This window comes from Acidovorax sp. Leaf191 (genome assembly GCF_001424425.1).
Classification (GTDB): domain Bacteria; phylum Pseudomonadota; class Gammaproteobacteria; order Burkholderiales; family Burkholderiaceae_C; genus Acidovorax.
Window position 1 is genome coordinate 57,672 of sequence record NZ_LMPT01000004.1, and the last position, 52,729, is coordinate 110,400.

The window sequence follows — 52,729 nt, forward strand, 5'->3', positions numbered from 1 at the left end:
GGCGCGGCGGCTGCGGGGTGCAGGGGCGCTGGACTCTTCGGCTGCGTCACCGGGTGCCTCGACCATCGCGGGCGCTGAGGCCTGGTGGTCATCGTCGGCACCCCACTGCTGACCTGGAGCGCCGGACTCGTCCTCGTCATCATTCAACACGGCATCGCGACGCGACGGGGCGTCGACCGCAGCGGGCGCAGGCGCTGGTGCGGCCGCCGGCTGACTGAAGTAGCTGCGGGTCGGGCGCTCCGGCTGATCGTCATCCTGCACATTGCGCGTATCCCGCATGTCCCGCGTGTCCCGCGTGTCCCGCGTGTCCCGCGTGTCCCGCGTGTCACGAGCATCTCTAGCCTCACGTGAATTGCGGGAGTCACGCGAATCACGCGAATCACGGCCATCGTGAGCATCCACGCCGATGTCGGGCTGCTGGTCGCCATGGTCCTCTGCCTGCCCATCGCGGCGCATCTCTGCGTGCTGCGGTGCCGACGAGCGCCCAGCGCCTTCGCCGCGGCGCCCGCGCGAGCGGCCACCGCGGCCATTGCCGCCGCCGCCTTCGCCCTGGCCTGCCGAGGTGTCCGGCACCGAAGCCACGGCGTGGAAATCGTGGCGGACGTGACCCGCTGCGCCCCCTTGCCGCTCGGCCGGTGCGTCGGCGCGGCCCGAGGGATCGGCACTGCCTGCGCCCACTCCGCCGCCCAGCGAGCGGAACACATACGCGCCGGACTTCTCGTCACGGCCGAACTCCAGCAGGCCGCGTGCTTGCGCTTCCTCCAGCAGGTTGCCAAAGGTGCGAAAGCCGTAATAGCTCTCGCTGAAATCGGGCTTGCGGCGCTTGATGGCTTCCTTGAGCACCGACGCCCAGATCTTGCCGCTGTCGCCGCGCTCGGAGGTCAGCGCCTCGAAGGTCTCCACCGCCAGCTCCACGCCCTGGGTGCGGCGCACGTCCTGGGTTTCCTTGCGGTGGCGCTCTTCCTCGGGCGTGCGGCGCGGCGCGGGGGCCGAGCCGGGGTTCTGGCGCCGGGCCATCGCGCGCTGGTTCTCGCGCACCAGGTCGTCGTAGAAGATGAATTCATCGCAGTTGGCGATGAGCAGGTCCGACGTGGACTGCTTCACGCCCACGCCGATCACCTGTTTGTTGTTCTCGCGCAGCTTGGACACGAGCGGCGAGAAGTCCGAGTCGCCACTGATGATCACGAAGGTGTTCACGTGCGACTTGGTGTAGCACAGGTCCAGCGCGTCCACCACCAGGCGGATGTCGGCCGAGTTCTTGCCCGACTGGCGCACATGGGGGATTTCGATCAGCTCGAAATTCGCCTCGTGCATCGTGGCCTTGAAGCCCTTGTAGCGCTCCCAGTCGCAATAGGCCTTCTTGACCACGATGGAGCCCTTGAGCAGCAGGCGCTCCAGGATGGGCTTGATGTCGAACTTTTCATACTGCGCATCGCGCACGCCCAGGGCGACGTTTTCGAAGTCGCAGAACAGGGCCATGCTGATGCTGTTGTCGGAGGGGGATGCCATAAATGCTCGCGGTATTCCGTTCAATGTTGGGACGGATCATCACACGGAACGTCATACACCCCTCCGGAGGCCATGTCGCGGTACCGATGAATAGCGTGAGGGCGGACCTTCAGTGAGAAAAGTTTGCCAGCGAAACGTCGTGACTGGCGCATCCCAGGCCAGTGCCCCCGCGCAAGGGCCGCCAAGCCGCTTGCGGCGCTTCACTTCCGTGCGCTGGGGGCGTCCCCCTCCCGCCAGCGCAGCGCAGCGAGAGAGGGGGAAGCGGCGCAGCCGCTCAGGGGGAGCTCACTTCAACTCGGCTTGGCCAGGCCCAGTTTTTCCACCAGCGCCTTCTCGCGCGTGAAGGTGTCCTGCGCAAACTTCTTGTACGCCGACGTGCTCATGTACATCGGCACCATGTCGTAGCGGGCCAGCGCGGTCTTGTAGCTGTCCTGCTCCATCGCCTGCTTGAAGGCATCGTGCAGGCGCTTGACCACCGCATCGGGCGTGCCCTTGGGCGCGCCGATGCCGAACGGCGAGTTCTGCACCAGGTTCAGCCCCAGCTCCTTGAGCGTGGGCGCATCGGGGAACTTGGCCAGGCGCTCGGCGCCCCAGGTGTTGAGCACGCGCAGCTTGCCGGCCTCGACCTGCGGCGCAAAGCCGGTGGAGTCGGCCGCCGCCATGATCTGCCCGCCCAGGATGGACTGCATCAGGTCCGCACTGCCCTTGTAGGGCACGTGCAGCAGCTCGATGCCCAGTTGCTGCGCGATCAGCTCCATCGTCAGGTGCGGGCTGGTCATGGTGCCGGTGGAGCCGTAGCTCAGCTTGCCGGGATTGGCCTTGGCCCAGGCCACGAAGTGCGTCCAGGTCTTGAGCGGCGAGTCGGCGGGCACCACCAGGCCGAACGCATAGCCGGTGACATTGAGCACGTAGCTGATGTCCTTGACCGGGTCCCAGTTGATCTTGGTGGTGTAGGGCAGGCGAAAGACGCCCAGCGGAATCTGCGCCACGGTGTAGCCGTCGGCCGCAGCGCCCTGCAGCGCCTGCGCGGGCAGCGTGCCGCCGGCGCCGGGCTTGTTCTCCACGATGACCGGCTGGCCCAGGATCTTGCCGGCGCTGTCGGCCAGCGAGCGCATGGTGATGTCGGTGGGGCCGCCCGCCGGGAAGGCGATCACGAGCTTGATGGGCTTGCTCGGAAAGCTCTGGGCCTGCGCCATGAATGCGGGGGCGGCGAGGCTGGCGGCTCCCCATTGGATGATCTGGCGACGTTGCATGGCGGGGCTCCTGAAAAAGCAAAACAAAGACTTCGCCATTGAACTGCAGCCGGCACGACGGCGGTGATGCGGAAACCCCCTAGCCGGTGTCGCCAATGTGGCACCAACCGCTTCAGGCGCTGCGCTGGCTGGGCGGTCGCGTGCCGAACATCGCCGACCGCCAATCTGCTGCCAACTTTCTGCCGACCTTGGGGCTCAAGCCTTGTAGGTCGACAGCAGGATGCTTGTTTCCGTGTTCGCAATGCCGGGCGTCAGGCGGATGCGCCCCAGCGCCGCGTCAAACGCCTCCAGGCTCTCGGCGCGCACCTCTGCCACGATGTCCCAGCGGCCGTTGGTGGTGTGCAGCGTGCCCACCATGGGCTCGCCGCGCAGGGCGCGGATCACCTCGGGCGCGGCGTTGCCCTCCACCGCGATGCTCATCCAGGCGCGGATGCGCTGGGGCTCGGAGTCGGGCCGCAGGCGCACGGTGTAGCCCACGATGACGCCGCTCTCCTCCATCTTGTGCAGCCGGTTCTGCACGGTGCCGCGCGAGACGCGCAGCTTGAGCGCCAGTGTGGCCACGGGCGTGCGCGCGTCGGCCCGCAGGATGCTGAGGATTTCGCGGTCGGTGTCGTCCAGCCTGTTCATAGTGGGTCTCTGGGTGATCAGAACGCCAGATTTTGCTGCATTTCGATCAGTTTGAAGTCTTTTGTTTGACTGGCACTGTTCGGAAAATTCATGCACCGCCACCTTCCCGCTACCTTGCAGCCACTGACCGCCATGCCCTCCCTCGCATCCGCCCAAGCCCCGTCCGCCGTCGTGATGGTGCGCCCACACCGCTTTCACCCCAACCCCGACACCGCGCACGACAACGCCTTTCAGTCTGCACCCACCAACGCCCCCCCGGACGACATCGCGCGCCAGGCATACGCCGAGGTGACCCAGGCCGCCGCGCAACTCGAAGCCGCCGGCGTGCATGTGCACCTGTTCGACGACCTGGGCGAGCGCCACGCGCCCGACGCGGTCTTCCCCAACAACTGGTTCTCCACCCACGCCGGCGGCCACGTGGCCGTGTACCCGATGTACGCACAGAGCCGGCGGCGCGAGCGCCGCAGCGACGTGCTGGACCTGCTCAAGGCACAGTACCGGGTGCAGGACGTGATCGACTACTCGGGGCTGGAGGCCGACAACATGTTCCTCGAAGGCACCGGCGCGATGGTGCTCGACCACATCGGCCGCATCGCCTACACCGCGCAGTCGAACCGCGCCGACCCGGTGGCGCTGGAGCGGTTCTGCACCCACTTCAACTACGAGCCCATGGCCTTTGCCACGGCCGATGGAGAGGGCCGGCCGTGCTATCACACCAACGTGATGCTGTGCGTGGGCACCGACTTCGCGCTGGGCGGGTTCCACCTGATCACCGACCCCTTGCGACGTGAGGCTGTGCGAAGCCGCCTGCGCGAAACCGGCCGCGACGTCATCGAACTGAGCGCCCACCAGATCGGCGAATTCGCGGGCAATGCGCTGGAGCTGACCAGCGCCCGGGGTCGTGTGCTGGCCCTGTCGGCGCGCGCCGCCGCCAGCCTGACCGCGGCGCAGAAGGCCGTCATCGAGCGCAGCGCCACGCTGCTGCCGCTGGCCGTGCCGACCATCGAACTGGCGGGCGGGTCGGTGCGCTGCATGCTGGCGGGCGTGCACCTGGCGCGGCGCACCGCGGTGGACGCCCTGGCCAACTGACCGCCCGCAGCGCGGTGGCCGAGCACACGGCGGTGCTGCCGCGCTGTGTGGACACTGGGGTTTTGATTAAAAAATGGCTCTACCGCTTGATAGAAAAGCGCTAGCAGCTATATTTTTAATAGCAATCGCTTTTTCCAAGCGCCACGTAGCGCGCCGCCTGCAGCCGACCCCGTCAGACGTTTCCAGGCCAGCCACCACCCAGCTCACGGGCGCGGCACGTTGGTGGTCTCCACATCCGCATCGCACCCCACGCCCGCCGCAATCCAGCGCCGAGCCAGCCAGGCCAGCGGTACCGTCAACCAGCGCTGCCGCAAGCCCGTCACCTCGCCCGGGTCGGCCACCATGCCGCACAGGTACCGTGCGTGCGCACCGTCCCACCGCAGCGCCACGCAGGCGCCATGGCGACGGCGCGACACCACCACGCCCAGCGGGCAGGGCTCGGCCAGGCAGCACAAACCGCAGCCGTTGCAGGGTGCGCCCACGGCCGGCTTGGGCGGCGCCTCGGCGTGCAGCCAGACCACGGCGTGTTGCGCGGGGGGTGGTGTCATGGCGCCATTGTGCCGACCGCCAAGTGCTGCCGGCCTGGATGCGGGCTGCTGACTTCACAGCACCCCTTGCCAAAGCCCGCAGGCCCGGCAGGTCGCCGATCTCATCGAGAAACAGCGTGCCACCCTGCGCCGCCTCGAACCAGCCCGCGCGTGCCTGCGTAGCCCCAGTGAAGGCACCCGCCTAGTGGCCGAAGAGTTCGGCGTCGATAGCGATTCGCTGAACGCACCGCAGTTGACCGCCACGAAGGGCCCGGGCCGGCCGCTTTCGGCATGGACGTGGCGCGCTATCAGCTCCTTGCCGGTGCCGGTCTCGCCCACCACCAGCACCGACGCATCGCTGCGCGCAATGCGGTCCACATGGTCGAGCAGCTGCGCGGACCGGGGGTCCTGGACCAGCAGCGCCTTCGCGCGAATGGTCGGCGCCCCGCCCGCTGGCGACTCGGGCAGGGTCAGTACGCGATGGGTGGACAGGAGGCCTGAAGAGGCGGGCCAACGACTGGACATGCCGCCAGACTAAGACGCGGCGCTCCGGCTGCGAACGCAGGATTTCGCATGTGAATATGCGGCAAACACTTTGTGCGCGGCTGTAGCTCGCGCGCTCGCACACCGGTTCAGCGATGCTTGGGGTGCTTGCTGCGCACTGGCCTGCACACACCTGCGCTGCAGACGCAAAAAAGGCCCATGCAGATAAAGCCGCAGGGCCAAATCCGGCCCAAGGGCCGGAGGGAGGGAGACGAGCTACACAAAAACTCGGAGGCCCACGCCCCGCGACCAGCCCTGCTTGTGGGGCAGGTCGCGAGGGTGGGTCACGCGCTTAACAGCCGAAGGGGCGGTTGGGGCGCATGGGGATGACGCCGTTCACGCGCAGCGTGGCATTGGAGCCATCGGAGGCGGTCAGGACCTTATTGCTGAAACGGACTTGGTTGCTGTCGCGCACCACAGCGGTGTCGGTAGGCTCGCCGCTGCCGTATTCCTTGCCGTCGAACGTGACGAAGACCTGGTGCAGGCCGGTGGCGTCCGGGCGATAGCGGATGTCGCCGAAGGCCAGTGCTGCCGAGCCCACCTTGCCAAGGCCATCGAACTTGAACGAGCACAGTTCGGGCACGGAGCCGACCGGGTTGCGCTTGTCCACATCGGTCAGGTTGATCGTGCCATTTCCGTAAACGCCGTTGAGCGCATCCACGCTCGCACCCGTCACGGTCAGCACACCGGGCTCATTGCTGGGCGTCGGATCGTCGTCGTTGCCGCCGCCGCAAGCGACCAGCAGTACAGAAGTGGCCGCGAGGGCAACACAGGTCTTGAGCAAGGATTTCATGGTGATGGATGTCCGTAGGATTTGGTGGAAGTGCTGGGGGCCTTCGCGCATTAGCGGCAGGCCCTGCATCGCATCCTAAAAAATCGGTTCCCCACCCAACGTGCGCAATATTCTGCGCCGCGCGTAGGACACAGCCCGACAGTGACGTACGCCACGGCGGGCTGTGCACGCAGAACATCCGCACAAACGTTTTGCGGCTCTGCCTGGGACGGCACCGTGAGCCGCCCCTGCCTACCGCGCCAGCACCGCAGCCAGAGCACGCCCGGTGTGCGTGCCCTGCTGCACCACCTGTTCCGGCGTGGCTGCCGCCACGATGCGGCCGCCCTCCTTGCCGCCTTCGGGGCCCAGGTCGATGATCCAGTCGGCTTCGGCGATGACGTCGAGGTCGTGCTCGATCACCACCACGCTGTGGCCGCCGTCCACCAGCCGGTGCAGCACGCGGATGAGCTTGTCCACGTCGGCCATGTGCAGGCCCACCGTGGGTTCGTCCAGCACGTACAGCGTGTGCGGCGCCTTCTGGCCGCGGCGGCCCACTTCGTCGCGCACCTTGGTGAGCTCGGTCACGAGCTTGATGCGCTGCGCCTCGCCGCCGGACAGCGTGGGCGAGGGCTGGCCCAGCGTGAGGTAGCCCAGGCCCACATCCTTCAAGAGCTGCAGCGGGTGCGCGATGCTGGGCATGCTGGCGAAGAAGTCCACCGCCTCGTCCACCTCCATCTGCAGCACGTCGCCGATGCTCTTGCCGCGCCAGGTGACGGCCAGCGTCTCGGGGCTGAAGCGCGCGCCGTGGCAGGTCTCGCACGGCACCTTCACATCGGGCAGGAAACTCATCTCGATGGTGCGCACGCCCGCGCCTTCGCAGCTTGCGCAGCGGCCTTCGCCGGTGTTGAAGCTGAAGCGCCCAGCCGCATAGCCACGCGCCTTGGCCTCCAGGGTTTCGGCAAACAGCTTGCGGATGGTGTCCCAGAAGCCGATGTAGGTGGCCGGGCAGCTGCGCGGCGTCTTGCCGATGGGCGTCTGGTCCACTTCGAGCACGCGGTCGATGCTCTCGAAGCCCGCCAGGCCCGTGCAGCCCACCAGGGGCGGCGCCTTGCCCGAGTCCATGGCGTCACGCCCGGCCTTGGTGGAGCGCTGCTGCACCCAGGCCTGCACGTTGGCCAGCAGCACGTCGCGCGCCAGTGTGGACTTGCCCGAGCCGCTCACGCCGGTGACGGCCACCAGGCGGTGCAGCGGCACGGTGGCGGTCACGTTCTGCAGGTTGTGCAGCTGCGCGCCCTGCACGGTGAGCCAGCGGATGGCGGCGCGGGCCTTGGCATCGTCCAGCGCCTGCGCGGTGAGTGCGGCCGCCTGCGCGGCACGCTTCTTGACCGCCGCGCTCTGCCGCCCTTTGGGGGCTTCCACGGGATCGCCCAGCGCGGCGTCGGCCGCGCTCAGCGCGCTGGGCAGCATGCTGCGGCGCAGCTGCAGCGGGTGACGCATGGCGTGCAGCAGGTAGCGGCCCGTCTGCGAGTCTTCGGCCCCGGTGATGTCGGCCACGCTGCCCTGCGCCACCAGGCGCCCGCCGCGTTTGCCCGCGCTCGGGCCGATGTCGATGATGTGGTCCGCGCGGCGGATGGTGTCCTCGTCGTGCTCCACCACCACCAGCGTGTTGCCCTTGTCGCCCAGCTTGTGCAGGGCGTTGAGCAGGATCTGGTTGTCGCGTGCATGCAGGCCGATGGTGGGCTCGTCCAGCACATAGCACACACCCTGCAGGTTGCTGCCCAGCTGCGCCGCCAGGCGGATGCGCTGCGCCTCGCCACCGCTCAAGGTCGGCGCGCCCCGGTCGAGCGTGAGGTACGACAGGCCCACCTCTTCCAGAAACTCCAGCCGGCTCTGGATCTCGGGCACCAGGTCGCGCGCGATGTCGGCCTCGCGCACCGACATGCCGCCGTCGGCGCGCAGGCTCTCCACCCAGCGGCGCACGTCCGTCACGGACATCGCTGCGATGTCGGTGATGCCCACCCCCGCGAACTTCACGGCGCGGGCTGTCGCGTTCAGCCGGGTGCCGTGGCAGGTGGCGCAGGCGGTGTCCTGCAGGTCTTCCACCTCGGGCTCGGCAAAGGTCTGCTCGCGGCCCTTTTCCTTGTCGTCCTGCACCGAGTCATCGAACACCTTGCGCTGCTCCTTGGTGAGCTTGACGCCCGTGCCCACGCAGTCGGGGCACCAGCCGTGCTTGCTGTTGTAGCTGAACAGGCGCGGGTCCAGCTCGGCATAGCTGGTGGCGCACACCGGGCAGGCCCGCTTGGTCGAATACGCCTGCAGGTGGCCGATGCCTGCCGTGGGTCGCCCGCCTTCCATGGCTGCGGCCAGGTCCGCGATGCTGCTGAGCACGTGCACCACGCCCTTGCCGTGCGTGAGCGCCTGCGCCAGCGACTCGCGCAGCAGGGCTTCGTTGTCGGGAGAGACGTCGATGCTGGCCACCGGCAGCTCGATGGTGTGCTCCTTGAACCGGTCGATGCGCGGGAAGTTGGTGGTGGGCAAAAAGTTGCCGTCCACGCGCAGGTGCGTGAAGCCGCGGGGCCGCGCCCAGTCGGCCAGCTCGGTGTACACGCCCTTGCGGTTCATCACCAGCGGCGCGAGCAGCCCGATGTGCTGGCCGCGGAACTGCGTGAGCAGCTGGGCGGCGATGCTCTCGGGGGTTTGAGGCTGCACGGCAGCGCCGTCGTTCACGCAGTGCTGGGTGCCCAGCTTGACGTACAGCAGGCGCAGGAAGTGCCACACCTCGGTGGTCGTGCCCACGGTGGACTTGCGCCCGCCGCGCGACAGGCGCTGCTCGATGGCCACGGTGGGCGGTATGCCGTACACCGCATCCACCTCGGGCCGGCCCGCGGGCTGCACGATGGAGCGGGCATAAGCGTTGAGCGATTCGAGGTAGCGCCGCTGGCCTTCGTTGAACAGGATGTCGAACGCCAGGGTGGACTTGCCCGAGCCGCTCACGCCGGTGACCACGTTGAACTTGCCGCGCGGAATGTCCACGCTCAGGTTCTTGAGGTTGTGCTCCTTGGCGTTGACGATTTGTATGGCATTTTTGGCCTCCACCGCTTTACCATCCAGCGCCACCAGCTCTCTTTTTCGTAGCGCTGCGGCTTTCTCGTGCACCGAGTGTCCGCCCACGCCCAGCGTGAGTTCGTAGTCGCGCAGCGCCTGGCCGGTGTGCGACGTGGGGTGCTGGCGCACGTCTTCGGGCGTGCCCTCGGCCACGACCAGGCCACCGGCATAGCCGCCTTCGGGCCCCAGGTCGATGAGCCAGTCGCTCGCGCGGATCACGTCCAGGTTGTGCTCGATGACGATGAGCGAGTGCCCCGCGTCGATGAGCTTGCGCAGCGCGCGCATGAGCTTGGCGATGTCGTCGAAGTGCAGGCCCGTGGTGGGCTCGTCGAACAGGAACAGCGTGCCCTTGCGCGCCACGGCCTGTCGCGACTTGCTTTGCACCCGCGCCGCCTCGGCCAGGAAGCCCGCGAGTTTGAGGCGCTGCGCCTCGCCGCCGCTGAGCGTGGGCACGGGCTGGCCCAGTGCCACGTATTCCAGCCCCACGTCCACGATGGGCTGCAGCGCACGGATCACGTCGCGGTCGGCGGCGAACAGCGCCGCGGCTTCGGCCACGGTCAGGGCCAGCACGTCGGCCACGTTGAGCGTGCGGCCACCGCGCTCGATGGTGATCTCCAGGATCTCGGGGCGGTAGCGCTTGCCGTCGCAGTCCGGGCAGCGCAGGTACACGTCCGACAAGAACTGCATCTCCACATGCTCGAAGCCCGATCCGCCGCAGGTCGGGCAGCGCCCGTCACCGCTGTTGAAGCTGAACTTGGCGGCGGTGTAGCTGCGCTGCTTGGACAGCGGCGCGACGGCGAACAGCTCGCGGATGCTGTCCCATGCGCCCACATAGCTCACCGGGTTGGAGCGCGCGGTCTTGCCGATGGGCGACTGGTCCACGAACACCACGTCCGACAGGTGGTCGGCGCCCAGCATGCGGTCGTGCGCGCCCGGCGAGTCGGTGGCCTTGCCGAAGTGGCGCAGCAGCGCGGGGGCCAGCACGTCCTGGATCAAGCTCGACTTGCCCGATCCGCTCACGCCCGTCACGGTGACCAGGCGCTGCAGCGGGAACTCGACCGACACGTTCTGCAGGTTGTGCTCGCGCGCGCCTTCCAGGATGAGGCGCGGGGTGGATTCGGTCACCATGCGCTTGAAGCCGAAGCCCACATGCTTGCGGCCGCCCAGGTAGGCGCCGGTGAGCGTGTCGGCATGGCGCAGGTCAGCGGTGGTGCCGTCGAACACGATCTGCCCGCCCAGCCGGCCCGGGCCGGGGCCCATGTCGATCATGCGGTCGGCCGCGAGCATCACCGCCGGGTCGTGCTCCACCACCACCAGGGTGTTGCCCGCGTCGCGCAGGCGCAGCATGGCCTCGGTGATGCGGTGCATGTCGCGCGGGTGCAGGCCGATGCTGGGCTCGTCCAGCACGAAGAGCGTGTTGACCAGGCTGGTGCCCAGCGCGGTGGTGAGGTTGATGCGCTGCACCTCGCCGCCGCTGAGCGTGCGGCTTTGGCGGTCGAGCGTGAGGTAGCCGATGCCCACGTCGCACAGGTAGCGAAGGCGCGTGGTGATCTCTTCGTGCAGCAGCTTCAGCGCCTGCGCATCGCCACCGGCCGCGGCGTCGCCCACGGGCAGCTCCATGCGGTCGAAGAAGCGGCGCAGCCGGTCGATGGGCAGCAGCATCAGGTCGTGCAGGCACAGTCCGGGCAGTGCTTCGAGCTGCGCGCGCGACCACTGCACGCCCTCGGGCATGAAGCGGCGGGCCGGGTCGACTGCGGCGTCCGCATCGTCCTTGCCGCCCACGCGCCACAGCAGGCTTTCGGTCTTGAGGCGCGCACCCGCGCAGGTGGGGCACGGCGTGTAGCTGCGGTACTTGGACAGCAGCACGCGGATGTGCATCTTGTAGGCCTTGCTCTCCAGGTACTCGAAGAAGCGCTTGATGCCGTACCACTGCTTGCTCCACTGCCCGTCCTTGTAGCCGGGCGCGCCGCCGACGACCCATTTCTTCTGGTCGTCGGTGAGCTTGTTCCAGGGCGTGTCGCGCGGGATGCCGGCGGTTTCGGCATGGCGCATGAGGTCGTCCTGCGCCTCTTTCCACGCGGGGGTCTGGATGGTCTTGATGGCCCCCGCACGCAGCGTGAGCTTGTCGTTGGGGATGACCAGGCCGTAGTCCACACCGATCACGCGGCCGAAGCCCCGGCAGCTCTCGCACGCGCCCACGGCGGAGTTGAACGAGAACATCGAGGGGATCGGGTCGCTGTAGCGCAGGTCGCTGTCGGGGCAGTGCAGGCCGGTGGAAAAGCGCCAGAGTTCGGGTGCAGGCTCCGTGTGCGCTGAGCCTGTGGAAGCGCTGCCCTGGCCTTCGACAGGCTCAGGCTGAACGGTCTGGGTGGGGGGGAGCACATAGACGTTCAGCCGACCCGTGCCACGCTTGAGCGCGACCTCGATGGCCTCGACCACGCGCGCCTTCTCGGCATTGCCCAGGCGGAAGCGGTCGGCCACCACGTCCAGCACCTTGCGCGGGCCGGTGGGCGTGCCCACTTCGCGCTCGGCCTGCACCTTGGTGAAGCCGCTGGCCGACAGCCACTGCTCCACCTGCTCGGGCGACGTACCGCCCGGCAGCTCGACCGGGAAGGTCAGCACGATGCGCGGATCGCCCGCCTCGGCGCTGCGGCGTTGCAGCTCGGCGTAGATGGTCTCGGGCGAGTCGTGGCGCACGGGCTGCGCGGTCTCCTTGTCGAACAGCTGGCCGGCGCGCGCGAACAAGAGCTTCAGGTGGTCGTTGAGCTCCGTCATCGTGCCCACGGTGGAGCGGCTGGAGCGCACGGGGTTGGTCTGGTCGATGGCGATGGCGGGCGGCACGCCCTCGACCTTGTCCACCGCCGGCTTGTCCATGCGGTCGAGGAACTGGCGCGCGTAGGCGCTGAAGGTCTCCACGTAGCGGCGCTGGCCCTCGGCGTACAGCGTGTCGAACACCAGGCTGGATTTGCCCGAGCCGCTGGGGCCGGTGACCACCGTGAGCTCGCCGGTGCGGATGTCCAGATCCAGGTTCTTGAGGTTGTGCTGGCGTGCGCCGCGGATACGGATCAGTCCCTGGGTCATGGAGGCAGTCTTTCTGGGGTAAGGCGGAACATTCTAGGGACGCGGAGCCGGGTCTGCCGGGCGGCCCGGATTACCCCCGGAACGCGATGCGCGCAGGTTTGACAAGGCGCAAAAGCCCTTGGCAAAGGGGTGTTTTTCTCGGACAAACCCTTTAAACGCTTCAAATACATGCGCTTAGACTGAACTCTTACGCAAAGACACAAACAGGAGACAACCATGAACCGATGGCAGATACGGTGGGGCGGGACCGCCGCCCTGGCGCTGGGCCTGGCCACGGCCGGCCATGCGCAGATCCTGATCGGGCAGACGGCGGGCTTTTCAGGCCAGGTGGCCGCGGGCGTGAAGGAGACCACCGACGGCGCCAAGCTCTATATCGACATGGTCAACGCCAAGGGCGGCGTCAACGGCCAGAAGATCGAGCTGACCTCGCTGGACGACAAGTTCGACCCCAAGATCGCGGCCGAGAACGCCCGCAAGCTCATCGAGGACAACAACGTGCTGGCGCTGTTCCTCACGCGGGGCACGCCGCACACCGAGGCCATGATCCCGCTGCTGGAAAAGCACGGCGTGGCCCTGGTGGCGCCCTCCACCGGCGCCATGGTGCTGCACCAGCCGGTGCGCAAGTACATCTTCAACGTGCGTGCCACCTACCAGCGCGAGGCAGAAAAGGCCATGACCCACCTGGCCTCCATGGGCATCTCGCGCATTGGCGTGGTGTATGCGGACGACAGCTTCGGCGCCGACGGCGTGGCGGGGGCCCAGAAAGGCCTGGCGGGCGCCAAGCTCACGCCCGTGGTGCTGGAGAAGTTCGACCGCGCCAAGCCGGACTTCACGGCCATCGCCGCCAAGGTGGCCAAGGCCGATACCCAGGCGGTGCTGATCATCGCCTCGGGCTCGACCGTGGTGGAGGCGAACACCGCCTTTCGCACCGCGGGCTCGGCCGCGCAGATCGTGACGCTGTCCAACAATGCCTCGGGCGGCTTCATCAAGAGCCTGGGCGCCAACGCGCGCGGCGTGATCGTGACGCAGGTCTACCCCAACGAGCGGGCCGTGACCTACCCCATGGTCAAGGAGGCGCAGGAGCTGGCCAAGGCCAAGGGCGCGGGCGACATCACCCCGGCCATGCTGGAAGGCTATGCGGCCGCCAAGGTGCTGGTGGAAGGCATCAGGCGCGCCGGCCCCAAGCCCACGCGCGAAAAGCTCCATGCGGGCCTGGAGAGCATCAAGAAGCTGGACCTGGGCGGGCTGGAGGTGAGCTACAGCCCCGAGGACCACACGGGCCTGGACTTTGCCGATTTGTCCATCATCGGCACGGACGGCAAGTTCCGGCGGTGACGGCTGGCAGAGCTGCAGCGGCAGTGGGCGCGGGCGGGCGCGCAGCATGGAATGCCGCCACTACGCGTTTCTACAGATGCCTTGTCATGGTCCGTCCCTAAACTCCCCACCCTTACAAGAAAGAGAGACACCATGACCGTTCCCGGCCCCCTGGCGAAACGCGCGGCCCTGCTGCTGGCCCTGGCACTGGGCATCGCCCACGCCGCCCACGCCCAGATCCTCATCGGCCAGACCGTGGGCGTGACCGGCTCGGCCGCCGCCACCGTGGCCGAGTCCACGCAAGGGGCCGCCCTGTACATCGACCACGTGAACGCGCGCGGCGGCGTGGGCGGGCAGAAGGTGGAGGTGGTGCTGCTCGACGACAAGTTCGACCCCAAGCTCACGCTGGAGAACGCCAAGACGCTGATCGAGCAGAAGAACGTGGTCGGCCTGTTCATGACCCGCGGCACGCCGCACACGCAGGGCATCATCCCGCTGCTGGAGCAGCACGGCGTGCCCCTCGTCGGCCCGTCCACCGGCGCCATCGCGCTGCACCAGCCGGTCAGCAAGTACATCTTCAACGTGCGCGCGCCCTACCAGCGCGAGGTCGAAAAAGCCATCACGCACCTGAACACGCTGGGCATCAAGCGCATCGGCGTGGTGCATGTGGACGACACCTTCGGCGCCGACGGCCTGGCCGGGGCGCAGATCGGCTTCAAGGCCAACAACCTCGAAGCCGCGTTCGTCGAGAAGTTCGACCGCGCCAAGCCCGACTACAGCGCCATCGCACCGCGCGTGGCGGGCAAGCAGCCGCAGGCCGTCATTTTCATCGGCACCGGCGCTGCGGTGGTCGACGGCATCAAGGCGCTGCGCGGCGCGGGCGTCACGGGCCAGATCGTCACGCTGTCCAACAACGCCTCGGGCGGCTTCGTGAAGGCGCTGGGCGAACAGGCGCGCGGCGTGGTCGTCACGCAGGTGTTCCCGTCCGAGCGGTCGCTGAACTACGCGGTCATCAAGGAGGCCATGGACCTCGCCCGCGCCAAGAACATCGCCGACCTCACGCCCGCCATGGTGGAGGGCTTCGTGACCGCCAAGGTGCTGGTCGAAGGCCTCAAGCGCGCCGGGCCCAAGCCCGACCGCGCCAAGCTGCAGGCGGGCCTGGAGAGCATCAAGAAGTGGGACCTGGGCGGCCTGGAGCTGAGCTACAGCCCCACGGACCACAGCGGGCTGGATTTTTCGGACCTGTCCATCATCGGCAGCGACGGGCGGTTCAAGCGCTGAGCTGGCCTCGCCCGGCCACAAGAAAAAAGCCCGGTGCCTGCATGGCACCGGGCTTTGCTTTCTGGATAGAAATCATGGGGATCTAGCGCGCCGCGCTGTCAGCCAAGCCCCATCCCACGATGCGCAGCATCAACGCATCGACGCTCACTGCGCGCTGGCGGCCGACGCAGGCGCTGACGCAGCCGATGCGGCAGCCGGCGTACTGGCCACGGGTTCGGGCGCGTGCACGGCGTCGGCGCCGTGCTTTTCACCGCCCATGTCGGCCTTGTCGCCCGCCTTGATGATCACGTACATCGACAGGGCAGCGAACAAAACGAAGCCAACAGCAATCTTCCACATAAATATCTCCTTGGTTCCCGCGGGGCGGGTTGGGGTTTGAGTTTGGGTTTGTTCAATCAAGGAGCCTGGGCGCTGCGTTGTAGGTTGTGCTGTGTGGCACAAGCCCCTTGATGGAACACAGGGCCCGTCCCTTGCGGGGCGGGCCCTGTGCACTCGTCAATGGCCGGTCAATGGCCGTTGTGGGCCATCATCAATCGTTGGCGTAGATGTCCACGTCCTTGGTTTCCTTGATGAACAGGCCGCCGATCACCACGGTGGCGCCCGCGATGATGATGGGGTACCACAGGCCGTTGTACATGTTGCCGGTCTGGGCCACGATGGCGAACGCCGTGGTGGGCAGCAGGCCGCCGAACCAGCCGTTACCGATGTGGTACGGCAGGGACATGGACGTGTAGCGGATGCGGGTCGGGAACATTTCCACCAGCATGGCGGCAATGGGGCCGTACACCATGGTCACCAGCAGCACCAGGTAGGTCAGGATCACGACGACCATGACCTTGTCGATGCGGGCAGGGTCTGCCTTGGTGGGGTAGCCGGCAGCCTTCAGGGCGTCGGCCACGGCCTTCTTGAACTCGCCGTCCTTCTTCTTGGCTTCGTCAGCGGGCAGGCCCTTGCTGGTGTACGACGTGATGACCGTCTCGCCGATCTTGATCGTGGCGGGCGTGCCGGCAGCGGCCGTGGCGTTCTCGTAGCTCACCGATGCACCGGCCAGCACCTGCTTGGCGATGTCGCACGAGCTGGTGAACTTGGTGGTGCCGGTGGGGTTGAACTGGAACGAGCACTCGTCGGGGTTGGCCGTCACGACCACCTGGTTCTTGGCCTGGGCTTCGGCCAGGGCGGGGTTGGCCGCCTTGGTCAGCGCGCCGAACACGGGGAAGTAGGTCAACGCGGCCAGCAGGCAGCCTGCCAGGATGATGGGCTTGCGGCCGATCTTGTCGGACAGCGCACCGAACACGATGAAGAACGGCGTGCCGATGAGCAGCGAGATCGCGACGAAGATGTTGGCGGTGGCGCCATCGACCTTGAGGGCCTGCGTCAAGAAGAACAGCGCGTAGAACTGGCCCGAGTACCAGACCACGGCCTGGCCGGCGGTCAGGCCCACCAGGGCCAGGATCACGATCTTGAGGTTCTTCCACTCGCCGAAGGATTCCTTGAGCGGCGCCTTGGAGGTCTTGCCCTCGGCCTTCATCTTCTGGAAGGCGGGCGACTCGTTCATCGACAGGCGGATCCAGACCGAGATGGCCAGCAGCAGGATCGACACGATGAACGGAATGCGCCAACCCCAGTCGGCAAAGGCTTCTTCGCCCATCACGGTGCGGGTGCCCAGGATCACCATCAGCGACAGGAACAGGCCCAGCGTGGCGGTGGTCTGGATCCAGGCGGTGTAGGCGCCGCGCTTGCCGTGCGGGGCGTGCTCGGCCACATAGGTGGCGGCACCGCCGTACTCACCGCCCAGGGCCAGGCCCTGCAGCAGGCGCAGCACGATCAGGATGACCGGCGCGGCCACGCCGATGGAGGCGTACGTGGGCAGGATGCCGACGATGAAGGTCGACAGGCCCATGATCAGGATGGTGACCAGGAAGGTGTACTTGCGCCCGATCATGTCGCCCAGGCGGCCGAAGAAGATGGCACCGAAGGGACGGACGATGAAGCCCGCGGCAAACGCCAGCAGCGCGAAGATGAACGCCGAGCCGGCATCCAGGCCGCTGAAGAACTGCTTGGCGATGATGGCCGCGAGCGAGCCGTACAGATAAAAGTCGTACCACTCGAAAACAGTGCCGAGCGACGACGCGAAGATGACCTTCCTCTCTTCGGGCGACATCGGCCGCGGTGCGGGATGAACGGTTGCCATGTGTGTGTCTCCTGTTGGTTTTGCAGACCGCGCTTCCGCGGCTGCGCCCATTGTTCGAGATGGCACTGACCACGCTCTGACGCCAAACCAACAAGAGCTTTCACCAAACTGACCGCTCTCTGACAACTTAAGGTGAAACCCGCAGGGCCCCTTTCAGCATCCGGAAATCGCTCACGCCTTGCCGGGTAAACCCGATGGGAGCTGGCTGACAGCCTCCCAGCCCGGGCCGTCGAACCACGCGTCGCCATCGAGGTATGCGCGCAGCATCGGCAGGCCGTCGAGGCCCCAGAAAAGCTTGCCGTCCACCTCGAACGCCGGCACGCCGAAAACGCCCGCCGCCTGCGCGGCTTCGGTGTTGGCGCGCAGCAGGGCCTTGGGGCCGTCGCTGGCTGCATCCTCGCCGGAACGCAGCTGGTCCGCGAGCTGCGCGGCCAGGTCGGCCAGGCGCGCGGCATCGAGCGCGTCGTGCCCGCCCTGCCACACATGGCGCAGCACCGTGCCCGCCACGAAGCGGTTGATGTGCCCGTCGTCGCTGCACGCCAGCGCCGTGCGCAGCAGGGGCAGCGGGTTGAACGGGTGCCGCGCGGGCATCTGCAGCAGCGTGCCCTGCGCATGGCCCAGCCAGGTCACGTGGCGGTAGGTCCAGTCGCGCTTGGGGGCGATGCCTGCGGGGCCAGGGTTGGCATGCTGCTGCAGCAATGCACCCAGCAGCACGGGCTTGTAGGCCACGCTATAGCCCAGGCCCTCCAGCACCTCGGGCAGGCGCTCGAACGCGAGCCAGGCATAGGGGGAGACGAAGTCGAGGTAGAACGTGATGCGCTTCATGGCGGGGTCTCCGGGAACGCGTTGTGCGTTCTTATGTTCTTGTCGCGTTCAGATCGATGCCGGCGCGGCCGAGCAGCTTGGCCCAGATGCTGCGCCGCAGGCTGGAGTCCGCGCCCGACCATAGCCGTATCTCATCCAGCGTGCGAAAGCAGCCTTCGCAATGGCTGTGGTCGGGTGACATGCGGCACACCGAGATGCACGGTGATGCCACCGGCTCGGCATTGTCAGCATCAAAATGGCCGCTACCGCTCAACTGGCGAGCGCGAGCAGCTAGCAAATCAATAGCATTCATGCCGCAGGCTGCGTGCCGGCCTCCACGGGCGCCAGCACCACGTCCACCACGGGTGCGCCCGTCAGGCGCTGCAGGTCGCTCGGGTGCAGCGGGAACACGCTGTGCGGATGCCCGGCCGCCGCCCACACCACGTCGAAGCGCAGCAGGTCCTGGTCGATCAGCGTGACGGGCGGCGTGGCATGCGCCACGGGCGAGACGCCGCCGATGGAAAAGCCGGTGCGCGACTTCACGAAGTCGGCATCGGCCCGGCCGATCTTGCCGCCCACGTGGGCCTCGACCTTTTTCTCGTCCACGCGCCGGTCGCCCGAGGTGACCACCAGCACGGCCACGTCGTCGCTCTTGCGCCGAAAGATGATGCTCTTGGCCACCTGCCCCACCAGGATGCCCAGCGCATCGGCCGCCTGCTGCGCGGTGCGCGCGGCGTCGTCCAGCATCTGCGGCATGTGGGGGTGGTTCAAGGTCTGCAGCGCTGCAGCCACGCGCTGCACGCCCTCGGGAAGGTTCTTCAGTTCAGCTCCACACACGGTCGTCATCTCCTGCGCCGATGGCGCTATCCCGCGCGCTTGGTGAGCAATGCATTCGCTGCGCGGGAATGGGGTTTACGGTTCAGGAACCCACTGATGTAGGCCCCGGCATCGATGAGCTTATCAAGATCGATGCCCGTCTCGATACCCATGCCGTGCAGCATGTAGACCACGTCCTCCGTCGCCACATTGCCGGTGGCGCCCTTGGCATACGGGCAGCCGCCCAGGCCCGCCACGGACGACTGGTAGTTCCACACCCCCAGCTCCAGCGCGGCCAGCGTGTTGGACAGCGCCTGGCCGTAGGTATCGTGGAAGTGGCCCGACACGTCGTCGATGCCGAAATGCTTCAGCGTCGCTTCCAGCGCACGCTGCACCTTGCGCGGCGTGCCCACGCCGATGGTGTCGGCCACGTCCACGCGCTGCACGCCGATGCCCTGGAGCAGGCCGGCGAGGTACTCCACGCGCTCGGGCGCGATCTCGCCCTCGTACGGGCAGCCCACGGTGCAGCTCATCGCGCCGCGCACGCCGATGCCGGCCGCCAGCGCCGCCTCGACCACGGGCGCGAAGCGCTCGATGCTCTCGGCGATGGAGCAGTTGATGTTCTTCTGGCTGAACGCCTCGCTGGCCGAGCCGAAGACCACGATCTCGTCGGGCCGGTCCGCCACCGCGGCTTCATAGCCCTTGAGGTTGGGGGTGAGCACCGAGTAGCGCACGCCGGCCACACGGTTCACGCCCTGCATCACCTCGTGGTTGTCGGCCATCTGCGGCACCCACTTGGGGCTCACGTAGCTCGTCACCTCGATCTCTTTGAGGCCCGCGTCCTGCAGGCGGTGCACCAGCGCGATCTTGACCTCGGCGGGCACGGGCGATTTCTCGTTCTGCAGCCCGTCGCGCGGGCCGACATCGATGAGTTTGACGCGGGAAGGAATGCTCATGGTGGGGCTACCTGAAAAAAAGGACGTGGAGCGGTGCGGGCCTGGGCCGGCACCCGCAGCGCGCTGTGCGCGAGGCCCGACAGCAGGGTCGGGGTGGGGGCCGGGCGGACGCCCCCCATTGTCCGGGCTTCGGCGGCGCGGCACCACCTCATATCCTGCCAGACCACTCTCCGCTCGTGCCATTGCGGCACCCCGGCGCTGCCACTACGCACCAGCCCCCTCGTCCATCTCCTGGCGCAGCAGCGCCACCATCTGCACCGCCGCCAGCGACAGGCGCCGCCCCCGCAGCGTCACGAGGCCGATGGGCCGGCGCAGCGACGGCTGCTTGAGCGGCCGGGTCACCACCTCGGGCCGGCGCACCACCTGCGCGGCCAGCTCGGGCAGCGCGCTCACGCCCAGCTGCGCGGCCACCATGGCCGCGATGGTGGCCAGGTGCTCCACCTCGTAGCGCGGCGCAAAGCGGATGCGGTGCGTGAGCAGCGCCTCGTCGGCGTACTGGCGCACGCTGGTGCCGGCGGGCATGGAGATGTGCGGCAGGTCGGCCACATCGGCCCAGGCCAGCGCACCGCGGCCGCGCGCCAGGGGGTGGGCGCGGGCCAGCAGCAGCACGAAGCGGTCGGACGACAGCGGGGTGTAGTCGAGGTCGGCATACGCGGGGTTGGCGGCGGTGAGCGCGAAGTCCACGCGCCCTGCGCGCACCATGTCGAACGCCGGGCCCGCCAGGCTGTCGAACAGCTCCAGGTGCACGCCCGGGTGCCCCGCCGCAAACCGCGTGAACGCGCGGGGCACCACCCCCGCCGCCAGCGACGGCAGCGCCGCCAGCGCGAGCCGCCCCACCTGCACCTGCGCCACGGCCTGCACGCGGCGCACCGTCTCATCCATCTGGTGGCGCAGAAAGCGGGCCTGCTCGGCAAACACCTCGCCCGCCTGCGTGAGCTGCACCGTGCGCGTGGTGCGATCGAACAGGCGCGCGCCCAACATCTCTTCGAGCCGCGCGAGCGTGCCCGACACCGCCGACTGCGACAGGTGCATCTGCAGCGCGGTGCGCCGAAAGCTCAGCGTGTCGGCCAGCGCCAGGAACACATCGACCTCGCGGGCCGACCAATTGATCTTCATGGCCGATCAGTCTATCGAAAAATACGTCTGGACCGCGCAATGCGGCCTGCCTAGACTGCACCGCAAGACAACACAAGGAGACGACAGCATGGACATCAGTTCGCCGCGCAATGCACGCACGGTGGTCGTGGGCGGGGGCACCATGGGTGCGGACGTGGCCGTGGTCCTGGCCCGCGGCGGCGCCCGGGTCACGGTGGTGGACCCGCACACCGCGCGGCGCGACCTGCTCTTGCCGCACATTGCCGCCGAGCTCGACGCCGCCGGCCTGGCCGCGGGCGCAGGCCCTGTGGAGGTGTGCGCCAGCCTGCAGGACGTGGCCTGGGACGGCGTGGTGCTGGTGGTCGAATGCATCACCGAGCAACTCGCCGCCAAGCAGCAGCTGTTTGCCGAGCTGGAAGCCATCGCCCCGGCCAGTGCGGTGCTGGCCAGCAACAGCTCGGGCTTTCCGATCAGCGCCATCGCCCAGGGCCTGCCCACCGCGCAGCGCATGCTGGGCCTGCACTTCTTCATGCCGGCGCACCTGGTGCCGCTGGTGGAGGTGGTGCTGGGCGAGCGCAGCGACCCCACGCTGGGCCAGTGGCTGCACGGCTTCATGCGCCGCTGCGGCAGCGTGCCGGTGCTGGTGAAGAAGGACAAGCCGGGCTTTCTGGCCAACCGCATGCAGCATGCGCTGTCGCGCGAGGCTTTTGCACTCATCGACGAAGGCATCGCATCGCCCGAAGACGTGGACGCCGCCGTGCGCTTTGGCTTCGGCTTTCGCTTTCTGGCCGCAGGCCCGGTGCTGCAGCGCGACCACGCGGGCATCGAGGTGCACTGCGCGGCCGCGGCCACCATGTACCCCACGCTGTCCAACACCGACGTGCCCGCCCAGGCGCTGCGCGACCGCGTGGCCCACGGCGATCTGGGCATGAAGACCGGCAAAGGCTTCTTCGACTGGCCCGAGGACCGCAAGCGTGCAGAGCGCACCCGCTACGACACGCTGCTGCGCCAGGGCCTGGCCCTGCTGGCCAGCGAGCTGCCTGCCATCGAGCCCGCCAGCACACCCACCACGCCGGGAGCCACGCCATGAGCGCCACCAGCCAATGGACCGACCCGCTGATCGTCACCGTGGCGCCCAACGGCGCGTACAAGCTGCCCAGCGACCACCCCGCCGTGCCGACCACGCCGGCCACGCTGGCCGCCACCGCCAAGGCCTGCCTGGAGGCGGGCGCGGCCATGATCCACATGCACATCCGAGACGCCCAGGGCCGCCACAGCCTGGACGTGGAGGGCTACCGCGAAGCCCGGCGCGTGGTGCAGCACGCCGTGGGCGATGCGATGGTGGTGCAGATCACCAGCGAAGCGGCAGGCGTGTACCGTGCCCCGGCGCAGATCGCGATGGTCGAGGCGCTGCAGCCCGAGGCCGTGTCCATCGGCCTGCGCGAGATCGACCAGCCCGAGATCGGCGAGGCCGGCCTGCAGCGCTTCTTCACGGGCCTGGTGCGGCGCCGCTGCATGGTGCAGGTCATCCTCTACGACGTGGCCGACCTGCGCCGCTGGCAGGCGCTGCGCGCCAGCGGCGTGGTGCCGGATGCACCGTGGTTCCTGCTGTTCGTGCTGGGCCGCTACAGCGCGGGCCAGACCTCGAGCCCGCGCGACCTGCTGCCCTTCCTGGCCGCCCACAACGGGCCCGAACCCTGGGCCGTGTGCGCGTTCGGCGCGGCCGAGAACACCTGCATCACCGCCGCCGCGGTCTTCGGCGGGCATGCCCGCGTGGGGTTCGAGAACAACCTGCTGCGCAAGGACGGCAGCACCGCACCCGACAACGCGGCCCTGGTGCGCCAGGCGGTCGAGGCCGCTGCCGCGCTGGGGCGGCCGCTGGCCACGGCGCAGGACATCCGCCAGCGCTTCGGCGCGGGCTGAGCCTCGGCCCGGCTCTGCCCATTCTCATCACGCCATCAAACCCATCAGCCCGCGCCAGACGGGCCTTCATCCATCCGCAGGAGACACCATGCAACAACACCCCACCGCCCACGCCCAAGCCCCCGTACCGCAGGTCCGCCGGGCCACGCGGCGCACGGCCATCCGCCTGGCGCTTGCGATGCCCGCCACCTGGGCCCTGGCCCTGGGCACGGCAGGCCACGCCGTGGCCCAGACGGCCCCGGCCGCCTTCCCCACCAAGACCATCCGCTTCGTGGTGCCCTACCCGCCCGGCGGTCCCACCGACCTGATGGCGCGCATGCTGCAGCCCGAGCTGCAAAGCCGGCTGGGCGTGACCGTGGTGGTGGACAACAAGGGCGGCGCGGGCGGCAACTCCGGCAGCGCCGAGGTGGCCAAGCAGGCGCCCGCCGACGGCCACACCCTGCTGCTGGCCGCCAGCGGCCCAATGGCGGTGAACCCGTCGCTGTACGCCAGCATGCCCTTCAACCCGCTGACCGACCTGGTGCCCGTGGTGCAGCTGTCAGCCTTTCCGCTGGTACTGGAAGTGCACCCCTCGCTGGGCGTGAAGACGCTGGCGGAGCTGATCGCCATGGCCAAGGCGGGCAAGCCGGTGCTGAGCTTTGCATCGGCCGGCAACGGCACGCCGCAGCACCTGGCGGGCGAGCTGTTCAACACCACCGCCCACGTGAAGATGGGCCACATCCCGTACCGCGGCGCGGGCCCCGCGCTCAACGACCTGCTGGGCGGGCAGGTGAACGTGATGTTCGACATCGTGGGCAGCTCGCTGCCGCACCTCCAGTCGGGCAAGCTCGTCCCGCTGGCGGTCACCTCGGCCGAGCGCGCCAAGGTGCTGCCCAGCGTGCCCACCATGGCCGAGGCGGGCCTGCCCGGCTACCAGATCACCGGCTGGCACGGCATCGCCGTGCGCGCGGGCACGCCGCAGGCCACCGTGGACAAGCTCAACGCCACGGTGAATGCGATCTTCAAGGAGCCCGCCTTCCGCGCCAAGTGGGAGGCCATCGGCACGCCGGTGGTGGCGGGCACGGCCGCAGACTTCGGCGCGCTGATCAAGTCCGACGCGCAGCGCCTGGGCAAGCTGGTGCGCGATGCGGGCGTGACGATGGATTGACTGAATGACTGGCTGACTGGCTGACGCCGGGCGATCCCTCAGCGGCAGCGCGCGGCCGCAGGCGCAGCAGCAACAGCCCGCCGACAAGACCGAAAATGCGGCGAAAGGATGTGGAGCTCATGCCCGCGATGGCAGAGGTTGGTGCTGCCAGCGGCCCGCCTAGTCAGTAGCCCCGCCCGGGGTCCACGGTGCCTGCCACCGCCTCGCCGCGCTCCATGGCTGCCATCTTGCGCGTGATTTGCGCAATGCTCTCTTCCCGCAGGGTGCGGGCCGAGGTGTGGGGCGTGGCGGTGATCTTCGGGTGCAGCCAGAACGGGTGGCCCACCGGCAAAGGCTCGGTACGGAACACGTCCAGCGTGGCGCCTGCGATGTGCCCGCTGTCAATCAGCGCCAGCAGGTCTTCTTCCACCAGGTGCGCGCCCCGCGCCACGTTGACCACATAGCCGCCGGGCTGCAGGCGCGACAGCGTGTCGCGGTTGATGATGTCCTGCGTGTCGGGCGTGAGCGGCAGCAGGTTGACCAGCACGCGGCTGGCGGCCAGAAAGTCGTGAAAGCCCTCGGCGCCGCTGAAGCCGCGCACGCCGTCCACCGCCTTGGGAGACCGGCTCCAGCCGTTCACCGGAAAGTCGAAATGCGCCAGCGCCCGCGCCACACGCTCGCCCAGCACACCGAGGCCCATCACGCCCACCGGAAACTCCGATCGCACCCGCGGCCGGCGAAAGCCCCAGCGGCCGGCGCGCATGTCGCCCTCGTACGCGTCCAGCTCGCGAAAATGGCGCACTACGGCGTGGCACACGTATTCGGCCATCTGCACGGCCATGCCGCCATCGTCGATGCGCACGATCTGGCAGCCCGGCGGCATGCGCAGCTTGAGCAGCGCGTCCACCCCTGCGCCGATGTTGAACAGCGCGCGCAAGGCGGGCTGCTCGTCCAGAAACTGCTGGGGCGGTGCCCAGACCACGGCGTAGTCGGCCTGCGGTGCCCCCGGCTGCCACACGCTGATGTGGGCATGGGGCAAGGCAGCGGCAAGCCCCTGCAGCCAGGGCTCGATCTTGGTGTCGGTACAGCAAAGGGTGATGTTCATGCGGTCAAGGGTAACTGCATTGGCGCTGGCTGGGTGTCACCTATGGCCTGCACGGCCTGCGGCAGGGCGCACCCGCTGTGCGACCCGACCCTCCGTTCGCCCTGAGCTTCTCGAAGGGCCATCGCATCCGCACCCACACGCCCTGGCTTCGACAGGCTCAGCCCGAACGGTTGGGGGAGGCCGCAGACGCGCAGGAGGCGGGCTGCGGCGGGCAGGGGACGGGCTCCAGCGAGCGCGGAACGACATCCCCTCTTGCTGGCTTGCGTTCAACCATTCGAGCATTCGAGCATTCAATCCCGCTCAATACCGTTCGGGCTGAGCTTGTCGAAGCCTTGCGCGGCGCTTCGACAAGCTCAGCGTGAACGGGTTTTTATCGGGGGAAGACCCAGAGGTGACGCGCCAGCGGCTTACGCCGCCACCGCCAGCTTGAGCAGCTCCGCGCCTTCCGTCACCTGGTCCCCGGGCGCATACAGCAGCTCCTGCACCACGCCATCGGCCGGCGCCGCAATCGTGTGTTCCATCTTCATGGCTTCCATCACGGCCAGCGGCTGGCCCTTGGTGACGGCATCGCCCGCCTTCACGGCGAACGACACCACCTTGCCGGGCATGGGGGCCGTGAGCCGCCCGCCCTCGGCCGCCGACTCGCCCGCATGCGCGAGCAGGTCGATGGCGGTGATCTGCGTGGCGCCGCGGGGCGTGAACACATGGTCCACCTCGCCCTGGGCGTACACCGCAGCGCGGGTGCGCTGGCCGGCGAACTGCAGTTCGATGCCGCCGGATTGTTCCGCAAACACCAGCGGCCCGGCCACGGCCGCGTCGCCCTCGCCTACCACCAGGTGCAGCGTGCCGTCACGCTCGTAGGTGAGCCAGGCCTTGGCGTGCTCGCCGCCGAACTCGAACTCGAAGCGGCGGCGCGTGAGCGCGTGCGAGTGGAATCCGTCGCGGCGGCTGAAGGGGTCTGCGCCTTCGCTGGCGCGCTCGTTCAGCAGCGTCTGCGCCACGGCGGCGGCAGCAGCCAGCGGAAGGCCCACCGGCTCCTGGTGGAACAGCACCGCTTGCTCGCGCGGGATCAGCGCGGTGTCGAGCTGGGCGTTGGCAAACGCACCGGTGCGCGCCACACGACGCAGGAACTGCACGTTGGTTGCCAGGCCCACGATGTGCGTCTGCGCCAGGGCCTCGTCCAGCCGCGCCAGGGCCTGCTCGCGCGTGTCGCCGTGCACGATGAGCTTGGCCACCATGGAGTCGTAGAACGAGCTGATCGCATCGCCCTGGCGCACGCCGGAGTCCACGCGCACCGCGCCCCTCTCGAACGTCACGCAGTCGGGCAACGCATACACGTTGAGCGCGCCGGTGGCGGGCAGGAAGTTGTTGTCGGGGTTCTCCGCGCAGATGCGGGCTTCGATGGCATGGCCGGTGATGGAGAGGTCTTGCTGCTTCACCGGCAGCGGCTCGCCCGAAGCCACGCGCAGTTGCCACTCCACCAGGTCCAGGCCGGTGATGGCCTCGGTCACAGGGTGTTCCACCTGCAGGCGGGTGTTCATTTCCATGAAGTAGAACTTCATCTGGTCGGGCCGCTCGTAGCCACCCGGCTGCTCCACGATGAACTCCACCGTGCCGGCGCCCACGTAGTTCACCGCCTTGGCGGCGGCCACCGCGGCTTCGCCCATCTGCTGGCGCAGCGCGGGCGTCATGCCGGGGGCGGGGGCTTCTTCCAGCACCTTCTGGTGGCGGCGCTGCACGGAGCAGTCGCGCTCGAAAAGATACACCACGTCGCCGTGCGTGTCGCCGAACACCTGGATCTCGATGTGGCGCGGGCGCTGCACATACTTTTCGACCAGCACCGCGTCGTCGCCAAAGCTGTTGATCGCCTCGCGCTGGCAGGATGCGAGCGCGGCGGCGAAGTCCTCGCTCTTGTCCACCGCGCGCATGCCTTTGCCGCCACCGCCGGCGCTGGCCTTGATGAGCACGGGGTAGCCGATGCGGTCGGCCTCGCGCTGCAGCAGCGCCGGGTCCTGGTCGCTGCCGTGGTAGCCGGGCACCAGCGGCACGCCGGCCTTTTCCATGAGCTGCTTGGACTCGGCCTTGAGGCCCATGTCCTTGATGGCCGAGGGTGGCGGGCCGATGAAGACCAGGCCTGCTGCCGCGCAGGCGTGGGCGAAGTCTTCGTTCTCGGACAGGAAGCCGTAGCCGGGGTGGATGGCCTGTGCACCCGTGGCCTGCGCGGCTTCGATGATGCGCTCCCAACGCAGGTAGCTGTCCTTGGGCGCGCTGCCACCGATGTGCACGGCCTCGTCGCACACGGCCACGTGCTTGGCATTGGCGTCGGCATCGGAGTACACGGCGACGGTCTTCACGCCGAGACGTTTAGCGGTCGCCGCTACACGGCAGGCGATCTCTCCGCGATTGGCGATCAAGATTTTTTTGAACATTTAGGCCACCTTGGCAGAACCAGAAAAGAAAGAAGACAAGCGCCGCACCACGGCGCGCAGAAACTTGAACAGCACCACCAGCAGCAGCACCGACACGGCCACCATCACCACCAGTGCGATGCCGAAGGCCACCGGGTGCTGCGTGGCCAGCCACACCACGGCCACCACCAGGCCGTCTTCGAAGAAGGACAGCAGCCAGTTGGAGAACGGCTCGGGCGAGGTATTGGCCGCCGCGCGCGTGGTCATCTTGGTGGCCATCGACGTGGCGGCCAGCGACCCGCCCAGCAAGCCCGCCACCACGCCCATGGTGGCGTTATCGGCGCCGAACACGCCCGCGGCCAGCAGGGCCCCGCCGGGCACGCGGATGACGGTGTGCACGGCGTCCCAGGCGCTGTCGATCCACGGGACCTTGTCCGCAAAGAACTCGACCAGCATCAGGCCGCCCGCCACCAGCAGCACCAGCGGGTTCTGCAGCACGTGCAGACCGGGGGGCAAGGGCATCCAGCCCAGGGCCCCCATCCCGCCGACGATGAAGACCACCGCGTACAGACGGAATCCGCTGGCCCAGCCCAGCGCGGCGGCCAGCGCCAGCAGGCTGGGCATGCCGAGCCGCGCGGTGGCCGTGGCCGCCGCATCGCCCACCGCGCGCGCCGTGCCGCCATCCACGTGGAGCCCCAGCGCGTGGAGCCACTGAACGATGTTGAGCCAGAGCTGGTCCATGTTCGTGTGTCCTCAGACGTCAGGCCAGAAGCCATGCCGGTTTGCGTTTGTTCAGGAACGACTGCACGCCTTCCTTGCCCTCGTCGCTGGCGCGGATGTCGGCGATGCCCTGCACGGTGGCGGCGATCAGCCCCGCATTGATCTCGCGCTCGGCCACGTCCAGCACCAGCTTCTTGCAGGCGCGCACGGCGTGGGGGCTGGCGCTGGTCAGGGCCTTGAGCAATTCGTCGACCTTGGCGTCGAGCTGGTCTGCAGACACCACCTCGTGCACGAAGCCGGTGCGCAACGCCTCGGCCGCGCCGAAGCGCTCGGCCGTGAGGAAGTAGCGGTGCGCTGCGCGGGGCCCCATGGCGCGGATCACGTAGGGGCTGATGGTGGCGGGGATGAGGCCGAGCTTCACCTCGCTCAGGCAAAAGCCCGCCGTGTCCACCGCCACCGCCATGTCGCACGCGGCCACCAGGCCCATGCCACCGGCGTACACATCGCCCTGCACACGCGCGATGGTGGGTTTGGGACATTCGTAGATCACGCGCAGCATCTCGGCCAGCTTGCCCGCGTCGGCCACGTTCTCGTCGCGGGTGTAGTCGGCCATGCGGCGCATCCAATTGAGGTTGGCGCCCGCGCAGAACGCGGGGCCCTCTGCGGCCAGCACCACGGCGCGCACGTCGGCGCGCGCGCCCACTTCGGTGAAGGCCGCCGTCAGCTCGGCGATGACCTCGTCGCTGAAGGCGTTGCGGATCTCGGGCTGCGTGAGCGTGATGCGCGCCACGGCGCCGATGTAGGTGATGGACAGGTTCTGGCTCATGGCGTGGGCGGGTTTTGCAGGAAGTAGACAAGGTCCAGCTCGGGGCTGGGCTGGCCCAGGGCGGTCAATGCGGCGGTGATCTGGCCCCGGTGGTGCGTGCCGTGGTTGAACACATGCGCCAGCGTGGCGGCAAACGGCAACGATGCCTGCGTGCCCCGCATGGTGGTGTAGTCGAGCGTGCCGTCCCAGCGGTCTGCCGGCAACGAGGCGATCAACGGTGCCCAGCGGGCAGCGCCCGCGCGCAAGCGAGCATCGAGCCGCGCGCGGTCGCTCTCCAGCTCGGCGTCCAGCGCCACCTTGGGCGATGTGCCTTCTGCAAACCGCACGAACCACAGATGGTGCTCGCCCACCAGCAGGTGGTTGAGCGTGCCGTGGATGCTTTTAAAGAACAGGCCCGCATCGTGCCGGTAGGCCTCTTCAGGCAGTGCCTGCACGGCGTCGAGCAGGCGCGCCGTGGCCCACACGTTGTAGCGTGCAAGCTGTGTGAAGTGGGCGACGGCGTCCATGGCGGCTCCCGGCACGGTCACATGCGGAACAGGCCGAACCTGGTGTCTTCGATGGGTGCATTGCGCGTGGCGGCCAGGCCCAGCGCCAGCACGCGGCGGGTGTCGGCCGGGTCGATCACGCCGTCGTCCCACAGGCGCGCGGTGGCGTAGTAGGGGTGGCCCTGGTCTTCGTACTGGCGGCGGATGGGCGCCTTGAAGGCTTCTTCTTCCTCGGCGCTCCACTGGCCGCCCTTGCCCTCGATGCCGTCGCGCTTGACGGTGGCCAGCACGCCCGCCGCCTGCTCGCCGCCCATAACGCTGATGCGCGCGTTGGGCCACATCCACAAAAAGCGGGGGCTGTACGCGCGGCCGCACATGCCGTAGTTGCCGGCGCCAAAGCTGCCGCCGATGATGATGGTGAACTTGGGAACGCTCGCCGTGGCCACGGCCGTGACCATCTTGGCGCCGTTGCGCGCAATGCCCTCGTTCTCGTACTTGCGCCCGACCATGAAGCCGGTGATGTTCTGCAGGAACACCAGCGGGATCTTGCGCTGGCAGCACAGCTCGATGAAGTGCGCGCCCTTGAGGGCCGACTCGGAAAACAGGATGCCGTTGTTGGCGATGATGCCCACGGCCATGCCTTCGATGCGCGCAAAGCCCGTGACCAGCGTGGTGCCGTAGCGGGCCTTGAACTCGTCGAACTCGCTGCCATCGACGATGCGGGCAATGATCTCGCGCACGTCGAAGGGCTTGCGGGTGTCCACCGGGATCACGCCGTAGAGTTCTTCTGCTACAAATTTGGGAGCTTCTGGCGCTTGATCTGCGGGCGCCGGAGCCTTGTTCTTATTCAAATTGCGCACTGCATTGCGTGCCAGCTGCAGCGCATGCAGGTCGTTTTGCGCCAGGTGGTCGGCCACGCCCGACAGGCGCGTGTGCACGTCGCCACCGCCCAGGTCCTCGGCCGTGACGACCTCGCCCGTGGCGGCCTTGACCAGCGGCGGGCCGCCCAGGAAGATGGTGCCCTGGTTCTTGACGATGATGGACTCGTCGCTCATCGCCGGCACGTAGGCGCCGCCCGCCGTGCAGCTGCCCATGACCACGGCGATCTGCGAGATGCCCATGGCGCTCATGTTGGCCTGGTTGAAGAAGATGCGGCCGAAGTGGTCGCGGTCCGGAAAGACCTCGTCCTGGTTGGGCAGGTTGGCGCCGCCGGAGTCCACCAGGTAGATGCAGGTGAGGTGGTTCTGCTGCGCCACTTCCTGCGCGCGCAGGTGCTTCTTGACGGTGAGCGGGTAGTAGGTGCCGCCCTTCACCGTGGCGTCGTTGCACACGATCATGCAGTCCACACCGCTCACGCGGCCGATGCCGGCAATCAGCCCCGAGCTGGGCGCATCGTTGTTGTACATGTTGAGCGCGGCCAGCGGCGCCAACTCCAGGAACGGTGTGCCCGGGTCGAGCAGCATCTGCACGCGTTCGCGCGGCAGCAGCTTGCCGCGCGCGGTGTGCTTGGCGCGGGCCGCTTCGCCGCCGCCCTGGGCGACCTTGTCGAGCTGGGCGCGCAGGTCGTCGACCAGCGTGCGCATGGCCGCGGCGTTGGCCAGGAAGTCCGCCGAGCGGGCGTTGAGTTGGGTGTCGAGAATGGTCATGCTGTGTTGCTTCTTGTGTGTTTCACGCGGTCTTGGCTTCGACCAGACCGAGCTGATCCTTCATCTCATCGCGGATCTTGAACTTCTGGATCTTGCCCGTCACCGTCATCGGGAAGCTGGTGACGAAGCGGATGTAGCGCGGCACCTTGTAGTGCGCGATCTGGCCTTTGCAGAAGGCACGAATGTCGTCTTCGGTCGGCTTGGTGCCCGGCTTGGCGATGATCCAGGCGCACAGCTCTTCGCCGTACTTGGCATCGGGCACGCCCACCACCTGCACGTCCTGCACCTGTGGGTGGCGGTACAGGAACTCCTCGATCTCGCGCGGGTAGATGTTTTCGCCGCCGCGGATCACCATGTCCTTGATGCGGCCGACGATGTTCACGTAGCCTTCGTCGTCCATGGTGGCCAGGTCGCCGGTGTGCATCCAGCCTTCGGCGTCGATGGCCTCGCGGGTCTTGGCCTCATCCCCCCAGTAGCCGTGCATCACCGAGTAGCCCCGCGTGCAGAACTCGCCGCGCTGGCCGATGGGCACCACGGCGCCGCTGTCGGGGTCCACGATCTTGACTTCCAGGTGCGGCTGCACCTGGCCCACGGTGGAGACGCGTTTGGCCAGCGGCGTATCGGTGCTGCTCTGGCAACTGACCGGGCTGGTCTCGGTCATGCCGTAGGCGATGGTGATCTCCGACAGGTGCATCTGCTCCACCACGCGCTTCATGACCTCGGTGGGGCATGGCGATCCGGCCATGATGCCGGTGCGCAGGGTGGACAGGTCGAACTCGGCAAAGCGCGGGTGGTCCAGCTCGGCGATGAACATGGTGGGCACGCCGTGCAGGCCGGTGCAGCGCTCATCCTGCACCGTCTGCAGCACGGTGAGCGGGTCGAACCCGTCGCTCGGGTAGACGATGGTGGAGCCGTGCGTGAAGCACGCCAGGTTGCCCAGCACCATGCCGAAGCAGTGGTACAGCGGCACGGGGATGCACAGGCGGTCTTCGGGCGTGAGCTGCATGCATTCGCCGATGAAGAAGCCGTTGTTCAGGATGTTGCGGTGCGTGAGCGTGGCACCCTTCGGGAAGCCCGTGGTGCCGCTGGTGAACTGGATGTTGATGGGGTCGGTGGCCTTGAGCGTGGCGGCGATCTGCGCCAGGCGCGCATCCTGCGCATCGCCGCGCGCCAGCAGGTCCGAAAACCGCAGCAGGCCGGGCTCGTCGGCGCCCTGCCCTGCCCCGTCGTCGATCCACACCACGGTGTTCAGGTGCGGCAGCTTCACGGCGCCCAGCTGGCCGGGCTGCTGGTGCTGCCACTCGGGCGCCAGCTCGCGCAGCATGCCCAGGTAGTCGCTGGTCTTGAAGCGCGCCATGCTCACCAGCAGCCGGCAGCCCACCTTGTTGAGCGCGTATTCGACCTCGGACGTGCGGTAAGCCGGGTTGATGTTGACCAGCACCAGGCCCACCTGCGCGGTGGCCAGCTGCATCAGCACCCATTCGGCGTTGTTGTGCGACCAGATGCCCACGCGGTCGCCGGGCACCAGGCCCTGGCCCAGCAGCGCGCTGGCCAGGCGCTGGGCCTCAGCCTGCAGCTGGGCATAGGTGTACCGGCGGCCCTGGTGCACGCTGACCAGCGCCTCGCGGCCGGGCTGGCGGGCCGCCATGTCGGCAAAGAAGCTGCCGATGGTCTGCTCGATCAGCGGGACGCTGGTGGCGCCACGGGCGTGGCTGCCGGTGAGGGGTGCTGGCGCTGCAGCGGTGGCGGGGCTCGTCATCCTTGTGTCTCCTTGCGGGGCCTGCGCGGTCCATGTGGCGACAAGCGGCGGCAGGCGGTGGCGCCCGTGGACCGGGCTGCGATCCGTAAGCATAGAAGCGCCAACCCGCCCCGGGTTGCCACAATGGTTGCAAATCGTGCCACGCCTGGGGCACACTGGCCCGCGTGAAATCCCTTGCACCGACCCCTGAGCCCGCCTGGCAGGCCTTGCCCCCCACCGCCGCCCCAGCCGTCACGCCGATCGCGTTCGTGCGGGCCATCGTACTGGCGTACGAGCAGCGCGGCCTGCGCCCCGACCAGGCCCTGGCGCAGGCACAGATTGCGCCGCAGCTGCTGCACGACGACCAGGCGCGCATCACGGCCTGGCAGATGGAGCGCATCTCGGACGCCGCCATGCAGGAGCTGGACGACGAGGCCCTGGGCTGGTTCAGCCGCCGCCTGCCCTGGGGCAGCTACGGCATGCTGGCACGCGCATCGATCAGCTCGCCGCACCTGGGCGTGGCGTTGGCGCGCTGGTGCCGGCACCACGGCCTGCTGGCGGACGACATCGCGCTGCACCTGACCACCGAGGGCGACACCGCCACGCTGCGCATCACCGAGGCGCGCGACCTGGGTGCGCTGCGCGAGTTCTGCCTGGTGTCGGTGCTGCGCAATGCGCACGGACTGGCCTGCTGGCTGGTGGACTCGCGCATACCGCTGACCGCGGCGGAGTTTGCCTTTGCCGCGCCGCCGCATGCCGATGCCTATGCGGTGCTGTTCCGCGGCCCGGTGGCCTTTGGCGCGGCGCAGACGGCGATCCACTTCGATGCGCGCTACTTGAGCCTGCCGCTGCGGCGCGACGAGGCCGCGTTGCGGCAGATGCTGCAGCACGCGCTGCCGCTCACGGTGCTGCAGTACCGGCGCGACCGCCTGCTGGTGCAGCGCGTGCGGCAACTGCTGGGCGCCACGGTGGGTGGGCACGCCGCGCCCGCGCTGGCACAGCACAGTGCCGAGTCGCTGGCCGCGCTGCTGCACGTGTCGCCGCGCACCCTGCACCGCCAGCTCAAGGAAGAAGGCGCCACGCTGCAGGGCCTGAAGGACGAGGTGCGCCAAAGCCGCGCGGTGGAACTGCTGCACCGCACCGACCGCCCCATCAAGCAGGTGGCCGAGGCGGCGGGCTTCGTCAACGAAAAGAGCTTCATCCGCGCGTTCCGCAGCTGGACGGGGCACTCGCCCGCGGAGTTTCGCCGCCAGTCCCGCGATGCCTGACAGCCGTTGGGCGCATGCGGCGGTCGGCACGATCTGCACCCTGCATGGCACCTGTCCGACAGCCCCGCCCGCGGTGCGCCACTACACTGCATTCCACTTGTTTGCCTGACCACTGCCTGCCGCCCTGGCGGGCCCGCTCTGCCCATGATCCATCTCTACCACTGCGTCAGCGCCCGGTCTTTTCGCCCCTTGTGGATGCTCGAAGAGTTGCGCCTGCCGTACACGCTGCACATGATGCCGTTCCCGCCGCGCGCCAAGGCGCGCTGGTTTCTGGAAGAGAACCCACTGGGCACCGTGCCACTGCTGGTGCAGGGCGAGGGCACGCGCCAGGTGCGCATGACCGAGTCGGCCGCCATCTGCCAGTACCTGGCCGCCGCGCACCCCGATGCAGGGCTGGAGGTGCGCCCGCCCGACCCGGCCTTCGGCGCCTACCTGAACTGGCTGCACCTGGGCGAGGCCACGCTCACCTTTCCGCAGACGCTGGTGCTGCGATATGGACGCTTCGAGCCTGCCGAGCGCAAGCAGCCGCAGGTGGTGGAGGACTACAGCCGCTGGTTCCTGGCGCGCCTGCGCGCGGTGGAGTCCGCGGTCGCCCGCCAGGACTACTTGTGCGCGGGCCGCTTCACCGCGGCCGATGTGTCGGTGGGCTATGCACTGCTGCTGGCCGACCATCTGGGTCTGGAGCCGCAGTTCGGCGAGGCCACCCAGGCCTATTGGCAGCGGCTGCAGGAACGCCCGGGCTACCAGCGGGCCCACGCCGCGCAGATCGAGGCGGCCGAGGACCAGGACGTGCCCACCACCCCTGCGCCCGACACGCGGCCTTGATGCGCCGCTGATACGACGACCCGCCCGCACTGTGGCGCAGGCGGCGCCGCGTCCACGGATACGGGCCAGCGCACGTTACTGCGGCGACGGGGGCGGCGGGGACGATGGCGGCGGTGCGCTGCGCAGCAGCGACTGCACCAGCGCGCGGAACTCCGGCGAGTGCCGCAGCACGTTGCCGCCCGCCTCGATGAGGTCCGTGACCTCTTCGTGCGCGATGGAGAACGCCGTGGGCACCTGCAGCAAACGCCGGCGCGCCACGTCGTCCGGCGCGTCGCGCAGGTTCACCGGGATGACGTGGATCTCCGCATCGGGAGCGAACGCATCGCTCTCGCCCTTGGAGCCTTCGGCCAGCGACTGGCGCCACTGGCGGGTGATGTCGCGCAGAAACTCCTGCGTCTCGCGCGTGGCGCGGGCGCCGGTGCCAAAGAGCAGCGAGTCCACCACCTGCGCCATGTTGGGCACCTGGTCACTCATGTCGATGTTGACCGACGGATCGCGCTCGGCGTTCACGGTGATGAGCACCAGCTTGCGGATGGTGCCAGGCGGTATGCCCACCTCGCTGAAGGTCTGGCGCAGGCCGCCACCGGCCAGGGCGCGGTCCAGCAGGCGCTGCACGCCCAGGTTGTCGGCCAGGCCGCCATCGACCAGATGGATGTACGGCTTGCGCTGCGCGTCGGTATAGCTCAGCTCGTGCGCGCGGTACAGCCGGGCCCGGTAGTCGCCGGCTGCAGCCCGCGCGCCCACGGTGGACGCCGCGCGGTGCGCCGGGCACTGGTCGGCGTAGTTCTTGAGCGTCATGGGGCTGAGCAGCAATGGCACGGCCGACGAGGACGCCACCGCGAACGACAGCGGCACCTTGCGCAGGTCCGAGCAGATCAGCGAGAACTGCTCCCAGGTGAACTCGAAGCCCGTGCCCAGCGACATGTCGGTGGCGGTGATGAACAACTGCGGGTGGCGCGGGCGCCGCTCCACGTCGCCGAAGGTCAGCCCGCCATACAGATCGTCGAGCCGCCGCGCCAGCAGGTGCGTGCGGCCCAGCCAGGGCGAGGTCAGGTCCACCAGGTTGCCCGGGCGCAGGGCCTGGCTGATCAGGCTGTTCTGGAAGTTCTGGCGCAGGAAGTCGTGCTCGAAGCGCGGCAGCCCGTCGATGCCATGCGCCGCGAAGTACGCCGCCACGATGCTGCCGCCCGAGACGCCGCTCACCACGTCGGTGGCATCAAGCAGGGTGGTGTCCCGGCCGTTCCACTGGAAGCGGGTCTGCTGCATCTCCGTCAGCACACCAAAGCCGAAGGCTGCTGCACGCGCACCGCCGCCCGAGAGCGTGACGGCCACGAGGATGGTCGGGTCGCGCTCGGACTTGCGCACCGGGATGTTCTGGTCTTCGAGCGGCAGCGGCTCGTTGATCCAGGGGCGCACCGACGAGCAGCCCATGAGAATGCCGACGGCGGCGAGGGCGGCGCAGTGCCGCAGCCACCGCGGCAAGCGGCGGCGCTTCAGGGAGATGGGCATCGTCATGGGCACGCGCTTCCTGCAGCGAACGCGTCAGCAGCCCAGCAGCGCCGGCAACTCGGCCATGCTGCCAAACACCCGCGTCGCGCCCGCGGCGAGCAGGGCCTCGCCATCGCCCAGCGGGGCATACGCGAACACCGTGGCACCCGCGGCCACGCCGGCCGTGACGCCGGTCACCGTGTCCTCCACCACCGCGCAGCGCAGCGGCTGCGCCTGCAGGGCGGCTGCGGCGGCCAGGTACACGTCCGGCGCGGGCTTGGTGCGCGGCATCTCGTGGCCGCTGAAGATGCGGCCTTCGAAGTACGGCGTGAGCCCCACCTTGGCCAGCTGCATCTCCACCTTGTGCCGGTCCGCCCCCGAGGCGCAGGCAATGCGCCCGCCATGGTACGCATGCACCCGCTCGATGGTGCTGTGGATGTGCTCGATGGCGGTGAGGCGCAGGTCCAGCTCGGTGTTGCGCCGGGCATAGAAGTCGGCCATCCACGCATCGGTGAGCGGCCGCCCGGTGTGCGCCTCGATGCGCGCGGCTTCGCTGCGCACCGTCTTGCCGATGAAGATGCGCATGCATTCCTCGGGTGTCAGCGCCCACCCGGCCTCGGCCAGCATGTCGCGCAGCACGCCATTGGTGATGGGCTCGCTGTCGACCAGGACGCCGTCGCAGTCGAACAGGATGGCTTCGAATCGGTTCATTGAATGGTCACTCACTTTTCGTTCAGATGTTCGTTGGGCGTGGTTGCGTGGGCTGGGTCATCGATTCTCTACCGGGCTCTTGACCGCAGCGGAGCTGGCGCTAGCGCACAGCCCGGTGGCCTGCGCGGCATCACGGCGGGCTCGCTCACGCACATCCTGCGCAGCCTCAGCGGTACCTGTACCGAGGGGACCACACCAGCGTTCCACCCAGTACCCGCCGCGCTCGGCGTCCCGCAGGACGTGTGCGCGGGCCTCGTCGGCCTGTCCGCCCAGCCCCAGGCGGTGGGTGACCACCCACCTGTCCAGCTGCGCCACCAGATCACGCCGCGGCTGCACGGTATTGCGCGCGGACGATTGCCACGCCTTCCAGCTTTCAAGAAGCTCGCCGGTACTCTGCCCTGACAGATCGGCCCACACCCTGGTTTCGAGGGCTCGGTCCTGCACATGCACCCAACTGATGGTGACGCGTGCGGGAATCATCGTCAGGACCTGCTGTGCGATTTGCCGCGACGTCTCGGCCTGCCCATGCTCCAGCGCGAACCAAGCCAGGTCCAGCATCGCTGAAGTCCGGCGGATGCGGTTGCGCAGGGCGTCCGGGCTGCGGTCGGAGGGCGCAGGCCATTCCCAAGCGTCCACATTGCGTTGCAGCAGCAGGCGCGCTTCGTCCACGTCTGCGGGCTGTCCAAGCTGATCGTGCCAGCGCGACAGGCTGGACCGTGCATACGACGCCTGCTGGGCGGCCCCTTCAGGGTCCGCAGCGTGATCCGAAGCCCCCTGCGCCAGCGCTTCCCAGTGCATCAGCGCACGCTGCATGTGCTCGATTTGCGCCGTCACCGTGGGCGCGTTGTACGCCAGGTCCCGCTCGGCTTCTGCCCGCAGGGCGTCGAGCACAGGGCCCGCACCGGCGGGCACATCCGCCAGCAGACGCAGGCCCCAGGCCCTCGCGGCTTCCGGATCGCTGGTAGCGCGCAGCAGGCCCAGTTGCGCGCGGGCCCGGTCCGGTTCGGTGGCGGGCGGCAGGTCCTCCGCCAGCGCCCAGGCCTGCTGATACCGCTCCAGAGCTGTCTGCGTGTCTTCCATATCGAGCGCGTCGCCCGCGGCACCCAGGTAGGTTTTCAGGCGTTGGCTGGCGGGTTGCTCCGACGCACGGGCGAGCCTGCGGGCCCACTCTTCGGACGTTATCGATAGAGCTTTGTCCGGCGCTGGATGGGATGCCGAAGGTTTCTGCACGTCGTCGGGCGGATACTTCGGTGCAGACTTGACGGGCCACCACCCGCTCGCTGCACCCGATGCCACCAAGGCCACCACCGGAAGCGCCAGACAGGCGGCGTAAATGACCAGCCCTGCCAACGTGCCCCCCACACCCAGGCGCGCGCCCTGAAACTCTGGCAGCAGGGCCCGGACGGCAGCCAGGCGCTGCGTGAACGACCAGCGAGAAAACCGGGGATGCTGCGTGGCCTTGAAGATGCGGGCGGCAGCGTCACGCTCCGACAGCGCCTGCCCGTCGGCGGGTCGGGCCACCGACTGATCCACCCGCATCAGACGCCAGTGGTGTGTCAGCCCCAACGCCAGCAGGCCTGCCAGCGCCAACGTCACCGCATCGCCCAAGAACCAAGCCAACGCCGCCAACGCAAATACCCCGGCCAGCACGAACGCAAAGCGCAGCACCGGCCAGCGCACGAAGAGCAGGGATTCGACCACCCTGCCTCCATCCAGAGGGTGCACGGGCAGCAGGTTGAGGTAGTTGATCGCGAGGCACATGATCGCGAAGTCGGATACCCATCCGGAACTGGGGAGCCAGCCCCGGGCGACCGCCAGCAACAGCGCCACCCCCAGGAACAGCCCGGGCATCGGGCCTGCCAGGTACACGCCCAGCTTGTTCCAGGTCGAGGCCTCGGGCTTGTGCCCCATGGCGACGCCGCCAAGACCGGGGATGAAGAGCACCGAGAGATTGCGATAGCCGAAACACCGCATGGCCCACCAGTGGCCGCCTTCATGCAGGGCAATGGCCACCAGCACCAGCAGTGCGCTGCGCCAGCTCATCAGGAGTCCCCCCACCACCATGAACAAGGCAGCCGTGACACCCAACGCCAGCCATTTTCGCCGCGGGCGGGCTGCGACCTCGGCCATGTGCGACTGGTGCTGCTCAAAGGCTTGCAGGTCGTTCTGCAACGCCACTTCCGCGTTCGACGGCGTGGAGGCGGCAGCCGCCGGATGGCCCGAAAGCACCCGGCCGGACCGGCGCACACCGCGCAGCAACGCCGGTGCGAGCCGCAGCGCCGCCGGCCAGCGGATACGCCACAGCGGTACGCCAACGGACCCGGGCTCGGCGGCGAGCGCCCCTGGCAGGGGTGTGAGGTAGCCCTGGGCTACGCCATGCGGCAGCATCTCTTGCGACCAGGCGATCGCCGCGTCACGAACCGTGCCGATATCCGTCACGGGCTGCCGGCCAGCGGCACATCCCGCGTCCACGCGGCGCTGGTGACCTTGCCAGGCTTCGCGCACGGAGGCAACGTAGTCGTCGTGGACCTGCCACGTAGGCGGCCACCAGAGCAAGAAATGCCGGTAGCAGTGCAGCGTCACGTCATGGGGGCGGCCGTCCTCCCACACCGTGACCCACTGGAAGACGCAGGGCCGGGCTGCATCGGGCAAGTTGGAGGGAGACACCTGCAACTGCGAGCGCCCATCGGCAGACACATACACGTCGCTGTAGATCCACGGCATTCCAGAAATGTGCGCGATCGGGGAGGATTTCAGGCTGTAAACGTAGGCAAAGCCCAGTGCTGCAGCTTCCGCTTCAGCGCCGTCCAGAATGGCGCGGTAGGGGGCGGGAACCTCCGCGTGCTCCACAGTCATCGACTGTGTCTGCTGCATCCGCAGGGCGGCCACGCCGCGCGCCACAGCCACCCACATCCAGAGCGGCACCGCTGCCAGCAGCAGTGCGGCGGCGGTCGCCAATGTTGTCCATCGCTCCATGAATCACCCTCTCCTTGATGTCGACCGCGCCCGTGTCCCCGGGCTGCGCCATGTTGCTCAGTGCCAGTGCGTCTGCTTGTGCATGCAGGGCATTCCGTCGGTGCTTGCAGCGTGTCAGGACGAATCCCCATCCACATAGAACCACCGCCCCTGCTCCCGCACGAAGCGGCTGGTCTCGTGCAGGCGCACCGCGCGGCCGCCCACGCGGTAGCGGGCGACGAATTCCACGACGGCGCGGTCGTCGCTGGTCGCACGGTGGCCGCGCACCTCCAGGCCCAGCCATTTGGTGCCGGGCTCGAAGTCCAGCGCGGCCGGGCGGGTGCTGGCATGCCATGTGGCCTGCAGATAGTCGCCACGCTCCAGGACAAAAGCGGTGTAGCGCGACCGCATGAGGCTCTCGGCGTCGGGCGCGGGAGCGTCGTCCCAGTGGTCGAGGTAGCGTCCGCAGCAGTGGGCATACGGCAAGGCTGCCGCCCTGGCGCCCTTGCCGGGTGGGGCCTGGGTGCGACCGCAGGGGCAGGGGTCGGTGTTCTTCAACTGCATGGGATGGCCGTGGAGCGGTGGCTGCGCGTCACCGCAAGGCTCCGAAGACTTTCTTGGCGATCGCGCTGCCGGCGCTCGCCGGGTCCTGGCGGATGCGGCGCTCTTCTTCGCCGATCATGAAGTACAGGCCGTCGAGCGTCTTGCCGGTCACGTACTGCGCGAGGTTGGACTCCTCGGGCTTGAGCAGGCCGAAGCCTGCGGCCTTGCCGGCGAACGCGTTGTACTTCTGCGTGAGGCCGACCTTTTCGGTGGCCTGGTTCACCACGGGCAAGAAGCGCTCGCCCAGCGGGGCGCGCGTCTTGTCGGCGAAGAACATCGTGACCGAGGTACTGCCGCCGGTGAGGATGTTCTTGGCGTCGGTCACCGTCATGCTTTGCACCGCACCGACCAGCAGGTCCTTGCCCATGGGCACGGCGGCCTCGGCGGCGCGGTTGATGGATGTCACGAGCTCGTCGATGCGTTTGCCCTGGCCCAGGGACTTCATGACCTTGGCGGCATCGGCCAGGTAGCCCGGCAGGCCGATGCGGACCTGCGGGTTGCCCAGAAAGCCGTCGGGCCGGCCCAGCAGTGCCACGGCAGCCTGGGCGCCCTGCCCGAGCGCAGCCTTGAGGCCGCTGGACGCATCGGCATTCGTCAGGTCGCCCAGCGACAGCGCCAGCGCGCGCTGGTGGGCGGCCAGCAGCAGGAGCCCGCCCAGGGTGGCCGCGGTGGCATGGTGAAACTGGCGACGCAGCATGTGAAGCTTCTTTCAGGATGGAATGGGTGGCGGTGCGCCGGGCGGCGGCCCCCACGGTGGCGTGGCGCGCTCGCCCTGGCGGACACGTGTCGCCAAAGCCGATTTTCACCTACGCGCGCTGGGGCGAACCTGTTTACGATCTGGCGGCAACTGCAATAAGGAGTGGGGCCATGTGGACAACAAGCGTGCCTTGGTGGGAGTTCGTGCTGCGCGGGGTGGTGGTGTATGTGTTTTTGCTGATCTTCCTGCGGCTGACCGGCAAGCGGCAGACGGGACAGTTCGCGCCGTTCGACCTCGTGCTGCTGCTCATCCTGTCGAACGCGGTGCAGAACTCGATGAACGCGGGCGACAACTCGCTGGTGGGCGGGCTGGTGTCCGCCACCACGCTCATTGCCTGCCATGTGGTGCTGGCGCACATGACTTTTCGCGTGCGGTGGCTGGAGCGCCTGATCGACGGCACGCCCCAGGTGCTGGTGCGCAACGGCCAGGTGAATGAGACGCTGATGCACAAGGAGCTGCTCTCGGCCGAGGACCTGGAAGCGGCCCTGCGCGCCGGTGGCTGCCTGCACGTCCACGAGGTGGAGCGCGCCACCATCGAGACCAACGGGCAGATCACGGTGGTGCTGCGGCGGCGGGACAGTGCGCAGTGAATGTGCAGAAGGCCGTGGCGTGGCGCGGCAGGTCGCCGTGGGCTGCGGCCACGGCGCGGTATACCCCGAAGCGCGCTACGCCAGCGCGCGCTGGATGATGATCTTCTGCACGTCGCTCGTGCCTTCGTAGATCTGGCACACGCGCACGTCGCGGTAGATGCGTTCGACCGGGAAGTCGTTGACCACGCCGTAGCCGCCCAGCGTCTGGATGGCGGCGCTGCACACGCGCTCGGCCATCTCGCTGGCAAAGAGCTTGGCCATGGCGGCCTCCTTCAGGCAGGGCTTGCCGGCATCCCGCAGCGCTGCGGCGTGCCAGATGAGCTGGCGGGCGGCCTCGATCTGGGTGGCGCAGTCGGCCAGCCTGAAACCCACGGCCTGGTGGTTGAAGATGGCGGTGCCGAAGCTCTCGCGCTCCTTCGAATACGCCAGCGCCACATCGAACGCGCTGCGCGCCATGCCCACGCTTTGGGCGGCGATGCCGATGCGGCCACCTTCGAGCGCGCCCAGGGCGATCTTGTAGCCCTCGCCTTCGGCGCCGATGAGGTTCTCGGCCGGGATGCGGCAGTTGTCGAAGTTGATCTGCGCGGTGTCGCTGGAATGCTGTCCCAGCTTGTCTTCGAGCCGCGCGACGACGTAGCCGGGGCTGCTGGTGGGCACGAGGAAGGCGCTCATGCCCTTCTTGCCCGCGCCCTTGTCGGTGACGGCGATGACGATGGCCACCTGGCCGTTCTTGCCGCTGGTGATGAATTGCTTGACGCCGTTGATGACGTATTCATCGCCCTGCTTCACCGCCGTGGTGCGCAGTGCCGATGCGTCGGAGCCCACATGCGGCTCGGTCAGGCAGAAGGCGCCCAGCATCTCGCCGCGGGCCAGCGGCGTGAGCCAGTCGCGCTTTTGCTGGGCGTTGCCGTAGCGCATGAGGATGGCGTTGACGGGGCAGTTGGTCACGCTGATGGCGGTGCTGGTGCCGCCGTCGCCTGCGGCGATCTCTTCCAGCACCAGGGCGAGCGTGAGGTAGTCGAGGTTGGCGCCGCCGAACTCTTCGGGCACGCAGATGCCGTAGGCGCCCAGGGCGGCCAGGCCCTGGTGCACGTCGTGGGGGAAGTGGTGCTCCTTGTCCCAGCGGGCGGCGTGGGGCCAGATCTGTTCCTGGGCAAAATCGCGCACCGCGTCGCGGATCATTTCCTGGTCTTGGGTCAGCAGCATCGGGGGTTGTCTCCGGAGGTCGTTGTGTTCGGTCGAAAGAATTACCAGTGGGCGGCGCGGCGGCCGTCGTGGTGCAGCAGGCGACCCTTGTCGGCGGCGGTGACGCCCGCCACGGTGGCGCGCAGGCCGCGCACGCTGTCCTGCACCGTGAGCGCAGCGCCTTCGCCGCCCATGTCGGTCTGCACCCAGCCGGGGTCGATGGTGATGAGGGTGGCGCCGGGGTAGTCGTGCTGCGCCGAGGCCACGGCCATGTTCAACGCGGCCTTGCTGGTGCGGTACAGCCACGAGCCGCTGTCGGGCACGCTGCCGATCTGCGACATGGACGAGGACAGGAACGCGAACACGCCCTGTGCGTCGGCCACCAGGGGCGCGACCTGCGGCAGGGTCTGCATGGCGCCCAGTACGTTGGTGTGCATGACCGCGTCGAAGTCTTGCTGCGTGGGCGGCGTGAGCGCGTTGGGCCGGCGGATGACGCCGGCCACGTACCAGGCGGTCTCGATCTTTTCGCCGTCGAGCTGCCAGGCCAGGCCGCTCACGCTGGCGGGGTGGGCGACGTCGATGGTCAGCACCTCGGCGCCCAGGGCCTGCACCCGCTCGCGCCCGGCGTCGTCGCGCACGGTGGCGATCACGCGGCGGCCCGCGTCGGTGTACTGGCGCACCAGCTCCAGCCCGATGCCGCGCGATGCGCCGATGATGAGGATGGACTTCATTTTCAAGACCTTTCAGGGCTCTACCGCTTGATGGACAAGCACAAGCAGCTATTGAATTGATAGCAATGCAGATGGCGCGTTGTACAAAGCCACGTTTTACAGGTGCACGGCAAATTCGAAGTAGCCCGACCACGTGGGGTCGAAGCGCGTGGTCAGCTCAAGCGAGGCGGCTTCGTCGCGCAGCAGCAGCGGCGCGAGTGCCTGGCGTGCCATCTGCGTGTCGCCCACGTAGTACACGGCCTTGCGGCGGCCGGCGCGGGTCATGGTGTAGGCCAGGATGCCCAGCTGCGGCAGTTCGAGCAAGGTGGCGGCCTGGTCCTGCAAGGCCTGCACGGCGGCCAGCTCTTCGCGGTTTTCGACGGCCAGGTCCAGCTCGAGCGCGTAGGCGAGGTCGGCCCGCATCGCGACGGGCTGCGCGCTGCGGTTGACCATGACGATGGCGGTGTCGTCGGAGTCGCCGTCGCTTTCACTCTCGCTTTCGCCGTCGATCTCTTCATCCTCGTCGCCGCTGCCGTCGGCGCCTGGGCCGAAGGCGAGCGTCATCCCTGCCCAGTCGTGCTCGCCCTGGGGAAACTCTCCCGTGCGGCCCAGAAAATTGATCCAATGGCGGTCGAACACCGGAGGCAGTTGGCTGAGCGGGGTCCACTGCGCGTCGGGGTCCTGCGGCATCTCGACGAAGTCCACCGCGCCCACCTTCACCGCAAAGTCGTACTCGCCCAGCACATGGTCGAGCATGATGAACGCCATGTTGCGCGCGTGGTCCTGGTAGTCGCTCGGGATCTCGCGGCCGAATCGGATCTCCAGCGCGGCCTGGCCGTCATCGCGGCTGCACGCCACCAGCACGTCGGAGGTCTCGAGTTCGAAGCCGTCCATGCCGATGGGGAAGTCGGGCTGGGTGGTGCGTTCACGGAACGCGCGCAGCCGGTAGTGCGCCAGCGCGGGCGCAGCGGCCACCAGTTGCATGAGCAGCGGAAAGTTGGCGACGCTGCCGTGCGCGGTGGCGATGAGGTCCACCACGGCGTCATCGTCGCCGCCGGACATCTCGAGCGCCAGGCCTTCCAGGTGGCGCTCGAGGATGGTGTTGGCCGCTTCCACGCGGTCGAGCAGCGGCAGTGCCTGCAGCGTGGGCTGCGCGGCGCTGAACTCTGCCCAGAACGCGGTGATCTCGGGCGATGCGGGCGCCGCCATCAGACGAGTTCCAGCGCCACGGCCGTGGCCTCGCCGCCGCCGATGCACAGCGTGGCCAGGCCCTTGGTCAGGCCGCGGGCCTTGAGGGCGTACATCAGCGTGACCATGATGCGGGCGCCGCTTGCGCCGATGGGGTGGCCCAGAGCACAGGCACCGCCGTTGACGTTGACCTTGTCGTGGGGCAGGTCCAGCTCTTTCATCAGCGCCATGGGCACCACGGCAAAGGCTTCGTTGATCTCCCACAGCTGTACGTCGCCGACCTGCCAGCCGGCCTTGGCCAGCGCCTTCTGCGTGGCGCCCAGCGGGGCGGTCGCAAACCATTCGGGCTCTTGCGCATGGGTGGCGTGGCTCACGATGCGGGCCAGGGGTGTGGCGCCGAGCTTTTGGGCGGTGGATTCGCGCATCATCACCAGGGCGGCCGCGCCGTCGTTGATGCTGGAGCTGGACGCGGCGGTGATGGTGCCGTCCTTCTTGAACGCGGGCTTGAGGGTGGCGATCTTCTCGAGCTTGATCTTGCCCGGGCCCTCGTCGGTCGACACCACGGTCTCGCCCGCACGGGTCTTGACGGTCACCGGCACGATCTCGGCCGCGAAAGCGCCGGACTCGGTGGCGGCCTTGGCGCGCTGCACGCTGGCGGTGGCGAAGGCGTCCTGCTGCTCGCGGGTGAACTGGTACTTGGCGGCGCAGTCTTCGCCAAACGTGCCCATGGAGCGGCCGGCCTCGTACGCGTCTTCCAGACCGTCGAGCATCATGTGATCGAAGATGCGGTCATGGCCCAGGCGGTAGCCGCCGCGGCCCTTTTGCAGCAGGTAGGGCGCGTTGGTCATGCTCTCCATGCCGCCGGCCACCATGACGTCGTGCGTGCCGGCCAGCAGCATGTCGTGCGCCATCATCGCGGCCTTCATGCCGGAGCCGCACATCTTGGACAGCGTGACCGCGCCCGCTCCCTTGGGCAGGCCGCCCTTGAAGGCCGCCTGCCGCGCGGGCGCCTGGCCCTGCCCTGCCATCAGGCAGTTGCCGAACAGCACTTCACCCACGGCGTCGGGCGATACGCCTGCGCGCTCCATGGCCGCCTTGATCGCGGCACCGCCCAGGTCATGGGCAGACAGGCTGGCAAAGTCGCCCTGCAGCGACCCCATGGGGGTGCGCGCTGCGCCGACGATGACGATGGGGTCTTGGGTGGCTGTGGTCATGGTGTGGATCTCCTGGGTTGCTGTCGGTGTTGTGTGAACGAAAGATGCGGGAGCGTGGAGGCAGCGTTTGCAGCAGCGCCGCGCGCTAGGGAGCTGCGCCGTGCGCAAAGCGCCGGTCGCTGTCGTACGGAAAGACGTCGAGCATGTGGCCGGCCTGGATGCGCTCCTTGTGCGACTGCCAGAACGCGGCATCCAGCAGGTCCGCGTGGTGCTTCATGAAGACCTCGCGCACGGCGTCGTTGCCCAGCAGGAAAGGGCCGAAGGTTTCGGGGAACACGTCGCGCGGGCCGACGCTGTACCAGACCTCGCCGCTCATCTCTTCTTCCTCGTTGCGCGGCGCGGGCACGCGGCGGAAGTGGCAGTCGGTGAGGTATTCGATCTCGTCGTAGTCGTAGAACACGACCTTGCCGTTGCGGGTGACGCCGAAGTTCTTCCAGAGCATGTCGCCCGGGAAGATGTTGGCGGCGACCAGGTCCTTGATGGCGTTGCCGTATTCGATCACGCTGCGCTCCATCCGCTGGTGGGCGCGCGGGTCGGACAGGCCGGCGTCGAAGGCTTCCTGCAGGTAGATGTTGAGCGGCACCATGCGGCGCTCGATGTACAGGTGCTTGATGATGACCTCGGTCTGGCCGTCACCGTCGCGGTCGCTGATCTCGAGCTGGCTGGGGGCGAACTTTTCGATCTCGGCGATCAGCGCATCGTCGAAGCGGTCGCGCGGGAAGGCGACCTCGCTGTATTCGAGCGTGTCGGCCATGCGGCCCACGCGGTCGTGCTGCTTGACGAGCAGGTACTTGCCCTTGATCTGCTCGCGCGTGGTTTCCTTCTGGTGCGGAAAGAAGTCCTTGATGAGCTTGAACACGAACGGAAAGCTCGGCAGGTCGAACACCAGCATCACCATGCCCTTGATGCCCGGTGCGATGCGGAACTTGTCGCTGGAGTGCTTGAGGTGCGAGAGGAAGTCGCGGTAGAACAGCGTCTTGCCCTGCTTGGCCAGGCCCAGGGCGTTGTAGATTTCGGCGCGGGGCTTGCGCGGCATGAGGCTGCGCAGGAACTGCACGTAGGCGCTGGGTATCTCCATGTCGACCATGAAGTACGCCCGCGCAAAGCTGAAGAGCGCGAGCAGGTCGTCCTCGCCGAACAGGGCGGCATCGATGGCGAGCTTGCCCGCGTCGGTGTGCAGGATGGGCAGCGCGAACGGCACTTCGCTGAAGCCGTTGATGATCTTTCCCACCACGTACGCGCCCTTGTTGCGGTAGAACAGGCTGGCCAGCACCTGGATCTGGAAGTTGGCGCGCAGCGTCATGTGCGCGATGCGCGGCTCGATGGCGGCCAGCACATGAGCGGTGTCGCGCGCGAGGTCTTCGAACTCGCGCTGCAGCCGGAAGTTGTCGATGACGGCCTGCAGCGTGCTGTGCAGGTTGCTGCGCGAGGGGTAGTACGCGCGGTAGGTGGGCAGCGCCGCGGGCTCGTCGTTCTCGATGTACTCGGTGCTGACGGCCGGTCGCACGAAGATGAAGTCGTTGTGGAAGTGCGTGCGGTGCAGGATCTTGGTGGTGACCGAGTTGAAGAAGGTCTCGGCCAGCTCGGGCTGGTGGTGGTTGACCAGGAGGCCGATGTAGTGGAGCTTGATCTGGTGCCACACGTCCATGGGCTGCGAGCCGGCGCCGAACTCTTTTTCAAGCCGGCGCACGCACTCCTTCACGCGCAGGTCGTAGAACTCGATACGTTCGCGCTGCGCCCGCTGCTGGCCCGGCCAGTCGGCTGTCTCGAAGCGGTGCTTGGCGCGCGCGGACTCGGTGCGGAACAGCCGGTAGTGGCGGTTGAAGCCGTCCATCATCGCCTTGGCGATGCCGTAGGCCTCGGGGGCATCGAGCCGCTGGGGAAACATGGCGCGCCTGGGCTGGCTGGTGGACGGTTTTTGTGCCTGGCTGGGCCGGTTTATTCGCGGCGCGTGGCGGCAACGCCGGCGATGGCGGCCTTGTAGATCGCGTCCAGGCCTTCGGTGCTGTCCACCGTCATGTGCAGGTTGTTGATGAGGCCGTCTTTGAGGCCGTAGCACCAGCCGTGCAGCGTGACCTTCTGGCCGCTGCCCCAGGCGTCGAGCATGACGGTGGTCTGCGCGATGTTGACCACCTGCTCGATGGCGTTGAGCTCGCACAGCACATCGTGGCGCCACTGCGGCGCCACCGACGCGATGAGGTCACGGTGGCGGTCGCGCACGTCCTGCACGTGGCGAATCCAGTTGTCCGCCAGGCCTACGCGGATACCTTCCAACGCCGCCAGCACACCGCCGCAGCCGTAGTGGCCCACGACCATGAGGTGCTCGATGCGCAACTGGTCCACCGCGTACTGGATGGTGGACAAACAGTTGAGGTCGGTGGGCACCACCACGTTGGCCACGTTGCGGTGCACGAACACTTCGCCGGGCTCGAGGCCCGTGATCTGGTTGGCCGGCACGCGGCTGTCCGAGCAACCCACCCACATGTACTTGGGCTTTTGCTGAGCCAGCAGCCCGGTGAAGAAGCCGGGGCGTTCGCGCTCCATCTGGGCGGCCCAGGCGCGGTTGTGTACGAAGAGGTCGTCGATGGAGGTCGTCATGGGGTCCTTGAAGTCGTCAACGTGCCACCCTGAGTGGCCGGGGCGGCGGGCTCAGCAGGTCTCGGCGAACAGCTCGCGACCGATCAGCATGCGGCGGATCTCACTGGTGCCGGCGCCGATCTCGTAGAGTTTCGCATCCCGCCACAGGCGGCCCAGGGGGTACTCGTTGATATATCCGTTGCCGCCGTAGATCTGCACGCCTTCGCCGGCCATCCAGGTGGCTTTCTCGGCGCACCACAGGATGACGCTGGCGCAGTCCTTGCGCACCTGGCGCACGTGCTCGGTGCCCAGCATGTCGAGGTTCTTGGCCACGGTGTAGGCGAACGAGCGGCCGGCCTGCAGCACGGTGTACATGTCGGCCACCTTGCCCTGGATGAGCTGGAACTCACCGATGCTCTGGCCGAACTGCTTGCGGTCGTGGATGTACGGGATCACGTTGTCCATGACGGACTGCATGATGCCCAGCGGCCCGCCGGTGAGCACCGCGCGTTCGTAATCCAGGCCGCTCATCAGGACTTTGGCGCCCTGGTTGAGGCCGCCGAGCACGTTGGCCGCTGGCACTTCGACGTTGTTGAACACGAGCTCACCCGTGTGGCTGCCGCGCATGCCCAGCTTGTCGAGCTTTTGCGCAATGCTGAAGCCCGGCATGCCTTTTTCGATCAGGAAGGCCGTGACGCCGCGGGCGCCCAGCTCGGGCTCGGTCTTGGCGTAGACCACCAGCGTGTCGGCGTCGGGGCCGTTGGTGATCCACATCTTGTTGCCGTTGAGCAGGTAGTAGCCGCCCTTGTCCTCGGCCTTGAGCTTCATGCTGATCACGTCGGAGCCCGCGCCCGGCTCGCTCATCGCCAGGGCGCCCACATGTTCGCCGCTGATGAGCTTGGGGAGGTATTTGGCCTTTTGCGCCTCGTTGCCGTTGCGGTTGATCTGGTTCACGCACAGGTTGCTGTGCGCACCGTAGGACAGCCCGACCGAGGCGCTGGCGCGGGAGATTTCCTCCATCGCCACCATGTGCGCGAGGTACCCCATGGACGCGCCGCCGTACTGCTCGGACACGGTGATGCCGAGCACGCCCAGGTCCCCCATCTTGCGCCACAGGTCCATCGGGAACTGGTCGCTGCGGTCGATCTCTGCCGCGCGCGGGGCGATCTCGGCTTGGGCAAAGTCGCGCACGGCGTCGCGCAGCGCGTCGATGTCTTCGCCCAGCTGGAAATTCAGGCCGGGAAGGTTGGCGGGAATGCTCATGGATGTCTCCTCGAAGGTGAAGGGGAAAAGGCTTGTGGTCAGCCCTGGATGTGGTCGCGGCCCGTGACGGCCATGAGCGTGCAGCCCATGGTGGCGATGAGTTTTTCCTGCCCGCCCTCGATGGCGAAGGCCCTGCCCTCGCACACCGTGATGGTGCGGCCGGGCTTGAGCACGCGGCCTTCCATGCGAAAGCGCTCGCCCTGGGCGGGCGCGAGCAGGTTGATCTTGAATTCGATGGTGAGCACGGCCGCATCGGCCGCCATCAAGGTGAAGCCGGCATAGCCGCAGGCGGAATCCAGCGCCGTGGCGACCATGCCGGCATGCAGGAATCCGTGCTGCTGGGTGAGCGCCGCGGCCCAGCCGAGCTCGATGTCGACCGCCCCAGGGGCCACCAGCGCCAGACGCGCGCCGAGGGTCTGCATCGCGCCTTGGCGCGCAAAGCTGTCGGTCACACGGGCTGCGTACTCTGCGCAGCGGGGCTCGAAGGGGCTCGTTGGCACGACGGTCTCCAGATTTACGTTTACGTAAACGTCAATTATGGCTCATTTTTGTTTTTCGAGCTGCAGCAGAAGGGCACGGGCGTCGCTCTCGTGCTCTTGCACCTCTTCGAGGTTGGCCTTCAGATCCGCCATCTGCTCTTCCAGCTGCTTGCGGTGCACCACCAGCACGTCCAGGAATTTGCGCAGCTGTACGCCGGTATCGCGGGGGCTGTCGTAGAGGTCGATGATTTCCTTGGCCTCGGTGAGCGACAGGCCCAGGCGCTTGGCGCGCAAGGTCAGCCGCAGCCGGGTGCGGTCCCGCGCGCTGTACACCCGGTTGCGGCCTGCGGCGCCAGTGCGCTCGGGCTGCAGCAAGCCCATGTCTTCATAGAACCGGATGGCCCGCGTGGTGAGATCGAACTCTTTGGCGAGGTCGCTGATGCTGTAGGTGTTGGCCATGGTGCTTGTGGGGTGCAGCGCAGGTGGTTTCGCCCAGGAGACAGCCCGTCGGCCGCCAATCCCTACAATGCCTGGATGCATGACGTTTACGTTAACGTCAATGCTAACCCATCCGGTAGCCGCCATGAATCCCCTTGAACACCAAATCCACTACCCCTTGGGCGACGCCCTCCCTGGCGAGGGCTCCGTGATGGAAGTCGCGCCGGGCATTCGCTGGATACGGATGGGACTGCCGTTCGCCCTGGACCACATCAACCTGTGGCTTCTGCGGGACCGCCAACCCGACATCCACGGAAACTGGGTCGACGGCTGGACGGTGGTGGATTGCTGCATCGACAGCGCCACGACGCGCGCGCAGTGGGAGCAGGTCTTTGCGAACTGCCTGGAAGGGCTTCCCGTTTTGCGTGTGATCGTGACGCATATGCACCCCGACCACATCGGCCTGGCGCACTGGATCTGCGACCGCTGGCAGGTGCGCCTGTGGATCAGCGCGACAGACTACAACACCGCCAGGATCGCGGTGTACGACCGGGACGGCTTCGGGGGTGAAGCCAATGCGGATTTCTATGCACTGCACGGCATGCGGGACGAGGAATTCTTGCAGCACGTTCGTGCCCGCGTGTCTTATTTCCCGACCCTGGTCCCGGCGCTTCCGTCGACGTTTCGCAGGTTGCTGGACGGTGGAACGGTGGACATCGGCGGGAGGGTCTGGCGATGCATCAGTGGCTATGGCCACGCGCCCGAACACATGGCTCTGTACTGCGAGGAGTTGGGTGTTCTCTTGAGTGGCGACATGGTTTTGCCACGCATTTCAACGAACGTGAGCGTGCATGCCACCGAGCCGGAGGCGGACTCCCTGCGTTTGTTTCTGACGTCGCTGCGCAGGTATGTGGACCTGCCCGCGGATACCCTGGTGCTGCCGTCACACGGCAAGCCTTTTACCGGGCTGCACCAACGCATCCAGCAACTGGAAGACCATCATCGGGATCGTCTCCAGGACATCATGGATGCCGTCGGAGGAGCCGGCTTGTCGGCCGCCGATGCCCTTCCGATCCTGTTCAAGCGGTCGCTGGACGCCCACCAGATGACCTTTGCCATGGGCGAGGCGTTGGCGCATTTGCACTATCTGTGGTTCGGCGGGCAGATGGAGCGTCTGCTGGACTCGGACGGCGTGCACCGCTTCAGGATGCGGTCCGTCGGTTGAATCGGCTGTGTATTGACCGGCCTAGCGGTTGATCAGAGGACGATGTGGACTTAGTGCTTGGGTTGCTCCGGGCTTGCGGTGGCGCGGAAGCCATAGACCTTGCTCACCTGATCGTCAGTAGGAGCTCGGCGGGTCGTTCGTCGATCCACCTATTCACCTCTTCACTTATCGACTGATATCGCTTTCCGTGTTTCTATGGTGCAAAGCAAAGCGGAAAAGCAAAAAACCCCAGTCATGACTGACTGGGGTTTTCTGGGCTGTAAGAGCCTGACGATGACCTACTTTCACACGGGAACCCGCACTATCATCGGCG

General features: G+C 68.0%; 44 protein-coding genes and 1 pseudogene (1 of these 45 running past the window's edge). 10 read left to right on the plus strand and 35 right to left on the minus strand.

The window, feature by feature from the left end; genetic code table 11:
- The 3 genes from ASG27_RS05495 to ASG27_RS05505 form a co-directional block, all read right to left on the minus strand.
- Positions 1-1,509, minus strand: partial view of an NYN domain-containing protein gene (locus tag ASG27_RS05495; RefSeq protein ID WP_056414338.1) — the 5' portion only. The gene continues 231 nt to the left of window position 1, outside the view; the window shows 1,509 of its 1,740 coding nt (coding positions 1-1,509); its start codon is at positions 1,507-1,509; its stop codon lies off the left edge, out of view.
- Positions 1,510-1,799: 290 nt separating this feature from the next.
- Positions 1,800-2,762, minus strand: a complete 963-nt coding sequence (locus ASG27_RS05500) for a Bug family tripartite tricarboxylate transporter substrate binding protein (RefSeq protein WP_056414341.1) — start codon at positions 2,760-2,762, stop codon at positions 1,800-1,802.
- 195 nt (positions 2,763-2,957) lie between these two features.
- Positions 2,958-3,389, minus strand: coding sequence for an Lrp/AsnC family transcriptional regulator (locus tag ASG27_RS05505; RefSeq protein WP_056162782.1), 432 nt, complete (start codon positions 3,387-3,389; stop codon positions 2,958-2,960).
- A 132-nt stretch (positions 3,390-3,521) separates the two neighbouring features.
- On the opposite strand from ASG27_RS05505, the gene ctlX reads away from it, so the two are divergent.
- Positions 3,522-4,478: a citrulline utilization hydrolase CtlX gene (gene ctlX, locus ASG27_RS05510; RefSeq protein ID WP_056414343.1), complete on the plus strand. Its 957-nt coding sequence runs from the start codon at positions 3,522-3,524 to the stop codon at positions 4,476-4,478.
- Positions 4,479-4,681: 203 nt separating this feature from the next.
- On the opposite strand, the gene ASG27_RS05515 is transcribed toward ctlX, so the two are convergent.
- The 4 genes and pseudogenes from ASG27_RS05515 to uvrA form a co-directional block, all read right to left on the minus strand.
- Complete coding sequence (locus ASG27_RS05515; RefSeq protein WP_056414347.1) at positions 4,682-5,026, minus strand: hypothetical protein; 345 nt, start codon at positions 5,024-5,026, stop codon at positions 4,682-4,684.
- Positions 5,027-5,111: 85 nt separating this feature from the next.
- Positions 5,112-5,530 (minus strand): annotated as a pseudogene (locus tag ASG27_RS25765) (sigma 54-interacting transcriptional regulator); the annotation flags it as partial.
- Between the two features lie 310 nt (positions 5,531-5,840).
- Positions 5,841-6,341, minus strand: a complete 501-nt coding sequence (locus ASG27_RS05525) for a hypothetical protein (RefSeq protein WP_056163001.1) — start codon at positions 6,339-6,341, stop codon at positions 5,841-5,843.
- Positions 6,342-6,572: 231 nt separating this feature from the next.
- Positions 6,573-12,506, minus strand: a complete 5,934-nt coding sequence (uvrA, locus tag ASG27_RS05530; RefSeq protein ID WP_056414354.1) for an excinuclease ABC subunit UvrA — start codon at positions 12,504-12,506, stop codon at positions 6,573-6,575.
- A gap of 216 nt (positions 12,507-12,722) precedes the next feature.
- On the opposite strand from uvrA, the gene ASG27_RS05535 reads away from it, so the two are divergent.
- Together ASG27_RS05535 and ASG27_RS05540 are read left to right on the plus strand one after the other, a co-directional pair.
- Positions 12,723-13,841, plus strand: a complete 1,119-nt coding sequence (locus tag ASG27_RS05535) for an ABC transporter substrate-binding protein (RefSeq protein WP_056414356.1) — start codon at positions 12,723-12,725, stop codon at positions 13,839-13,841.
- A gap of 132 nt (positions 13,842-13,973) precedes the next feature.
- On the plus strand, positions 13,974-15,101 hold the full coding sequence (locus tag ASG27_RS05540) for an ABC transporter substrate-binding protein (RefSeq protein ID WP_056414358.1): 1,128 nt from the start codon (positions 13,974-13,976) through the stop codon (positions 15,099-15,101).
- Positions 15,102-15,245: 144 nt separating this feature from the next.
- Here the strand turns inward: ASG27_RS05540 and ASG27_RS05545 are convergent, their stop codons facing one another.
- From ASG27_RS05545 to ASG27_RS05570, 7 genes are all read right to left on the minus strand, one after another.
- On the minus strand, positions 15,246-15,440 hold the full coding sequence (locus tag ASG27_RS05545) for a hypothetical protein (RefSeq protein ID WP_056414360.1): 195 nt from the start codon (positions 15,438-15,440) through the stop codon (positions 15,246-15,248).
- 190 nt (positions 15,441-15,630) lie between these two features.
- The gene (locus ASG27_RS05550; protein WP_056414363.1) at positions 15,631-17,292 is read right to left on the minus strand and encodes an MFS transporter; all 1,662 of its coding nucleotides are present in this window, start codon (positions 17,290-17,292) and stop codon (positions 15,631-15,633) included.
- 171 nt (positions 17,293-17,463) lie between these two features.
- On the minus strand, positions 17,464-18,117 hold the full coding sequence (locus tag ASG27_RS05555) for a 2-hydroxychromene-2-carboxylate isomerase (protein ID WP_056414366.1): 654 nt from the start codon (positions 18,115-18,117) through the stop codon (positions 17,464-17,466).
- 31 nt (positions 18,118-18,148) lie between these two features.
- A complete protein-coding gene (locus ASG27_RS25770; protein WP_082485867.1) occupies positions 18,149-18,409 on the minus strand; it encodes a DUF1289 domain-containing protein in 261 nt (86 codons plus the stop codon).
- Positions 18,406-18,933 (minus strand): YbaK/EbsC family protein, encoded by a 528-nt coding sequence (locus tag ASG27_RS05560; RefSeq protein WP_056414459.1) that lies wholly within the window; start codon positions 18,931-18,933, stop codon positions 18,406-18,408. The genes ASG27_RS25770 and ASG27_RS05560 overlap by 4 nt, the downstream gene beginning before the upstream one ends.
- A gap of 26 nt (positions 18,934-18,959) precedes the next feature.
- Positions 18,960-19,868, minus strand: coding sequence for a hydroxymethylglutaryl-CoA lyase (locus ASG27_RS05565; protein ID WP_056414368.1), 909 nt, complete (start codon positions 19,866-19,868; stop codon positions 18,960-18,962).
- A gap of 204 nt (positions 19,869-20,072) precedes the next feature.
- Positions 20,073-20,984 carry a LysR family transcriptional regulator gene (locus ASG27_RS05570; RefSeq protein WP_056414371.1) on the minus strand — a complete coding sequence of 304 codons (912 nt, stop codon included), beginning with the start codon at positions 20,982-20,984 and terminating at the stop codon, positions 20,073-20,075.
- Positions 20,985-21,072: 88 nt separating this feature from the next.
- On the opposite strand from ASG27_RS05570, the gene ASG27_RS05575 reads away from it, so the two are divergent.
- The 3 genes from ASG27_RS05575 to ASG27_RS05585 all read left to right on the plus strand — a co-directional run bounded on the left by ASG27_RS05575 (position 21,073) and on the right by ASG27_RS05585 (position 24,033).
- Complete coding sequence (locus ASG27_RS05575; RefSeq protein ID WP_056414374.1) at positions 21,073-22,053, plus strand: 3-hydroxyacyl-CoA dehydrogenase family protein; 981 nt, start codon at positions 21,073-21,075, stop codon at positions 22,051-22,053.
- Positions 22,050-22,886, plus strand: a complete 837-nt coding sequence (locus ASG27_RS05580; RefSeq protein WP_056414377.1) for a 3-keto-5-aminohexanoate cleavage protein — start codon at positions 22,050-22,052, stop codon at positions 22,884-22,886. The genes ASG27_RS05575 and ASG27_RS05580 overlap by 4 nt, the downstream gene beginning before the upstream one ends.
- A gap of 88 nt (positions 22,887-22,974) precedes the next feature.
- Positions 22,975-24,033 (plus strand): Bug family tripartite tricarboxylate transporter substrate binding protein, encoded by a 1,059-nt coding sequence (locus ASG27_RS05585; RefSeq protein WP_056414379.1) that lies wholly within the window; start codon positions 22,975-22,977, stop codon positions 24,031-24,033.
- A 163-nt stretch (positions 24,034-24,196) separates the two neighbouring features.
- Here ASG27_RS05585 and ASG27_RS05590 read toward each other — a convergent pair whose 3' ends face one another.
- The 7 genes from ASG27_RS05590 to ASG27_RS05620 form a co-directional block, all read right to left on the minus strand.
- Positions 24,197-25,117: a 2-hydroxyacid dehydrogenase gene (locus tag ASG27_RS05590; RefSeq protein WP_056414381.1), complete on the minus strand. Its 921-nt coding sequence runs from the start codon at positions 25,115-25,117 to the stop codon at positions 24,197-24,199.
- Between the two features lie 407 nt (positions 25,118-25,524).
- A complete protein-coding gene (locus tag ASG27_RS05595; protein WP_056414382.1) occupies positions 25,525-27,546 on the minus strand; it encodes an acetyl-CoA carboxylase biotin carboxylase subunit in 2,022 nt (673 codons plus the stop codon).
- Entirely contained in the window at positions 27,547-28,266 is a 720-nt protein-coding gene (locus tag ASG27_RS05600) for a DUF4126 domain-containing protein (protein ID WP_056414385.1), read from the minus strand.
- Positions 28,267-28,285: 19 nt separating this feature from the next.
- The gene (locus tag ASG27_RS05605) at positions 28,286-29,071 is read right to left on the minus strand and encodes an enoyl-CoA hydratase/isomerase family protein (RefSeq protein WP_056162706.1); all 786 of its coding nucleotides are present in this window, start codon (positions 29,069-29,071) and stop codon (positions 28,286-28,288) included.
- Positions 29,068-29,577, minus strand: a complete 510-nt coding sequence (locus tag ASG27_RS05610) for a DinB family protein (protein WP_056414389.1) — start codon at positions 29,575-29,577, stop codon at positions 29,068-29,070. Before ASG27_RS05610 ends, ASG27_RS05605 begins: the two co-directional genes overlap by 4 nt.
- A 17-nt stretch (positions 29,578-29,594) precedes the next feature.
- Positions 29,595-31,202 carry a carboxyl transferase domain-containing protein gene (locus ASG27_RS05615; protein ID WP_056414392.1) on the minus strand — a complete coding sequence of 536 codons (1,608 nt, stop codon included), beginning with the start codon at positions 31,200-31,202 and terminating at the stop codon, positions 29,595-29,597.
- 22 nt (positions 31,203-31,224) lie between these two features.
- Positions 31,225-32,961, minus strand: coding sequence for an AMP-binding protein (locus ASG27_RS05620; protein WP_056414395.1), 1,737 nt, complete (start codon positions 32,959-32,961; stop codon positions 31,225-31,227).
- A gap of 164 nt (positions 32,962-33,125) precedes the next feature.
- On the opposite strand from ASG27_RS05620, the gene ASG27_RS05625 reads away from it, so the two are divergent.
- Together ASG27_RS05625 and ASG27_RS05630 are read left to right on the plus strand one after the other, a co-directional pair.
- Complete coding sequence (locus ASG27_RS05625) at positions 33,126-34,208, plus strand: AraC family transcriptional regulator (protein WP_056414399.1); 1,083 nt, start codon at positions 33,126-33,128, stop codon at positions 34,206-34,208.
- A gap of 144 nt (positions 34,209-34,352) precedes the next feature.
- Complete coding sequence (locus ASG27_RS05630) at positions 34,353-35,033, plus strand: glutathione S-transferase family protein (RefSeq protein ID WP_056414402.1); 681 nt, start codon at positions 34,353-34,355, stop codon at positions 35,031-35,033.
- Between the two features lie 75 nt (positions 35,034-35,108).
- Here the strand turns inward: ASG27_RS05630 and ASG27_RS05635 are convergent, their stop codons facing one another.
- From ASG27_RS05635 to ASG27_RS05655, 5 genes are all read right to left on the minus strand, one after another.
- Positions 35,109-36,548, minus strand: coding sequence for a patatin-like phospholipase family protein (locus ASG27_RS05635; RefSeq protein ID WP_235503969.1), 1,440 nt, complete (start codon positions 36,546-36,548; stop codon positions 35,109-35,111).
- A 27-nt stretch (positions 36,549-36,575) separates the two neighbouring features.
- Positions 36,576-37,232, minus strand: coding sequence for an HAD family hydrolase (locus tag ASG27_RS05640; RefSeq protein WP_056414405.1), 657 nt, complete (start codon positions 37,230-37,232; stop codon positions 36,576-36,578).
- 57 nt (positions 37,233-37,289) lie between these two features.
- Complete coding sequence (locus tag ASG27_RS05645; protein WP_156370550.1) at positions 37,290-40,208, minus strand: hypothetical protein; 2,919 nt, start codon at positions 40,206-40,208, stop codon at positions 37,290-37,292.
- Positions 40,209-40,322: 114 nt separating this feature from the next.
- Positions 40,323-40,751, minus strand: coding sequence for a YchJ family protein (locus ASG27_RS05650; protein WP_162240434.1), 429 nt, complete (start codon positions 40,749-40,751; stop codon positions 40,323-40,325).
- Positions 40,752-40,779: 28 nt separating this feature from the next.
- A complete protein-coding gene (locus ASG27_RS05655; protein WP_056414411.1) occupies positions 40,780-41,487 on the minus strand; it encodes a DUF4197 domain-containing protein in 708 nt (235 codons plus the stop codon).
- Positions 41,488-41,657: 170 nt separating this feature from the next.
- Between ASG27_RS05655 and ASG27_RS05660 the strand changes: the two genes are divergently transcribed.
- Positions 41,658-42,137: a DUF421 domain-containing protein gene (locus ASG27_RS05660; RefSeq protein ID WP_056414414.1), complete on the plus strand. Its 480-nt coding sequence runs from the start codon at positions 41,658-41,660 to the stop codon at positions 42,135-42,137.
- A gap of 75 nt (positions 42,138-42,212) precedes the next feature.
- Here the strand turns inward: ASG27_RS05660 and ASG27_RS05665 are convergent, their stop codons facing one another.
- The 9 genes from ASG27_RS05665 to ASG27_RS05705 form a co-directional block, all read right to left on the minus strand.
- The gene (locus tag ASG27_RS05665) at positions 42,213-43,343 is read right to left on the minus strand and encodes an acyl-CoA dehydrogenase family protein (RefSeq protein ID WP_056414417.1); all 1,131 of its coding nucleotides are present in this window, start codon (positions 43,341-43,343) and stop codon (positions 42,213-42,215) included.
- A 41-nt stretch (positions 43,344-43,384) separates the two neighbouring features.
- On the minus strand, positions 43,385-44,053 hold the full coding sequence (locus tag ASG27_RS05670) for an SDR family oxidoreductase (protein ID WP_056414420.1): 669 nt from the start codon (positions 44,051-44,053) through the stop codon (positions 43,385-43,387).
- A gap of 96 nt (positions 44,054-44,149) precedes the next feature.
- Positions 44,150-45,241, minus strand: coding sequence for a DUF695 domain-containing protein (locus ASG27_RS05675; protein WP_056414421.1), 1,092 nt, complete (start codon positions 45,239-45,241; stop codon positions 44,150-44,152).
- Positions 45,241-46,434 carry an acetyl-CoA C-acyltransferase gene (locus ASG27_RS05680; RefSeq protein WP_056414424.1) on the minus strand — a complete coding sequence of 398 codons (1,194 nt, stop codon included), beginning with the start codon at positions 46,432-46,434 and terminating at the stop codon, positions 45,241-45,243. Before ASG27_RS05680 ends, ASG27_RS05675 begins: the two co-directional genes overlap by 1 nt.
- An 85-nt stretch (positions 46,435-46,519) precedes the next feature.
- Positions 46,520-48,322 carry a bifunctional isocitrate dehydrogenase kinase/phosphatase gene (gene aceK, locus ASG27_RS05685; RefSeq protein WP_056414427.1) on the minus strand — a complete coding sequence of 601 codons (1,803 nt, stop codon included), beginning with the start codon at positions 48,320-48,322 and terminating at the stop codon, positions 46,520-46,522.
- Between the two features lie 50 nt (positions 48,323-48,372).
- A complete protein-coding gene (gene can / locus ASG27_RS05690) occupies positions 48,373-49,032 on the minus strand; it encodes a carbonate dehydratase (protein ID WP_056162659.1) in 660 nt (219 codons plus the stop codon).
- 51 nt (positions 49,033-49,083) lie between these two features.
- Complete coding sequence (locus ASG27_RS05695; protein WP_056414430.1) at positions 49,084-50,274, minus strand: isovaleryl-CoA dehydrogenase; 1,191 nt, start codon at positions 50,272-50,274, stop codon at positions 49,084-49,086.
- 38 nt (positions 50,275-50,312) lie between these two features.
- Positions 50,313-50,696, minus strand: coding sequence for a PaaI family thioesterase (locus ASG27_RS05700; RefSeq protein WP_200912402.1), 384 nt, complete (start codon positions 50,694-50,696; stop codon positions 50,313-50,315).
- Positions 50,697-50,816: 120 nt separating this feature from the next.
- Positions 50,817-51,212: a MerR family transcriptional regulator gene (locus ASG27_RS05705; RefSeq protein ID WP_056414436.1), complete on the minus strand. Its 396-nt coding sequence runs from the start codon at positions 51,210-51,212 to the stop codon at positions 50,817-50,819.
- Between the two features lie 124 nt (positions 51,213-51,336).
- Here ASG27_RS05705 and ASG27_RS05710 point away from each other — a divergent pair, with 124 nt between their 5' ends.
- Positions 51,337-52,416 (plus strand): MBL fold metallo-hydrolase, encoded by a 1,080-nt coding sequence (locus ASG27_RS05710; RefSeq protein WP_056414437.1) that lies wholly within the window; start codon positions 51,337-51,339, stop codon positions 52,414-52,416.
- Positions 52,417-52,729 lie beyond the last annotated feature (313 nt).

Coding starts and splice junctions, on each gene's coding strand:
- ASG27_RS05675 (WP_056414421.1), bottom strand. CDS start 45,241: ATGGCGGCGCCCGCATCGCCCGAGATCACCGCGTTCTGGGCAGAGTTC.
- ASG27_RS05600 (WP_056414385.1), bottom strand. CDS start 28,266: ATGGACCAGCTCTGGCTCAACATCGTTCAGTGGCTCCACGCGCTGGGG.
- ASG27_RS05670 (WP_056414420.1), bottom strand. CDS start 44,053: ATGAAGTCCATCCTCATCATCGGCGCATCGCGCGGCATCGGGCTGGAG.
- ASG27_RS05570 (WP_056414371.1), bottom strand. CDS start 20,984: ATGAAGATCAATTGGTCGGCCCGCGAGGTCGATGTGTTCCTGGCGCTG.
- aceK (WP_056414427.1), bottom strand. CDS start 48,322: ATGTTTCCCCAGCGGCTCGATGCCCCCGAGGCCTACGGCATCGCCAAG.
- ASG27_RS05710 (WP_056414437.1), top strand. CDS start 51,337: ATGAATCCCCTTGAACACCAAATCCACTACCCCTTGGGCGACGCCCTC.
- ASG27_RS05515 (WP_056414347.1), bottom strand. CDS start 5,026: ATGACACCACCCCCCGCGCAACACGCCGTGGTCTGGCTGCACGCCGAG.
- ASG27_RS05505 (WP_056162782.1), bottom strand. CDS start 3,389: ATGAACAGGCTGGACGACACCGACCGCGAAATCCTCAGCATCCTGCGG.
- ASG27_RS05585 (WP_056414379.1), top strand. CDS start 22,975: ATGCAACAACACCCCACCGCCCACGCCCAAGCCCCCGTACCGCAGGTC.
- ASG27_RS05605 (WP_056162706.1), bottom strand. CDS start 29,071: ATGAGCCAGAACCTGTCCATCACCTACATCGGCGCCGTGGCGCGCATC.
- ASG27_RS05555 (WP_056414366.1), bottom strand. CDS start 18,117: ATGAAGCGCATCACGTTCTACCTCGACTTCGTCTCCCCCTATGCCTGG.
- ASG27_RS05595 (WP_056414382.1), bottom strand. CDS start 27,546: ATGTTCAAAAAAATCTTGATCGCCAATCGCGGAGAGATCGCCTGCCGT.
- ASG27_RS05650 (WP_162240434.1), bottom strand. CDS start 40,751: ATGCAGTTGAAGAACACCGACCCCTGCCCCTGCGGTCGCACCCAGGCC.
- ASG27_RS05535 (WP_056414356.1), top strand. CDS start 12,723: ATGAACCGATGGCAGATACGGTGGGGCGGGACCGCCGCCCTGGCGCTG.
- uvrA (WP_056414354.1), bottom strand. CDS start 12,506: ATGACCCAGGGACTGATCCGTATCCGCGGCGCACGCCAGCACAACCTC.
- ASG27_RS05540 (WP_056414358.1), top strand. CDS start 13,974: ATGACCGTTCCCGGCCCCCTGGCGAAACGCGCGGCCCTGCTGCTGGCC.
- ASG27_RS05545 (WP_056414360.1), bottom strand. CDS start 15,440: ATGTGGAAGATTGCTGTTGGCTTCGTTTTGTTCGCTGCCCTGTCGATG.
- ASG27_RS05610 (WP_056414389.1), bottom strand. CDS start 29,577: ATGGACGCCGTCGCCCACTTCACACAGCTTGCACGCTACAACGTGTGG.
- ASG27_RS05705 (WP_056414436.1), bottom strand. CDS start 51,212: ATGGCCAACACCTACAGCATCAGCGACCTCGCCAAAGAGTTCGATCTC.
- ASG27_RS25770 (WP_082485867.1), bottom strand. CDS start 18,409: ATGAATGCTATTGATTTGCTAGCTGCTCGCGCTCGCCAGTTGAGCGGT.
- ASG27_RS05695 (WP_056414430.1), bottom strand. CDS start 50,274: ATGAGCATTCCCGCCAACCTTCCCGGCCTGAATTTCCAGCTGGGCGAA.
- ASG27_RS05665 (WP_056414417.1), bottom strand. CDS start 43,343: ATGCTGCTGACCCAAGACCAGGAAATGATCCGCGACGCGGTGCGCGAT.
- ASG27_RS05635 (WP_235503969.1), bottom strand. CDS start 36,548: ATGACGATGCCCATCTCCCTGAAGCGCCGCCGCTTGCCGCGGTGGCTG.
- ASG27_RS05550 (WP_056414363.1), bottom strand. CDS start 17,292: ATGGCAACCGTTCATCCCGCACCGCGGCCGATGTCGCCCGAAGAGAGG.
- ASG27_RS05640 (WP_056414405.1), bottom strand. CDS start 37,232: ATGAACCGATTCGAAGCCATCCTGTTCGACTGCGACGGCGTCCTGGTC.
- ASG27_RS05700 (WP_200912402.1), bottom strand. CDS start 50,696: ATGCAGACCCTCGGCGCGCGTCTGGCGCTGGTGGCCCCTGGGGCGGTC.
- ASG27_RS05525 (WP_056163001.1), bottom strand. CDS start 6,341: ATGAAATCCTTGCTCAAGACCTGTGTTGCCCTCGCGGCCACTTCTGTA.
- ASG27_RS05590 (WP_056414381.1), bottom strand. CDS start 25,117: ATGAACATCACCCTTTGCTGTACCGACACCAAGATCGAGCCCTGGCTG.
- ASG27_RS05565 (WP_056414368.1), bottom strand. CDS start 19,868: ATGAGCATTCCTTCCCGCGTCAAACTCATCGATGTCGGCCCGCGCGAC.
- ASG27_RS05660 (WP_056414414.1), top strand. CDS start 41,658: ATGTGGACAACAAGCGTGCCTTGGTGGGAGTTCGTGCTGCGCGGGGTG.
- ASG27_RS05645 (WP_156370550.1), bottom strand. CDS start 40,208: ATGGAGCGATGGACAACATTGGCGACCGCCGCCGCACTGCTGCTGGCA.
- ASG27_RS05655 (WP_056414411.1), bottom strand. CDS start 41,487: ATGCTGCGTCGCCAGTTTCACCATGCCACCGCGGCCACCCTGGGCGGG.
- ASG27_RS05575 (WP_056414374.1), top strand. CDS start 21,073: ATGGACATCAGTTCGCCGCGCAATGCACGCACGGTGGTCGTGGGCGGG.
- ASG27_RS05500 (WP_056414341.1), bottom strand. CDS start 2,762: ATGCAACGTCGCCAGATCATCCAATGGGGAGCCGCCAGCCTCGCCGCC.
- ASG27_RS05620 (WP_056414395.1), bottom strand. CDS start 32,961: ATGACGAGCCCCGCCACCGCTGCAGCGCCAGCACCCCTCACCGGCAGC.
- ASG27_RS05615 (WP_056414392.1), bottom strand. CDS start 31,202: ATGACCATTCTCGACACCCAACTCAACGCCCGCTCGGCGGACTTCCTG.
- ASG27_RS05580 (WP_056414377.1), top strand. CDS start 22,050: ATGAGCGCCACCAGCCAATGGACCGACCCGCTGATCGTCACCGTGGCG.
- ctlX (WP_056414343.1), top strand. CDS start 3,522: ATGCCCTCCCTCGCATCCGCCCAAGCCCCGTCCGCCGTCGTGATGGTG.
- can (WP_056162659.1), bottom strand. CDS start 49,032: ATGACGACCTCCATCGACGACCTCTTCGTACACAACCGCGCCTGGGCC.
- ASG27_RS05630 (WP_056414402.1), top strand. CDS start 34,353: ATGATCCATCTCTACCACTGCGTCAGCGCCCGGTCTTTTCGCCCCTTG.
- ASG27_RS05680 (WP_056414424.1), bottom strand. CDS start 46,434: ATGACCACAGCCACCCAAGACCCCATCGTCATCGTCGGCGCAGCGCGC.